The sequence below is a fragment of the Luedemannella helvata genome (assembly GCF_039528415.1).
GTDB lineage: Bacteria > Actinomycetota > Actinomycetes > Mycobacteriales > Micromonosporaceae > Luedemannella > Luedemannella helvata.
In genome coordinates this window covers 1-57,671 of sequence record NZ_BAAALS010000013.1, presented here as the reverse complement: position 1 = coordinate 57,671, position 57,671 = coordinate 1, and the positions used below count along the sequence as shown (strand labels likewise).

Genomic DNA, 57,671 nt, shown 5'->3' with positions numbered 1-57,671 from the left:
GTGCCGATGTTGCTGGCCAGCAGCGCGATCCACAGGTTGCGGAACGCGGCGATGCGCAGCGGCGCCCACGCGGACCGGGGCGCTGACTCGGACGTGGCCATCTGGTTTGACCGTACCTTGTGAGCGGCGCGGCGCCCGGCGTCACGGTGCGTGTCAAAATGCGCCAGTGAGCGACATTATGGTGGAAAAGCCCACATCAGGTGCCCAAAGGGACGCCGATCCGGCTGCCGGCGAACCCGCTGCGCCGGGCTGGCGGGAGTGGCGGCCCTCGGTCGTCCAGGGCTTCCTCACCTGGCTCGCCGCGATGATCACGTACGCGCTGGTGACCCTCGTGGCGTGGCTGCCGCCGGCCGGCGACCCGCCCGATCCCGGGGCGGTCTATGCACAGTGGAACAAGTGGGACGTCGCCTGGTACACGATCATCTCGGACCTCGGGTACACCTGGGACGAGCGCAGCCCGGCGTTCTTCCCGCTCTATCCGATGCTCGTCCGGCTGGTGAACCCGGTCGTGCCGGGGCTGTCGTTCCCGGCCGCGCTCACGGTCTCGTCCGCGGCCGGCCTCGCCGTCATGATCCTGATGCACCGCCTCACGACGGTCCACTTCGGCGAGGAGCTGGCCCGCCGCGCGATCTTCTACGTCATCGCGTGGCCGACCGCGTTCCTGCTCGTCAACGCGTACAACGAGTCTCTGCTGATCGCGCTGGCCCTGGGCGCGCTCTATCTCATGCACCGGGGACGGTGGGGGTGGGCGGCCGTCGTGGTCGCCTTCGCCGGCTCGGCCCGGGCGAGCGGCATCCTGCTCGTGGCGCCGTTCCTCTGGGAGTACCTGCGCCAGCACGGGTACTCGTGGCGCAGCCCGGGCCGGTCGCTGCGCGGCGTCCGGCCCGATCTCCTGTGGATCCTGCTCACCCCCACGGGCCTGGTCGTCTACATGGCGTACCTGTGGCACGCGTTCGGCGACCCGCTCATCTTCAGGACCGCGCAGGACGCCTGGTGGCGTCACCCCCGCCCGCCGTGGACGGGCATGATGCTCGGCGCCGACCTGCTCACCGAACACTGGCCGTCCGTCGAGCCCAATGCCGTCCGCAACATCATCAACATGCTCACGGTCGTGCTGGCGTTGACCCTCATGCTGGCCGCGACGGTGGGCCCCTGGCGCCTGCGTGGCGACGGGATCTACCTCGTGGTCGCCTCGGCCGCGATGTTCGCCCTGCCCCTGTGTACGCCGATGGAGAATGGGTACTCCCCGTTGGACAGCCTGTGGCGGTATGTCCTGGAGGCCCCGGTCGTGTTCATGATGCTGGCCCGGTTGGGCCGCGGCTTCTTCTTCGACCGCGCGTTCATCATGGTCGCGCTCGCCATGCAGGGCGTCATGATCGTTGTGTTCCTGCACGAGCAGTTCGTCGGCTGAGGAGACCCATGGACGACATCACGGCCCTGATCCAGGACGACCACGAGGCGTTCCGGCGGGGGTTCGCCCGCCTCGACGACGCGCGCGGCGCCGACGAGCTGCGCGCGGTCTGGGAGCCGCTGGCCCTGCACCTCGACATCCACGCCGAGGCCGAGGAGGCCGTCTTCTATCCGCAGCTGCTGCGGCGCGGCGATGACGCGGAGGACGAGACCGACGACGCGATCCGCGACCACAACAAGCTGCGCGACGCGATCGAGGAGGCCCGCCGCCACGAGGTCGGCTCCGACGAGTGGTGGGCGGCTGTCTGGGCGTGCCGCCGCGAGAACACCCACCACCTCGGCGAGGAGGAGGACGACGTCCTGCCGGACTTCCGCCGCAACGCCACGGTCGAGCTGCGCGACCAGCTCGCCACCGAGTGGCTCGCGTTCTACGCCGAGCACCCGTCCGGCCGGGGACTCACCTTCCGCGACAAGGACCCGAAGCGCTACATCGAGGAGAACAGCCCGTAGCGCTCAGCCCCGGGTCGGCCGGAGGCGCGGCGACGCCCGCGCTTGCGGCGCGCCTAGGCGACGAACGCCTCGTGCAGGAAGGTCGTCACCATGATGCCCTGCATGGACAGCACCACCATCGTGTATATCCGGTCGAACGCGAAGTTCTCCCCTAGCCGGGCCAGCATGATGAAGATGACCGGGGCCTCCAGCAGGTAGCGCCAGAACCCGGGCAGCGGCGGCTGGTTCAACTGGACCGGCCCGCACAGCGGCAGCAGGAGCGTGACGAACGAGAAGGCGGTCAGATACAGCATCTCCGGACGCAGCCGCCACCGGCCCGCCACGGCGAGCGTCAGCAGGACGGCGCAGCCGAACACCAGGAAGATGGCGATGACATTTCTGGCCGACTCGGTGGCCAGGGACGGCCAGCGTTCCTCCACGATGCGGAAGGCGTACCCCATGGTGGTCCACGGCGGCTTCGCCCCGTAGCGGAACCATGCCTCCTGCGCGTGCTGGAAGGCGAGCGGGTCACCGAAGCTGCGCCAGAGGTAGATCATGTAGATGACCAGCCCGAGCGGCGCGACGAGGATCCACAGCGCGTCCAGGCGGATCTTTCGCGGGGACCAGTCGTGCTGGCGCAGGTACTCCAGGACGAACGGCACCATGAGCAGCACGCCGCCGGTACGCGTGGCGCTGGCGAACCCGGCCAGGATGGCTGCGCCGGCCCACTTGCCGCGGTGCATGAGGTACAGCGAGCTGAGTGCGAGCGCGATCAGCAACGACTCGTTGTACGCGATGACCATGAAGAACCCGGTGGGGAACGCCAGGAGGTAGAACGTCGCCCGCCTGGCCAGCGCGTCGCCGAGGAAGATCGCGGTCAGCCGGTGCATCATGATCAACGCGATGAGGGCGGCGAGCGCGGACAGGATCAGCCCGGCTTCGAACGACCCGCCCGGCAGGATCGGGTTCGTCAGCCGCATCAGCATCGGGTAGAGCGGGAAGAACGCCGGTCCGCGCCCGTCGTAGTGGTAACCCAGGTCGGCGATCAGGGTGTACCAGTCGGTGTCCCAGCCGTGCCAGGCTTCCCAGACGGTGTAGAAGGTGGGCTCGTTCTCGGGCGTCGGCAGCCAGGAGACGAACGTGCACGCCGCGTACGCCGCGAGGCCGGCGATCCAGGTCCAGAACCCGGTCAGCACCGAGGGACGCCAGTCGCGCCACATCGCGCGCGCGCCGGTCCGGGTGGGCTCCGGGGGAGCCTGCTCGCCCTCGTCCGACCGGTTCGGCTCGACCGCGGTGTCAGTCATGGTGTCACTCATCCCTATCCGACCGGACGCCGCCGCCACGCGCCGCCTATCGAAATACGCAGATCAAACGGCGCCCATTGTGGCATGGAGCGCCCGAAAAGGGGGACCGCCCGTACCCCGCCCCGCCCTCCCTTCGCCCCCGTGTCCCGCCCTCTCCCGGCCGACGTTTGGGTGGTTCCGCGTGTCATCCGTGGGCGGAGTAACACGCGGAACCGCCCAAACGTCCACGTGGGCACGGCGGCGCGGGGTTGGAAATGGCGGGAACTCCCGGTCGGGCGGGGGCGACCAGTGTGTTGTGCCCGGTGGGCACGTCGGATGCGAATGGAGTACGCGGTCATGCGTCGTAACCTGCTGCGCGCCGGGGCGGTTCTCGCCGCCGTCGGGGCGGTTGTCCTGGCCTCGGCGGCGCCCGCCGCCGCCCATGTGACGGTGAACTCGGCGAACGCCACCCAGGGCGGGTACGCCAAGGTGGCCTTCCGGGTGCCGAACGAACGGGACAATGCGGGCACAGTGAAGCTGGAGATCAACCTGCCGGCCGACGCGCCGGTGGCCTCGGTGTCCGTGCGCCCGCTGCCCGGGTGGACGGTGAAGACCGAGAAGACCACGCTCACGAAGCCGCTGGAGGTGCACGGCCGCCAGATCACCGAGGCTGTCTCGAAGATCACCTGGACGGCGGACTCGGGCGTGCAGGTGAGGCCGGGCCAGTTCGAGGAGTTCGAGGCGTCCCTCGGGCCGCTGCCCGAGGTCGATCAGATGATCTTCAAGGCGCTGCAGACGTACTCCAACGGCGAGGTCGTCCGCTGGATCGACGAGCCGGCCACGGACGGCAGTGAGGTGGAGCATCCGGCGCCCGTCCTCAAGCTGGCCAAGTCCACCGGCGACGCGCACGGCGCGGTGGCCTCGACGGTCGCCCCGGGCGAGCACGACGCCGATGGCGGGGATGAGCACGCGTCCTCGTCGTCCTCGGCCGGCACCCTCCTGGGCGCACTGGGCCTGGCGCTGGGCCTGGTGGCCCTGGTGATCGGCCTCCTCGCCTACCGCCGCGCCGCCAACCCGCGCGCCTGACGCGCCGGCACCGCGTTACGGCGTCGGCGGCGGGCCGCGGACGACCGCGCCCGCCGTCGGCGCCGATTCGCGGTGACGGAGCCACGCGACGGGCCGTCAGCGGCCGGTGACCGTCCAGGCCAGCAGGAGCCCGACCGCGCCCGCGCCGATGCCCGCGACCACGCTGGCCATCACGTTGGCGAGCGCGTAGAACCGCGCGCCCTCCTGTGCGAGGCGCAGCGTCTCGTAGCTGAACGTCGAGTACGTCGTGAGCGCCCCGCAGAACCCGGTGCCCACGAGGATCGACACCGGCCCGGCGGCGGGCAGGCCGGCGACGAAGCCCAGCAGCAGGCTGCCGGCGATGTTCACGGCCAGCGTGCCCCACGGGAAGATCGAGTCGTGACGCGCCTGGACGGCCCGGTCGACCAGGTACCGAGCGGGCGCCCCGATCGCCGCGCCCAGCGCGAGGAGCAGCAGGGTCATCGCAGCACCTGGTGGGTCAGCGCGCTGCCCGCCCAGACGGCGGCGACGGCTCCGGCCAGCGTGGCGGCCAGGTAGGCCAGCGCGGTGCCGGCCGACCCGGCGGACGCGGCGCGCCCGATGTCGACGACGTAGGTGGAGAACGTGGTGTAGCCGCCCAGGACGCCGACCCCGAGGAACGGGCGCGCCAGCCGCCAGGTCACGACGCGCTCGGTGAGGACCGCCATGAGCACGCCGATGAGCAGGCACCCGGACACGTTGACGACGAACGTGGACCAGGGGAACCCGCCGGGTCGGTGCGGCCAGGCGACGGAGATCCCGTAGCGGGCCAGGGTGCCGATCACCCCGCCGGCCGAGATCGCGGCGAGCACGGGCAGCGGGCTGGGCCGCAGCTCGGCCCGCTCGGCCGCGACGTGCAGGTCGACATCGGGGTCGATCGGGGCGGGCTCGGTCACCCCCGCAGGCTAGCGGGCCGTGTAGCCGCCATCGACGAGGTGGTAGCTGCCCGTGATGAACGACGCCCGGTCCGACAGCAGGAAGACCGTCAGCTCGGCGACCTCCTCGGGCGTGCCGAGCCGGCCGGTGGGGTGCAGGCTCACCAGGTATTGCAGCGTGGCATCGTCCATATGGGACAGCAGCGGCGTCGCGATGAAGGCCGGCCCGACGGAGTTGATCCGGATGTTGTCGCCGGCGTGCTCGATCGCCGCCGTCCGGGTGAGCCCGACGACGCCGTGCTTGGCGGCGACGTACGCGGGCGCGGAGGCGAAGCCGACCGTGCCGAGGATCGAGGCCATGTTGACGATCGCGCCGCCCCCGACCGCCTTGATCGCCGGGATCTCGTAGCGCAGGCAGTAGAAGACGCTGTTGAGGTTCGTGTCGATGACCTTGCGCCAGGCGTCGATGTCGTAGTCGCCGGTGATCGCCGCTTCACCGCCGATGCCGGCGTTGTTGACCGCCAGGTGCAGCCCGCCGAAGGCCTGGACGGTCTGCTCGACGGCGACCTGTACTGCCGCCGCGTCGGTCACATCGAGCTGGATGGGTAGGGCGCCCTCGATGGTGGCGGCGGCCTCACGTACGCCGTCGGCGTTGTAGTCGGCGAGGGCCACCCGCGCGCCGCCGGCGGCCAGTTTGCGGGCCACCGCCAGGCCGATGCCCGACGCGGCACCCGTGACGAACGCGCTCTTCCCCGTGAACTCTCCGGCCATGTCGTTCCCCTGTCGTGCTGGGTGAAATGCCCGACTCGTCCGCCATCTTACCGGCGCGGCCGGGGTCCGCACGGCAGAACGGGCCGGCACCCCGGGGGGCGCCGGCCCGGTCGAGGTCTTCCGGCTACAGCGGCCCGTAGCGCGTGCCGAACGAGCCGCCGTTCGACACCGTGCAGGACGGCACGCCGGACACGACGTGGCAGAAGTCCGCGCCGCCGGAGCCGTTGAAGTCGGCGAAGCCGACCGTGTCCCAGTTGCTCGTGTTGGCGCTGAGGTGCCCGCTGAAGCTGGTGCCCTGCGACAGGGTGCAGGTGGCCGTCCCGCCGACCTTGCGGCAGAAGTCGTCGCGGCCGTCGTTGTTCACGTCGGCCCACACGCTGGTGCCGGCGGTCCCGGTGTCCAGGCCCGACGAGTACGTGGACCCGAACGACGCGCCGTTGGACACCGTGCACGTGATCGAGTAGCTCCACAGGCCCACGATGCGGCAGAAGTCAGCGCGCTTGTCGTTGTTGATATCGGCCCAGCGCCGGCTGTCGTCGTAGCCCGGGTCGAGCGCGTTGGAGCTGACGGCCAGCCCGAACCCGGTGCCGGTGCTCGGCGTGCACTGGGCGTACTTGTTGGAGCCGCCCACGATCCGGCAGTAGTCGGCGCGGTTGTCGTTGTTGATGTCCGTCCACGTGCGCCCCGCGTCGTACCCGGGGTCGATCGAGCCGGAGGTGATCGACGTGGGTTCGAATCCCGCACCGGTCGACCTCAGGCAGGCCAGCTGGTAGCCGCCGACGACGCGGCAGTAGTCGGCGCGGTTGTCGTTGTTGATGTCCACCCAGGCCCGCCCCGCGTCGTAGCCGGCGTCGATCGTGTTCGAGCCGTACGTGGCGCCGAAGCCGTCGGCGGTCGAGATCGTGCACTGCACGCTCTGGTAGACGCCGCCGACGACGCGGCAGTAGTCGGCCCGCCCGTCGCCGTTGAAATCGGTCCACGCCCGGCCGGCGGTGTAGCCGAGGTCGAGGCCCGGCCCGGACCAGCTCTGCCCGAAGCCGGTACCGGTCGACAGCGTGCAGACGGGCGCGTCGGTGAGCCGGCAGTAGTCGGCCCGCCCGTCGGCGTTGAAGTCGACCCAGCCCTGCCCGGCCTGCACGCCCTTGAACCCGAGCACGGACGCCTGCGCGGGGCTGGGCGCGGCCAGCAGCGCCGCGAGGAGAGCTGCCGCGACGGCGAGGAGGAGCGCCGCCGCGCGTCTGGTGGTGGTGAGCACCATGTCCACGACCCTTTCTGGTGAGACGTTGATGCTCATCACGCTAGGAAAGGGGACCTGACCTGGGCATCAGTGCTAGCACGTAGGCCGCGTCAGGCCGCCGACAGATGGGTGAGCACGGCCAGCACCCGCCGGTTGGTGTCCGGCTCCTCGTGCAGCCCGAGCTTGGTGAAGATGCTGCGTACGTGGGTCTCCACGGTGCGCTCGGCCAGGTGCAGTTCGGCGGCGACCCCGGCGTTCGACCGCCCCTCGGCCATCCGCGCGAGGATCTCCCGCTCGCGCGCCGACAGCACCGCGATGCCGGACGCGGCGGCCGGCCGCCGCAGCACCTGTGCCACCACGAGCGGGTCGATCGCGGTGCCCCCGGCCGCGACGCGGCGCACCTGGGCGACGAACGCGTCGATGTCGCAGACCCGGTCCTTGAGCAGGTACCCGACGCCGCCAGCGCCGCGGTGCTCCAGCACCGCCAGCGCCTCGCGCCGCTCGATGTGCTGCGACAGCAGCAGTACGCCCACGCGAGGGTGGCGCCGCCGCACCGCGGCGGCCGCCCGCACCCCCTCGGTGGTCCAGGTCGGCGGCATCCGGATGTCCACGATGGCCAGCTCCGGGGTGTACGCGTCGACCGCGCGCAGCAGCGCCTCGGCGTCGCCGGCCTCGGCGGCCACCTCGAAGCCCTCCGCCTCCAGCACCCGGCGCAGCCCCGTCCGCAGCAGCACGGCGTCGTCGGCCAGGACGACGCGGGTCACCGGGCACCGCCCAGCGGCAGGCTCGCCCGTACGGTCGTGCCGGGCCCGCTGGTCACCTCGAACGTGCCGCCGCACGACTCGACGCGGGCGCGCAGCCCGGCCAGCCCGCCGCCGGGGACCGTGACGGCGCCCCCGGCGCCGTCGTCGCGCACGGTCACCACCAGCCGGCCGCCGGCCGTGGCCAGGGTCGCGGTGGCGGCGCTCGCGTGCGCGTACCTCTCCAGGTTCGTCACGGCCTCGGCCACGACGAAGTAGGCGGCGACCGCGGCCTGCTCGTCGATCTCGACCCCGCCGAGCCGGTCGTCGACGGTGATGGGCACGCTGGCCCGGTCGGCGAGCGCGGCGACCGCCCCCGGCAGGCCGTAGCGGACCAGTTCGGGCGGGTTCATGCCGCGCACGAGCGCGCGCAACTCGGCGACGGCCGTCTCGACCTCGGCCGCGCCGCGCGCGACGAGTTCCCGGTCGGGCGTGCCCGCGCGGCTGGCCTGGCGCAGCAGCAGCGCGGCGGCGATGAGCCGCTGCTGCACGCCGTCGTGCACGTCGCGCTCGACCCGCTGGCGCGCCGCGTCTCCGGCCTCGATGAGGTCGCGGCGATGGCTGCGGGTGAGGCTCATGGCGGCGCCCAGGGGCACGAGTCCGGCGCCCGCGGCGAAGACGGCGGTCGCCCAGGACTGTCCGGCGAAGGCCGCCGACGTGGCCACGCCGGTGGTGCCCGCGCGGATGAACGTGGCCGTCCACAGGGGAGCGAACGCGTGCCGGTCACGCGAGCCGGCTCGCGCGTAGCGCACCACGAAGACGATGAGGAGCCCGGCGGCGACGGCGACGGGGTACGTGCTCCCGCGCAGGGCGACCAGCCCGGCGACCGTGAGTTCGCCGCCGCCCGCCAGCAGCCAGTAGCCGGCGATGGTCGTCGGCCAGTAGAGGTACGCCGCCGCGACGATGAGCCGGTCGGCGCGGGTGAGCAGCCGGCCGGCCGGCATGAGCATCGCGCAGTGCAGCACCATCGGGTCGTAGCAGACGCTCAGCGCCAGGCCGCCGGCCCCGAGCGCGGGCACGTCGGCGCGGTCCCACGTGGTGAGTAGCCAGACGAGGCCGGCGGCGGACATGACCGCGCCCACGGCGCTGTCCGGCCGGGTCCGCCACATCCGCACCCCCACCTCGACGTGTGCGAGCCCCACGGCGGCGAGGACGGCGGTCTCCCACGGCGAGCGAACGGTCGGGTGGAGCACCGGCGCGCTCGCGAGGACAACGGCGGCGGCCCGGATGAGCCACCACCGGTACGGGTTCACGCAAGCATGCTCGCGCCGGTACGCACGGCCCACAAGTGTCGGAATCCCGCAGCCGACCATGAGTCGGGCATAGTCCACGATCCGTGCCGCGCATGGTCGGTTCGATCGCCGCGGCGGCGGGGGTGGCCGGTGAGGGGCGCGTCGGCGCGCGCCCCTCACCGGGTCGTCACGCGGTCGTGCAGGCTGCCGGGGCGAGTCCGGCGCCGTTGAGCGCGAACCCGGACGGCAGCCCCGAGCCGGCCGGGTAGGTCGCGAAGAGTCCGAACTGGGCGGTGCCGCCCGGATTGAGGGTGGCCTGGTAGGCCGCCGGGGTGGCGGTGGCCTGCGTGCCGACGCGGGTCACCGGCGCGCCGCCGAAACTGCTGTTGATCGTGTGGGTGGCGGGCAGGGTGAACGTGACCGTCCAGTTGGCCAGGACCGTCGCCGCGGTCATGTTCTCCACGATCACCGACAGCATGTACTGCTGGCCGAACGTGGTGAGCTGGACCCTGCAGGTCGGCGCAGGCGTGGCGGCCCGCGTGGTGAACGTCAGCGGCGCCGAGCGCGGCGACCGGTTGCCGTTCGGGTCGACCGCGACCATCGCGACCGTGTACGACGTGGCCGGCTGCAGGTCGCGCAGGTAGACGGAGGTGATGTTGTTGGTCGCCCAGTCCGTCCAGACGCCGTCGACCTCGCGCTGCACCCAGTACGCGGCGACCCGGTTGTTGTCCGTCGCCGCCGCCGTGGTGCTGATGGTGGCGCTGACCGTGGTGACCGACAGCGCCATCAGCGTCCCCGGGGCCGTCGGCGCGACGGTGTCCGGCAGCGGCGCGGTCGTCACGAAGATGTACCCCGACGGGGCGCTCGTCGTGTAGCCCGACCCGGCCACGGGGTTGGCGACGATCCGGTACTCGTAGACCTTGTCGGGCGTCAGTCCATGGTGGGTAAAGGTCGTCGCGCCGGTGGTGGCGAGGTCACGCCACGCCGTGCGACCCTCGATGAACTGGACGGTGTAGTCGGCGACCGGGCCCGCCGACGCGGCCCAGGTGATCGTGATGCTGGTCGTGGTGACGGTGGTGGCGACGGGCGTGCCCGGCGTGGGCAGGGCGGTCGAGGCCGCCGCCGGGGCGGCCAGCAGGCCGGCGCCGAGCGCGCCGACCACGAGGGCGGCGAGGCGCCGCCCCGGGTGGTGGAATTTCATGTGACTCTCCAAAGGGTACGGACGACCCGTGCTGGCGAGTGTGCGCCGCTCGGGCCGTGGCCGCCGACGTTCTTGGACGCGGTTGGACGCCGTGGCAGGAACGTCGCGCGAGGGCGGTTCCGGCTCATCGATCCCGTGATATGGACGCGGGGGCATCGTTTCGTCGGACCCGTGTGTTCGGATGGGTGTGCGCCCCGCGAACCGGGGTAGCGTCGATGGAAGTCGACCCAGGGGGAGCGATGGCAACCGTGATCCGGAGCACCACGCCCGACGTCGTCACGCTGAGTGACGTGTCCGATGCTGAAGGTCATATCACGCGGATCTGTTTCAAGACCGGCCCTCCTAGCCGGGTGGGCGTCGAACTGGAGTGGACCGTCCACCACCCCGACGCCCCGGCCACCCTGCTGGACGTGCCAACCCTGCGCGCCGCGCTCGGCGCCCACGCCCCCGCCACCCTCGGCGCGACGGGCCCCGCACAGCCACTGCCCGCCGGCGGTCTGGTGACCGTCGAGCCCGGCGGACAGGTCGAGATCTCCTCGTCGCCCGCCCGCACGCTGGGCGACCTGCACGAGGCCGTCACCGCGGACCTCGGCCACCTGACCGGCCACCTCGCCGCTGCGGGTCTCACCCTCGGCACCGCCGGCATCGATCCGCACCGGCCGCCCCGCCGTCTCGTCGACACTCCGCGCTACGCCGCCATGGAGCGGTTCTTCGACGCGCGCGGCCCGGACGGCCGCACGATGATGTGCAGCACGGCCGGCCTGCAGGTCTGCATCGATGCGGGCACGCCGGCCCAGGCGCGGGCGCGGTGGGCGGCGCTGCACGAGATCGGACCGGCGCTGGTGGCCGCGTTCGCCACCGCCCGTTGTCACGCGGGCCGCGACACCGGCTGGGCGTCGGCCCGGATGGCGGCCTGGTTCGCCATCGACCCCGCCCGCACGGCCCCGGTGCCGGTCGACGGCGCCGACCCGGCCGCCGCGTGGGCACGCTACGCGCTGGCGGCGCCGCTGCTGTGCGTTCGCCGCGACGGCGACGACTGGCACCCGCCGCGCGGCGTCACGTTCGCCGACTGGATCGGCGGCGCGCTGCCCCGTCCGCCCACGGTGGACGATCTGGACTACCACCTCGGCACCCTGTTCCCGCCGGTACGCCCGCGCGGCTACCTGGAGGTGCGCTACCTCGACGCGCAGCCCGGCGCGGAGTGGATCGCCCCGACGGCCGTGGTCGCCGCGCTGCTGGCCGACGACACCACCACCGACCGCGCCCGCGCGGCCGCGCAGCCGGCGGCCGGCCGGTGGCGCGACGCGGCCCTCGCCGGCGTGGCCGACCCGGCCGTCCGGCAGGCGGCCGGTGACCTGCTCGACCTGGCCCGACGACGGCTGGACCGCACCGGCCTGTCCACAGCCGCCCAACACCTCGTGCACGACATCGTCGACCGACGCCTGCGCCCTCAGGAGGACACGACATGACCGAACAGTTGAGAACCCACGTCGCCGAGCAACTGGAGAACGCGCGGGCCCGCACGGCCGTCCTCACGGAGGCCGTCGACGACGCCGACCTGGTGCGCCAGCACTCGCCGCTGATGTCACCGCTCGTCTGGGACCTCGCGCACGTCGGCAACCAGGAGGAACTCTGGCTGGTGCGCGACCTGGGTGGGCGCGAGCCCGTGCGCCGCGACATCGACGAACTGTACGACGCGTTCAAGCACCCGCGCCGCGACCGGCCCACCCTGCCCCTGCTCAACCCCGCCGAGGCCAGGGCGTATGTGGCGACCGTGCGCGACAAGGCCCTCGACGTTCTCGACCGGGTGCGCCTGGACGAGGGCCGGCCGCTGGTCGCCGACGGCTTCGCGTTCGGGATGATCGTGCAGCACGAGCAGCAGCACGACGAGACCATGCTCGCCACGCACCAGCTGCGCGCGGGGGCCCCGGTGCTCGACGCGCCGCCCCCGCCGCGGGCCCGCACGCCCGTGGCCGGCGAGGTCATCGTCCCCGGCGGCCCGTTCGAGATGGGTACGAGCACCGAGGCGTGGGCGCTGGACAACGAGCGGCCCGCCCACCTGGTCGACGTCAAGGCGTTCGCGATCGACGCGGCCCCGGTCACGAACGGCCAGTACGAGCGGTTCATCGCCGACGGCGGCTACGACGACCCGCGCTGGTGGAGCCCCGCCGGCTGGGCGCACCGGCACGAGGCGAACCTGGTCGCCCCGAAGCACTGGGTCCGCGACGGCGCCGGCTGGGCGCACACCCGGTTCGGCCGCACCGTGCCGATCGAACCCGACGCGCCCGTGGTGCACGTGTGCTTCTTCGAGGCCGAGGCGTACGCGGCCTGGGCCGGCCGCCGCCTGCCCACGGAGGCCGAGTGGGAGAAGGCCGCCCGCTACGATCCGGCCACCGGCCGGTCGCGGCGCTACCCGTGGGGCGACGAACCGCCCGGCCCGCAGCACGCCAACCTGGGCCAGCGCCACCTGTCGCCCGCCCCGGTCGGCGCCTACCCGGACGGCGCCTCGCCGCTCGGCGCGCACCAGCTCATCGGCGACGTGTGGGAGTGGACGTCGAGCGACTTCCGGCCGTACCCGGGCTTCGTCGCTTTCCCTTACCGGGAGTACTCGGAGGTCTTCTTCGGCCCCGACTACAAGGTGCTGCGCGGCGGTTCGTTCGGCACGGACGCGGCCGCGTGCCGGGGCACCTTCCGCAACTGGGACTACCCGATCCGCCGGCAGATCTTCAGCGGCTTCCGCTGCGCCCGCGACCTGCGCCCCGACGAGCTGGGCTGATGTGCCGGCACCTCGCCTACCTGGGACCGCCCGCGCCGCTGTCGGCGCTGCTGTTCGACGCGCCGCACGCGCTGGCCCGCCAGTCGTGGGCGCCCCGCGACATGCGCGGCGGCGGCACGATCAACGCGGACGGCTTCGGCGTGGGCTGGTATCCGCCGGGCGCCACGACGCCCGTGCGCTACCGCCGGGCCGGTCCGCTGTGGAGCGATCCGACGCTGCCCGCGCTGGCCGCCGCGACCAGCGCGGGGGCGGTGCTGGCGGCCGTGCGCTCGGCCACGGTGGGAATGCCGGTGACGGAGCACGCCGCCGCGCCGTTCGGTGAGGGGCCGTGGCTGTTCAGCCACAACGGGGTCGTGGCCGGCTGGCCCGACTCGGTGACCGGGCTCGCCGCCCGGCTGCCCACCCGCGACCTGCTCACCCTCGACGCGCCCACGGACGCGGCCCTGCTGTGGGCGCTCGTCCGCGACCGCCTGCGCGCCGGCGTCCCGCTGGACAGGGCCGCGGCCGAGACCGTGGTCGAGGTGGTGGCCGCGGCTGCGGGTTCGCGCCTCAACCTGCTGCTCACCGACGGGGTACGCGTCGCCGCGACCACCCTGGGCCACGCCCTGTCGGTGCGCGCGCGGCCCGATTCGGTGCTGGTCAGCTCCGAGCCGCTCGACGACGACCCCGCCTGGCGGACCGTTCCCGACGGGCACCTGCTCGTCGCCACCGCGACCACTGTCGACATCACCGACCTGGGGAGACCATGACCGAGCTGGACATTCACCTCGACGAGTCCGACCTGACCGCCGCGCTGCGCCACGACGTGGCCGCCGGCCTGGCCGCCGACCCGAAGTGGCTGCCGCCCAAGTGGTTCTACGACGCCCGGGGCAGCGAGCTGTTCGAGGAGATCACCCGCCTGCCCGAGTACTATCCGACCCGCGCCGAGCGGGCCATCCTCGCCGAACGCGCGGGCGAGATCGCCCGCATCACGGACGCGAAGACGCTCGTGGAACTCGGTTCCGGCTCGTCGGAGAAGACCCGGCTCCTCCTGGACGCGCTGCTCGCGCACGGCACCCTGGGCGCGTTCGTGCCGCTGGACGTGTCCGTGGCGGCCCTGCGCGAGGCGGTCGACCGGCTCACCGGGGACTACCCGGGCCTGGCCGTGCACGGCATCGTCGGCGACCTGACCCGGCACCTGGGCACTATCCCGCGCGGCGGCGGCCGGGTCGTCGCCTTCCTCGGCGGCACGATCGGCAACCTGTTGCCGGCGGAGCGGGCCGCGTTCCTGGGCGCCCTGCGCGCCGTGCTCGACGAGGGGGAGTGGCTGCTGCTGGGCGCCGACCTGGTCAAGGACCCGGCCGTGCTGGTGCCCGCCTACGACGACGCGGCCGGCGTCACGGCCGAGTTCAACCGCAACGTGCTGCGCGTGGTCAACCGGGAGCTGGGCGCGGACTTCGACGTGGCGGCCTTCGCCCATGTCGCGCTGTGGAACCCCGACGAGGAGTGGATCGAGATGCGCCTGCGTGCCGAGCGCGCCATGTCGGTGACCGTCGGCGAGCTGAACCTGGCGGTGAGCTTCGAATCGGGCGAGGAGCTGCGTACGGAGGTGTCGGCCAAGTTCCGGCCGGCGGGCCTGGCCGGTGAGCTGGCGGCGGCCGGCTTCGAGCCGCGCCACTGGTGGACCGACCCGCAGTCCCGCTTCGGTGTCGCGCTCGCCCGCGCGGGCGGTTAGCGTCCGACGGCTACCGTGACCGCATGGGATTGTTCCGGCGGCGTGACACAGACCTTTTCTCGATCCCCGAGCAGGGTGGGGTGCCCGTCCCCGAGCCGATGGCGTCCGACTTCCGTCTCGTCGTGGAGGACGTGTTCTTCATCCGGCGACGTGGACTGGTCGTCACCGGCACGATCGAGGCGGGAACGGTCGAGGTCGGCAGCGTGGTGACCGTGGAACGGGCGGGGAAGGCCGCCGTCAACGTGGCGGTCGCCGGTGTGGAGCGGGCGCGGAAGCTGCCGACCCGGGCCGTGGCCGGTGAGGCCGTCGGGCTGCTCCTCAAGGAGCTGACCCCGGACGACATCGCGCGCGGCGATGTCGTGCGTGCGGCCCGGTAGACGACCGGACACTGACCGCCGGCGGACCTGGTGGTCCCCGCAGGGGCGTCACGCGCGTCTATGCTCCTGCCCGTGAGAATCGTCGACGCCAGGGTCATCGTCACCTGTCCGGGCCGCAACTTCGTCACTTTGAAGATCGTCACCGACGAGGGGGTGACCGGCGTCGGCGACGCGACGCTCAACGGCCGCGAGCTGTCCGTCGCCGCGTACCTGACCGAGCACGTCATCCCGACCCTGATCGGCCGCGATCCGGCCCGCATCGAGGACACCTGGCAGTACCTCTACCGGGGCGCGTACTGGCGGCGCGGCCCGGTGACGATGAGCGCGATCGCGGCCGTCGACACCGCCCTGTGGGACATCAAGGGCAAGGTGGCGGGCCTGCCGGTCTACCAGCTGCTGGGCGGCCGGTCGCGCGAGGGCGTGACCGTCTACGGCCACGCGAACGGCGACACGGTCGACGACGTGCTCACGGCCGTGGCCTCCTACGTGGACCTCGGATACCGGGCGATCCGGGTGCAGACCGGTATTCCGGGCCTACCGGTCACCTATGGCGTCGGTAAGGACAAGCTGTTCTACGAGCCGGCGGACGCCGCCATCCCGACCGAGTCCGCGTGGTCCACCGAGCGGTACCTGTCGTTCATCCCGTCCGTCTTCGCGCGGGTGCGTGAGGAGTTCGGGCCGACCCTCAAGCTGCTGCACGACGTGCACCACCGGCTCACCCCGATCGAGGCCGCCCGCCTGGGGCGCAGCCTCGAGCCGTACGCGCTGACCTGGATGGAGGACCCGGTCCCCGCCGAGTTGCAGGAGGGGTTCCGTCTCATCCGCCAGCACACCACCACGCCGATCGCGGTCGGTGAGGTGTTCAACACGATCTGGGACTGCGAGCAGTTGATCCGCGAGCAGCTCATCGACTACATCCGCGCGACGGTCGTGCACGCCGGCGGCATCACCCACCTGCGCCGGATCTTCGATCTGGCGGCGCTGCACCACGTGCGGTCCGGCTCGCACGGCGCGACCGACCTGTCCCCGGTCTGCATGGCGGCCGCCCTGCACCTCGACCTCGCGATCCCCAACTTCGGCCTGCAGGAGTACATGCGCCACACGCCGGCCACCGACGAGGTCTTCCCGCACGGGTACCACTTCGCAGACGGATACCTGCACCCGTCCGAGGCGCCCGGCCTCGGCGTCGACATCGACGAGGACCTTGCCGCCAAGTATCCCTACCGCCCCGCGTCGCTGCCGGTGAACCGGCTGGAGGACGGCACTATGCACAACTGGTGACGCACTTGAGTATCAAGTAGCTTGCGATATCCTGCCATTCAAGTTTGTCGATTATTCTTGTGGTCGACAGCGCCTCATCCCCTAGGGCAGGAATCGACGATGCAACGTCCCCGTGTCAAATCCGCCGCGACGATCACGCTGACCGCGGCCGTCCTGGCTGGCTGGGCCATCACCACAGTCCTCGGCAGCCCGGCCGCCCAGGCGGCCACCACCGCCGCGCAGACCGCGCTGGCCGCGAACGTGGCCGACCACGACGCCGACGCCGACTACGTCTGGAACGCCTCCGACGTCGTCCCCGTCGCGCTGAACGGCAGCGGCGCGAGCGCCGCCAGCGCCAACGTGTCGATCAGCGGCACAACCGTGACGATCACGGCGGCCGGCACCTACCAGCTGACGGGCACCCTCACCAACGGCCGGATCGTGGTCAACTCGCCCGGCTCCGGGATCGTGCGGGTGCTCCTCAACGGCGCCACGATCACCAACTCCACGACCGCGCCGTTCGAGATCCAGGCCGCCGAGAAGGCGCTGGTCTTCCTCAACGCCGGCACCACGAACACGCTGTCCGACGCGACCACCTACGTGTACCCGGACCCGGACACGACCGAGCCCGACGCCGCGCTGTTCAGCAAGGCCAACCTGACGATCGCGGGCACCGGTTCACTCACCGTGCGCGGCAACGCGTACGACGGCATCGCCAGCAAGGACGGCTTGATCATCCACTCCGGCACGCTGAGCGTGACCGCCAGGGACGACGGCATCCGGGGCAAGGACTACCTGGTCGTCGATGGCGGCGCGATCACGGTGAACGCCGGCTCGGACGGCCTGAAGTCGACCGACGGCAGCGCCGCGGCCGGCTACGTCAGCGTCAACGCCGGCACGATCAACGTCACCGCGTCCGGCGACGGCCTCTCCGCTGAGTCCGATGTCATCGTCCAGGGCGGCTCCACCACGATCACGGCCGGCGGCGGCAGCTCCGCGGCCGTGACCGACACTTCCACCAAGGGCCTCAAGGGCGGCGTGAGCGTCGTGGTCAGCGACGGCACGGTGAACACCGACACGGCCGACGACGGCCTGCACTCCAACGCCGACGTGATCGTCGACGGCGGCACGATCACGGTCGCGACCAACGACGACGGCCTGCACGCCGACGACGAGCTGAACGTCCTCGGCGGCACGATCAACGTCAACAAGTCGGTCGAAGGCCTCGAGGCGCTCAAGCTGACCGTCTCGGGCGGCTACGTGAGGGCCATCGCCACCGACGACGCGTTCAACGCGGCCGAGGAGGGCGTCAACGAGTTCCAGGTCGCGCCGAACGCGTTCATCCGCGTCACCGGCGGCACGGTCGTGGCCGACGGCGGCACCGACGGACTCGACTCCAACGGATCGATGACGCTGTCGGGCGGCACGGTCGTCGTGGCCGGCTCCGCCACGAGCGCCTTCGGCGAGGGCGGCCTGGACGCCAACGGCACGCTGAGCATCACCGGCGGGCTGGTGTTCGCCAGCGGCCTGAGCGCCTCGACCGGCACGATCGCCGCCGCCGGCCAGGGCCGCATCGCGTACGCGTTCGGCGCCCGGCAGGCGGCGAACACCACGATCCACATCGCCACCACGTCGGGCACGGAGCTGGTGTCGTTCCGCTCGACGAAGGCGTTCCAGCGGATCGTGTTCTCCTCGTACCAGCTGGTCCCGGGCACGACCTACGCGATCTACACCGGCGGTACGGCCGGCGGCACCAGCATCGGCGGCGGCCTCTACACGGGCGGCACGCTGTCGGGGGCCAGCCAGGTCGGCACGGTGACGGCGGGCGGCACCACGACGGGCACCCAGCCCACGAGCGGCGCCGCCACGACCGGCCCGGTCGCGACGACCACCCGGCCGGCGACCACGACCCGGCCGGTGACCACCACGCCCGGCGCGGTGACCACCCGACCGGTGATCACCTCGGCCGCCGGCACGGGCGGCTGCTCCGCGACGTACGCGATCGTGGGGCAGTGGCAGGGCGGCTTCCAGGCGAGCGTCCGCGTCACGGCCGGCTCGGCCCCCATCTCCGGGTGGACGGTCACCTGGACGTACGCGAACGGCCAGACGGTCACGCAGGCGTGGAGCGCGACGATCACCAGTAGCGGGTCGGCGATCACCGCCCGCAACGTCTCGTACAACGGCAGCCTCGCCGCCGGTGCGGTGACGGAGTTCGGGTTCCTCGGTTCGTGGAACGGCACCAACAGCGCGCCGACGGTGAGCTGCGCCGCCAGCTGACCGCGCGACCGTGGCGAGGCGGACTGACCGGCCCGCCTCGCCACGGTCAGGTGTAGGACCAGCGAAGCTGGGCAGGCTAGGAGAATGCAGATCCTCGGAGGCAGGTACCGGCTGGTCGAACTGATCGGCACGGGCGGCATGGCGGTGGTCTGGCGCGCGTTCGACGAGGTCCTCGGGCGCGCGGTGGCCGTCAAGGTACTCACCTCCGATCTTGCTGAGGACCCTGACTTCCGCCGGCGCATCCGCGAGGAGGCCCGCGCCGCCGCGCGCCTGGCGCACCCGCATGTGAGCGTGGTCCACGACTACGGGGAGTGGATCGACGCCAACGACGCGGTCATGCCGTACGTGGTGATGGAGCTCATCGACGGCCCGTCACTGCGGGAGGTATTGCGCAAGGGCTCACTGCCGTGGACCCAGGCGGCGGCAGTTGTGGCGCAGGTGGCGGCGGGACTGGCCGCCGCGCACGCGCGCGGGCTGGTGCACCGCGACGTCAAGCCCGCGAATGTGGTGCTCGCGCCCACCGGGGCGAAGCTCGTGGACTTCGGCATCTCGACGATCACCGGCGCGGAGGAGACGTCCGCCGAGGTGATGGGCACCCCGGCGTACCTGGCCCCGGAGCGGATCTCGGGCAAGCCCGCGTCCCCGGCCGTGGACGTCTACGCGCTGGGCCTGCTGCTCTATCAGGCGGTCGCCGGCGCCCTGCCGTGGCAGGTCGACGGCCAGACCGCCATGCTGCTCGCGCACCTGCAGGATGACCCACGGCCGTTGCCGGACGTGGCCGGGCAGACCCTGCCGATCGAGCTGACCACGCTGGTCGAGCGGTGTCTGGTCAAGGATCCGGACCAGCGCCCGGCCGCCGCCGACGTGGCGGGTGAGCTGATCGCGATGCCCGGCGTGGCCGGCGCCGCGATCCCGGGCGCCGAGCCGGAACGTAGCTCCGACGGCGACCAGACGGCGTTCGTCGCGCTCCCGTTCGGCGACCGCAGGGCCTCCGGTCGGGCGGAGGTGCTCACGAGGGAGACCGCGACGGAGTCGAGCTTGGCCGCGGATCGTCGGCGGTGGCTGTGGCCCGTGGCGACGGGTACCGCCGCGGTCGCGATCGTCGCCGCCATGGCGGGGGCGTCGGCGTTGGACGACCAGCAGGCCGGCGGGTCCGCCGCGCCGCCCACGGTCGCGCCGTCGGCCGGTCCTTCCTGCCAGGCGGTCTACCAGACGCGCACGGACGATGGCCGTCGGTTCGCGGGGCAGGTCACCGTCATCAACACGGGCGCGCAGCCGCTGCGCGACTGGACACTGTCGTTCCGCTATCCCAGCGACCAGCGCGCCGTCGGCTCGCATCTCACCCAGACGGGCTCGGCGGTGTCGGTGGGCCCGATCAAGAAGGAGCTGGCCGCGGGCCGGCAGGCGACGTACGAGTTCCACGGCACGTACGGGCGGGCGAACCCGATGCCGCAGGAGTTCTCGGTGGACGAGATCCCGTGCGACGTGCGGCTGATGGGGCCGGTCGCCTACCCGCAACCCACGCCCCCGAAGCCGGAGCCGGCTGACGAGGCCAAGGCGCCGAAGCCGGACCCGAAGAAGGCCGAACCGGCGCCGAAGGGACCCAAGAAGCCGCCAGCGGCGGAAGGGCCTGCGGAGCCCGCGAAGAAGCCGAAGTAGGGGCCGGGCCGGGCCGCGCGACCTGGTAGACGGCACGATCGCTCTCCACTCGGAACCCAGGTGTCGCGAGGTCAGAACGCGATCTGACAAGCGATAGAAACGGTTCTGTCACATGAACCGCTTAAGGAACGTGTGAGCTGCGAATACGTGCGGTTCATCGATGACATGGGATATTTTGGCCACACCTCGTATGGCCGCAGGACCGAAACATATCGACAAACACCGAAACTGCCCCTGGCCTTCTTCCAGGCTTGTCGTGACCGTAATGAAACACGTCCGCGATTGACGTGATCCTTTACGAAACTCTAAGTTTCCATTCACGAAATCTTTCGGCGCCTGCCCACCCCTCGGCATGCCCGGAAGTTTTCCGTCGTTCCTGACGACCTGTCCGCGGCCACGGAAGGACGGTGCGCGTATGCGTCACCGCTCAGGGATCTACCGGACCATCGCGAGCGCCGCCGCCGGTATGGCGCTCGTCCTCAGCTCCGCGTGCGGCACCTCCGGACCCGTACGAGGAGGGCTGCAGGTATGGGCCCTACAGGATCCCGCCAACGAACCGATCATCAAGCGCGGCATCGAGCAGTTCAACGCCGCCTCCGGCACCCGCGCGGCGCTCACCACGTACGCCAACGACGCGTACAAGCAGAAGCTGCAGGTGTCGATGGGCTCGCCCAACGCGCCGGACGTGTTCTTCAACTGGGGCGGCGGCAACCTGGCCCAGTTCGTCAAGGCCAACCAGGTGCGCGACCTGACGAACGCGCTCGCTGTGCGACCCGAGGTGGCCAAGCGCTTCCTGCCGAGCGTGCTCGACGTCGGCAAGATCAATGGTCACCAGTACGGCATCCCGATGAACGGCATCCAGCCGGTCATCCTCTTCTACAACAAGCGCGTCTTCTCGGAGGCCGGCGTCCAGCCGCCGAAGACGTATGACGACCTGCTGGCCCTCGTCGAGCTGTTCAAGGCGCGCGGGATCACGCCGGTCGCGCTCGCCGGCTCGCAGGGCTGGACCGAGCTGATGTGGCTGGAATACCTGCTCGACCGGGTGGGCGGGGCGGAGAAGTTCGCCGCCATCGCGGCCGGCAAGGCGGGCGCCTGGCGCGACCCGGCCGTCCTGCAGGCTCTTACGATGTGCCAGGACCTCGCGGCGCGTGGCGCGTTCGGCAAGAACTTCGCCTCGGTCAACTACGACAACAGCGGGGCGTCCAAGCTGTTCGCCACCGGCAAGGCGGCCATGCACCTCATGGGCAGCTGGGAGTACGGCAGCCAGGCGGCCAACAACCCGAAGTTCCTCGCCCGCGGTGAGCTGGGCTGGGTGACGTTCCCTGAGGTCACCGGTGGCAAGGGGGACCCCCGCGCGGTCGTCGGCAATCCCAGTAACTACTTCTCGGTGCGGTCGGACTCACCGGCGGCGGACGCGGCCACCCGCTTCGTGGTCGAGACCCTCGCGTCCGACGACTACGTGGCGGACCTCATCGCCGCGGGCCAGGTGCCAGCCGTACGGGGCGTGGAGGACAAGCTGGCCGGCACCCACAACGCGGAGTTCACGACGTTCACCTACCAACTGGCGGTGAAGGCTCCGACGTTCACGCAGTCATGGGACCAGGCGCTGAGCCCGTCGGCGGGCGCCGAGCTGAACACGAACCTGCAGAAGCTCTTCCTCAGGGACATCTCGCCGCAGGGCTTCGTCGAGGCGATGGAGAAGGCGAAATGATCGGGCGTCAGCGGGCGGATCATCGGCGCGGGAATGACCCGTGCCGCCGCCGGGGAGCGGCGGAGGTGGCGGCGTGAGTAAAGGCATTCTCGGCAGGGGGCGGCCCGGCGCGATCTGGGCGGCCCCCGCCGCCATCTTCTTCGGCATCTTCGGCATCCTCCCGATCCTCGCCGTCGTGTACCTGAGCTTCACGGAGTGGAACGGGCTCGGCGAACCGAAGTGGACCGGCTGGGCCAACTGGTCGCGGCTGTTCGACGACCCGGACGTCGTCGGCAGCGTGCGGGTCACGCTCGTCCTGGCGGTGCTGTGCTGGCTTCTGCAGACCCCCGCGTCGCTCCTGCTGGGCGTGTGGGCGGCCGGCTCGCAACGCAACCGGGCCATCCTGTCCACGATCTTCTTCGTGCCGCTGCTGCTGTCCACCGCGGCCATCGCGCTGGCCTGGCTGTCGATCCTCGACCCGAACTTCGGGCTGGCGGTGACGATCGGCAACCTCGTCGGGGTCGACGACGGTAACTTCCTCGGCGACCGCCAGCTCGCCCTCTACACGGTCGCGTTCGTCCTGACCTGGCAGTTCATCCCGTTCTACGCGCTGATCTACCAGGCCGCGACCCGGCAGATCCCGCGGACGCTGTACGAGGCCGCGCACATCGACGGCGCGGACCGCTGGCGGCAGTTCTTCTCCATCACGCTGCCGCAGCTGCGGCACACGGTGGTCGCCTCGTCGATCCTCATCGTGATCGGCTCACTGACCTACTTCGAGTCGATCCTGCTGCTCACCGGCGGCGGTCCCGGAACGGCGACCCGGGTGCTGCCCCTGCACATGTACGTGAAGGGCTTCGTCGGCTTCGACATGGGCTACGCCAGCGTACTCTCCGTCGTCATGGTGGCGGTCGGCACGGCGCTGTCCATCGCCATCGCCCGGGTGACGGGCTACCACCGGATGTCGAGTACGCGGGAGGGCCTGTGAGTACCATGTACGACCGCCCACGGCATGCCGCGACGACCGGGCGCCCGCCCGCGCCCACGCGCACCCTGCACCGCCGTCGCGAGGCGCCGAAAGGTCCGGTGCGGCGCTTCCTGCGCCGGGTCAACGTGCCGGCCGGCGTCGCCGCGACCATCTGGCTCATCATCGTGGCGGTGCCGCTGTACTACATCGTCATCAACAGCCTGCGGAACTCGGACGCGTACCTGGAGGAGGGCGCGCTCCGGATGCCCAGCGACCTGACGCTGGAGAACTACGGCCGCGTGCTCGACCTGGGGTTCGCCACCTTCCTGCTCAACAGCCTCATCGTCACGACCGCCACGGTCGTGCTCGTGCTGGCCCTCGCGCTACCGGCGGCGTACGCGATCGTGCGGGGGACGAGCCGGCCGGTGCGCTGGATGTTCAGCGCCCTGCTCCTCGGGCTCGCGGTGCCGGCGCAGGCCGTCATCGTGCCGATCTACCTCATCATCACGCGGCTGCACCTCTACGACGCGCCGACCGCGATCGTGCTGCCGACGGTGGCGTTCGCGCTGCCGATCTCCGTGCTCGTGCTGACGAGTACGCTGCGCGACATCCCCAACGAGCTGTACGAGGCGATGACGGTGGAGGGCGCGGGCTCGGTGCGGGTGTTCCGTAACCTGGTGTTTCCGATGGCGCGCCCGGGCCTGGTGACGATCGGCATCTTCAGTGGCCTGAGCGGCTGGAACGGCTTCCTGTTCCCGCTCGTCCTCACGCAGAGCCCGGAGCGGCGGGTGCTCCCGCTCGGCCTGTGGAACTTCCAGAACCAGTACGGCACGGACGTCCCCGGCCTCCTCGCGGCGGTCGTGCTCTCGGCCGTCCCCGTCCTGGTGCTCTACCTGTTCGGTCGCCGGTACCTGCTCAGGGGCATCGCCGCCGGCTTCGGCCGCTGACCGCGGGCGGCACGGCCGGCGACCGGGAACCGTCCGGTCGCCGGCCACGCCGTTGTGCGCTGTCCAGCGCCCCTGTCGAGGAGGCGCTTGCCTTTTGGTGCCCGCGGCGTCACGCTGGCTGCGTTCTCATCATTTCGATGATGATGAATGAGTCGCGGAGCGGTCGGCACCGAAGGAGAGCGCATGTTGCGAACGCCCCAACGAGTCGCGCTGTTGGCCGGTGGGCTCGCCGCCACCGTGGTCGCCGGCACGGGTGTCGTGGTCGCCGTGTCCGCCCAGGCCGCCGCGGCCGGCTGTGCCGTGAGTTACCGCGTGACGAACCAGTGGCCCAACGGCTTCGGCGCCGATGTGAACGTTAACAACCTCGGCGACCCGATCAACGGGTGGACGCTGACGTGGACGTTCGGCGCCGGTCAGACCATCCAGCAGGCGTGGAGTGCGGCCGTGACCCAGGCCGGCGCGGACGTCACGGCGAAGAACGTGAGCTACAACGGGTCGATCCCGACGGGCGGCAGCACCAGCTTCGGCTTCAACGGCAGCTGGTCCGGCTCGAACCCCGTACCCACGAACTTCGCGCTCAACGGCGTCACCTGCACCGGCGCCGTCGCGACGAGCGGCGCGGCACCCACCACCGCCCCGCGGACCACCCAGGCGCCGCAGACCACGCGGGCGCCGCTGACGAGCGCGGTCGTGACGAGTCGGGCGCCTGTCACGACCGGGCCGGCCACGCCGACGATCCCGCCCGCGTCGTACCCGAACCCGGGTGTCGTCAACGGCGACACCGGCGTGCACGACCCGACGGTCGTGAAGACGCCCGCGGGCACCTACATCGCGGCCCACACCGGCACGAACATTCAGCTGAAGACCTCGACGGACAGGACGACCTGGCGCAACGCCGGCGCCGCGTTCCCCGGTGGTGCGTCGTGGACGACCACCTACACGGGTGGCAGCGCCAACCTGTGGGCGCCCGACATCTCCTACCACAACGGCCAGTACTACATGTACTACTCGGCCTCGACGTTCGGCTCCAACCGGTCGGCGATCTTCCTGGCCACCAGCCCCACCGGCGCCTCGGGCAGCTGGACCCACCGCGGCCTGGTCATCGAGACCACATCGAGCTCCAACTACAACGCGATCGACCCGAACCTGGTCGTCGACGACGCCGGCAACTGGTGGCTGAGCTTCGGCTCGTTCTGGTCGGGGCTCAAGCTCATCGCGCTCAACCCGGGTACGGGCCTGCGCTCCGACACCACCGTGCGCGCCATCGCGGCCCGTGGCGGCGGCACCACCGCCATCGAGGCGCCGTTCATCTTCAAGCACGGCGGCTACTACTACCTCTGGGTCTCGTGGGACACGTGCTGCCAGGGCGCCAACAGCACCTACCGCATCATGGTCGGCCGCTCGACCAGCGTCACGGGTCCGTACACCGACCGCAACGGGGTCGCCATGACCGCCGGCGGCGGTACGCAGGTGCTCGCCACGCACGGCGGCGTCATCGGCCCCGGTCATCAGGCGGTCATCAGGGACAACGACGGCGACGTGCTGGTCTACCACTACTACACGAGTAGCGGCGCGTCCTACCTCGGGATCAACCGCATCGGGTACGACGGGGCCGGCTGGCCCTTCGTCTACTGAGTGGCCGTCGAGGCACCTCGTCGCCGGAACCGTTGTGCATCATCAGTTCCACAGCGGTTCCACAAAATGTCCACAAAACGTCCGTGCGGCCACGCGAGGGCTACCGTCACCTCGGCCACGGCCCGGGTCAACCCCTTGGAACAGATCATCTAGTCGGTCAGCGGAGAGAGCCGCAGGGCCGTCCAGGAGACCGGCGGGAGGGGCACCCGCAGCAGCGTGCCGTCGAGGGTGACGTCCGGCGTGCGGTGGAGGGTGACGCGGTCGGGCGCGTCGACCGTGTTGCTGGCGCGCAGGTCGTCGTCGGCGAGGGTCCACGCCTCGGCGACCGTCAACGAGCCGCCGAAGGCACGCAGGTCGACGGTGACTCCGGCCGGCGACGACTGGTCGCGGTTGACGGCGAAGACCGACACGTCGCCGGACGATGGGTCGTGGGTGGCGACCGCGTCCACCAGGGGTACCTCGCCGTAGCGCGCTGTCTCGTAGGAGGGCGCGTCCATCGTGACGGCCAGGACGTTGCCGCGGGCCAGGCGGGAGGTCGTCGCGAACGGGTGGAAGGTGGTCTGCCGCCAGGCCGGGCCGCCCGGCTCGGAGCGGATCGGCGCGATGACGTTGACCAGCTGCGCCAGGCAGGCGGCCGTCACCCGGTCGCTGTTGCGCAGCAGGGAGATCAGCAGGCCGCCGAAGGCGACCGCGTCGGCGACGTGGTACTGGTCCTCGATGACCCGGGGCGCCACCGGCCACCCGGCGCTCGGCGGCTCCGCCTGGAACCGCGACAGGTACCACACGTTCCACTCGTCGAACGAGATCTGGATCTTCTTGCGGGAGCGCAGCTTGGCGCCGACCGCGTCGGCGGTGGCGGCGACGCCCGCGACGAAGCGGTCCATGTCCACCGCTGAGGCCAGGAACGAGCCGAGGTCGCCGTCGTGCTCCTCGTAGTACGCGTGGCAGGAGATGTAGTCGACCACGTCGTAGCACTCCTCGAGCACCGTGGCCTCCCACGACCCGAAGGTGGGCATCGCGGCGCCCGACGAGCCGCACGCCACCAGTTCGATGGTCGGGTCGGCGGCGCGCAGGGCGCGCGCCGTGGCCGCCGCGAGGCGCCCGTACTCGAGGGCGGTTCTGTGGCCGATCTGCCAGGGGCCGTCCATCTCGTTGCCCAGGCACCACATGCGGATGTTGTGGGGCTCCTTCGTGCCGTTGGCCACCCGCAGGTCGGACAGCGCCGTACCGGCCGGGTGGTTGGCGTACTCGTGGACGTCGAGGGCCTCCTCGATGCCGCGGGTGCCGAGGTTGACGGCGTACATCAGCTCCACGTCCGCCTTGGCGCACCAGCGGGCGAACTCGTCGAGGCCGACCTCGTTGGTCTCGACGCTGTGCCAGGCCAGGTCGCGCCGGCGCGGCCGGTCGGCGACCGGGCCGATGCCGTCCTCCCACCGGTACCCGGAGACGAAGTTGCCCCCCGGGTAGCGGACCGTGGTGACGCCCAGCTCCCGGGTCAGGTCGAGCACGTCCGTGCGGAAGCCCTCCTCGTCGGCCGACGGGTGGCCCGGCTCGTAGATGCCGGTGTAGACGCAGCGGCCCATGTGCTCGACGAAGGAGCCGAAGGTCCGGCGGTGCACCGGCGCCACGACGTGTGCGGGATCCAGGGCGAACGAGGCGTTGAACACGGTTCTCCTTCGTGCGGGTGCGGCTGCCGAGCGTGTGATCACCGCTCCAACAGCGGGAACGCGGTGATCATGGGAAGGATAACGACCGGGCCGGTCAGGCGCGCACTGTCCATGATTTGCCCCCATCAATGAGTCGGGTCAGTTCGGGGCCGGTCGGGTGGTGCACCCGGACCACCACGAGCCGGGCCGGCGCGTCGAGGAGGCCCACCGGTCGGGCGGTCAGGACGCCGTCGCGGTAGGAGTAGCGGGTACGCGCCCGCACGCCACGCGTGTGGGCCATGCTCGCGCCGTCGTCCTCGTAGAGCTCGCCCTCGGCCTCGCCGTCCCGGTCGGGATAGACATCCAGGGTGAGCGGGTTCAGCGGCAGCTCGTCCGCGTACCGGCCGACCGGGCCGGACGGCACCACGCCGCCGCCACGGGCGAACAGCGGCAGGCCGTCGCCGATCGCCGCGTCGACCAGGACATGGCGCCCGCCGTCGTGGACCGCGCCGGTGCGGGTGTCGTACCAGCGTCCGGCCGGCAGGTAGACCGCGCGGGCGGTGACCCCGGGCCGCAGGACGGGGGCGATCAGGAGGTCCCGGCCGAGCAGCGCCTGATCGGCCAGCTGACGGCCCCGACGATCGGCGGGGTAGTGGTAGAGCAACGGCCGCAGCACGGGCGAGCCGGTCTCGGCCGCGTCGGCGAGCAGCGTGTAGAGGTAGGGCAGCAGCCGGTAGCGCAGCCGCACGGCCGCCCGGCACGCGTCGAGGGTCTCCGCGCCCCAGACCCACGGCTCCTGCGCGGCCCGCCCGCGCGCGCAGTGGTTGCGGGCCAGCGGATAACAGCAGCCCAACTGGAACCAGCGGGCCAGCAGCTCCGGGCCGCAGTCGCCGAAGAAGCCGCCGATGTCCGCGCCCGCGAACGCCACCCCGGACAGGCCGAGGTTCATCAGCTGCGGCAGGGACATCTCCAGGTGCTCCCAGTAACTGCCGTTGTCGCCGGTCCACACGGCCGCGTACCGCTGGATGCCGGTCCCGCCCGCCCTGCTCAGCCGCAGCACCCGCTCGTCGGGCCGCAGGTCCCGCAGGGCCGCGTCGGTCGCCGCGTTCTCCAGCAGGGCGTAGACGTTGTGCACTTCGGCGTGGTCGGCGTCGAGGTCGTGCGGGGTGTCCAGCGGCGGTTCGACCCGGGCGCTGTCGGGGTGGTCCATCGGGAGGTCGTGCATGGCCGGCTCGTTCATGTCGTTGACGACGCCGCGCACGCCCCGGTCGAGCAGGCTCGCGTACCAGCGGCCCCACCACTGGCGTACGGCCGGGCTCGCGAAGTCCGGGAACGCGCACAGGCCCGGCCACACATGGCGCAGCAGCAGCCCGTCGCCCTCGGTGAGGAAGTAGCCCTTGCGGTGGCCCTCGTCGAACACGTCGTAGCCGCCCTCGGGCTGGTGGCTGACGCCCACGTCGACGACGGCGGCCAGCTTGAACCCGTCGGCGGCGAGGTCGGCCGCCAGCCCGGCCGGGTCGGGGAACGCCTCCGGGTCCCAGGTGAACGTGCGCAGGCCGTCCTGGTGGTCGATGTCGAGGTAGAGCACGTCGGCCGGGATGTCGTGGCGGCGCAGGTCGGCGGCGACGGCCCGGATCCGCTCCGCCGAGTCGTACCCCCACCGGGCCTGCTGGTAGCCCAGGGCCCAGCGCGGGGGCAGCGGCATCCGCCCGGTCAGGTGGGTGAACCGGGTGACCACCTCGGCGGGCGTGGGCCCGGCCATCACGTACCAGTCCAGCTCGCCGCCGTCGACCGCCATGACCAGCCGTTGCTCGCGCTGGGCGGTCAGGTCGAAAACACTGCGGTACGTGTTGTGCAGGTACACGCCGTGGCTGCGGCCGGCGGCGTCGACGGCCAGGTAGAACGGGATGGCCTGGTACAGGGGGTCCACGCCGGCGCCCTGGTACTCGTACCGGTCGGTGCACCAGCAGGCCAGTCGCTGGCCGCGCTTGTCGAGCAGGCCGGTGCGCTCGCCGAAGCCCAGGTAGTTCTCGTCCGGCGGCATCCGATGGGTCCAGGTGGCCCGACCGTCCGCGTGCCAGGCCGGGCCGCCGCCGTCGCCGTCCATCATGATCGTTTGACCCCGGTGGAGCACGGCGACCCGGGCCCCGGTGGCCGCCGCGTGCACGGCCAGGCCGCCACCGGAGCGGACCGTCACACCGTCCCCGGTGGCCTCCACCGCGACCTCGACCGGCGGGAACGCGTCGTCGGGCGGCGTGGCCGACCAGGGCCGGCGGGGCAGGAAGTCGGCCGGCGTGGCGCGTACGCGCGCGATGGCGTCCGTCAGGTGCGTCACCGACAGGGTCGCGTCCTCGTACTCCAGGAGAACCGACCGGCCCGCGCGCCACCATCGACGCAACGCACCGGCACCTCCGGCATCGTCCCGCCGACCGGTCATCGGCCCTCCTAGCGCAGCTTGGGCAGGATCTCCTGCTCGTAGAAGGCGAAGAAGCCCTCCTGGTCGGGACCGACCTGGTCGACGTGGACGTGGTCGTAGCCGGCGTCCACGCAGCGCTGGATGCCGGCGAGGTGCCGCTCGGGGTCGGGGCCGCAGACGATGACCTCGGCGATCCGGTCCTCCGTCACGGTCCCGGCGAACTGCTCGTAGTGGGCGACCTCCGGCAGGTGCTGGCCCAGTTCCCCGGGCAGCGCCACGGTGGGGCAGACCCGCCTGGCGGTCGCCCGGGCCTGCGCCTCGTCCTTCGCCCAGCACACGTTGTACTGGACGAGGCGCGGCTTCTCGGGCTGGTCGAACGCCTCGACAACGCCCGGGTCGGGCGCGTAGTTGACCAGGCCGTCCCCGATGCGGGCCGCGAGCCGCGCGGCGCGGGGCGCGCCGGCCGCGACGAGGATGGGCGGCGGGGTGTCCGGGCGGGAGTAGAGGCGGGCGTTCTCGACCGTGAAGTGCTCGCCGTAGTGGCGCACCTGGTCGCCCGCGAACAGGCGCCGCATGATGTCCACGGCCTCGGCCAGCATGGCGGCGCGCACCTCGTACGCCGGCCAGCGGCGGGCCACGACGTGCTCGTTGAGCGCCTCGCCGGTGCCGACCCCGAGCATGAACCGGCCGGGCATCATGGTCGCCACGGTCGCGGCGGCCTGGGCCACGATCGCCGGGTGGTAGCGCATGATCGGGCAGGTCACGCCCGTGCCGACCCGCAGGTGGGTGGTCGCCTGCGCGATGCCGCCGAGCACCGACCAGACGAAGGGGCTCTGCCCCTGCTCGCCGATCCACGGGTGGAAGTGATCCGAGATCATGGCGTACCCGAACCCGACATCCTCCGCGCGGGCGGCGTAGCGGACGAGGTCGGAGGCGGGATGCTCCTCACTGGACAGGGCGTAACCGATCGTCACCATGGGCCACCTCCAGGCAGCGGCTTGATCCGGTACCACACCGCGCGCCCGCTGAACCTCGGCGCAGGGCCCGGCCCCCGGCGGCGTACCACCCGGCGGCGAGGACGGCGGCCAGGGCGATCTCGACGATGTCGCCGCCGTAGTACATGATCATGGCGGCCTGCCGGGCGTCGACCGTGCCGGCCTGTGCCCAGAGGAGCTTGGCGAGCACGCCGTGGGCGGCGGCCGCCGCGACGAGCGCCGCCCCGCGCATCACCACGCCGTACCGGCGGCGTACCGGGTCGAGCTGGCAGACGGCGGCGCTGAACAGCAGGCCCGCGCCCAGTACGTGAGCGTGGACGAGCAGCGCCAGCCACGGCCGCGACGCCGCCCACGCCGGCAGCGGGGTCCGGAACAGGACCCACATGCCGCCCGCGTCCAAAACTGCCGCGACCGGCGGACACACGAGCACGCTCACCGGGGCGGAGTGCAGCGCCCGCACGAACCCGCGCCGGACCGGGCCGGCGGGCAGCGCGCGCAGGGCCAGCGTGACCGGCCGGCCGAGCACGAGCAGCAACGGGGCGACCATACCGAGCAGCAGGTGGCGCACCATCGCGTCCGTGCTGGTCCCGTGGTCGGTGCCCGGGCCGAGCCCGGCGAGCCAGAGGGCCAGGCAGCCGACGAGGAAGGCGGCCTGCGCGGGCACCGGCCACCGGTCGCCGCGCGAGCGCAGCCGGGTGGCCGCGAGGTGGTACCCCAGGGCGGCAAGCAGACCGACAGCCGCGACCGCCTGGCCCGCCACGTCGTGGTGCATCGCTTCAGGCGGTCCGGCGGGCGGCCCAGAGGAACCAGAGGCCGGTCAGGATCAGCGCCACCGCGATGACGTTCCAGGTCCAGTCGTACGGGCGGATGTCGACGTCGTACCGGATCTGGTGCAGCCGCAGCAGCTTGTGCTGGATCGTCCCGTCGTACAGCTGGAACGCGCCCGCGCCGGTGAACGCGCCGCCGGCCAGGGCGCGGGCCATCAGGCCGCGTCGGCGGGCAAGGTCGGCCACCATGACCAACCCGATGACGGCCGCGAACCAGCTGAACGCGTGGAACAGCCCGTCCGACACCAGGCCGACCGCCGGCGTGCTCTTGTCGTAGAAGTGGTGCCAGTGCAGCAGTTGGTGGAACACGACCTCGTCAACGAATCCCGCCGCCCCGACGCCGATGAGCGCGCCGGCCGCCACGGAGCGCCCGGTCATGCCCGCCCCAGCTGGGTGGTCGTGGGCGCGTCCGGATCGGCGGCGCTCAGCGGCCGCGCCAGGTCCTCCAGGCTGCGCTGCTCGGCGCGGATCGCCAGGAACCAGGCGACCAGGCCGGCCGCCGTCATGAGGGCCGCGCCGACGCAGAACGCCACCACCGTCTGGCTCACCTCGCCGCTGCCGACGAGCTTGGCGAACAGCAGCGGGCCGGTGATGCCGCCGGCGGCCGTGCCGATCGCGTAGAAGAACGCGATGGCCATGGCCCGCGTCTCCAGCGGGAAGATCTCGCTGACCGTCAGGTACGCGGAGCTGGCGCCCGCCGAGGCGAAGAAGAGCACCACGCACCAGCAGGCGGTCATCGTGACCGCGCTGAGCGCCCCGATCCCGAACAGCCAGGCGGTGACGAACAGCAGCACGCCCGACAGCAGGTACGTGCCGGAGATCATGATCCGCCGGCCGAGGGTGTCGAAGAGGTGCCCGAGCAGCAGCGGACCGAGCAGGTTGCCCAGCGCGATGGCCGCGAAGTAGTAGCCGGTGTGCCCCGACGGCACGGCGAAGAACGTCTGCAGGATCTGGGCGTACCCGAAGGTGACCGCGTTGTAGAGGAACGCCTGCCCGATGAAGAGGGCGAGCCCGAGCACCGCGCGGCGGGGGTACCGCCGGAACAGCGTGCGCCCGATCTCGACGAACCCGGTCGACCGGCGCTGGTGGATGGTGACGCTGCCCCGGGCCGGCGGCAGTGTGGTGCCCTTCTCCGCCTCGACCTCCCGCTCGATGCCGTCCACCAGCCGCTCGGCGTCGGCGTTGCGGCCGTGGATGAACAGCCACCGTGGGCTCTCCGGCACGTGCCGGCGCACGATGATGATCGCGAGGCCGAGTACGACGCCCAGTCCGAAGGCGACACGCCAGCCCACGTTCACCGGTAGCGCGGTGAGCAGCGGGACCGTCAGGAGCGCGCCGGCGAACGCGCCGAACCAGTACGTGCCGTTGATGACGATGTCGACGCGGCCGCGGAACCGGGCCGGGATCAGCTCGTCGATCGCGGAGTTGATCGCCGCGTACTCCCCGCCGATGCCGAAGCCCGTGAGGAACCGGAACAGGAAGAACCACCAGGCGTCGAACGACAGCGCGGTCATGGCGGTGGCGACGAGGTAGACGGCCAGCGTGATCAGGAAGAGCTTCTTGCGGCCGAACCGGTCGGTGAGCCAGCCGAAGAACAACGCGCCCGCGCACGCGCCCGCCACGTAGAGGGCGCCGCCGATACCGGTGACCTGTGACTGGGTGATGTCGAGTCCGCTGCCGGGCTCCGAGAGCCGGCCGGAGAGGTTGCCGACGATCGTGACCTCGAGCCCGTCGAGGATCCACACCGTCCCCAGGCCGATGACGATCAGCCAGTGCCAGCGGGCCCACGGCAGCCGGTCCAGCCGCGCCGGCACATCCGTTTCGATCGTTCCCAGCTCGCGTGTCGCCATCGTCGCCTCCTGGGACCCCACGTTCCCGGAGTGACGAGGTTGAAACGGCTCAGGCCCCGGCGGCGCTCACGTGCGCGGCGATCAGCCGCCAACCGGTCCGGCTGTCGTACGCCCACGTGCGGGTGTAGCGGACCCGCTCCTCGAACGGCTCGCCCGCGATCGTCCCGGCGACCGTGCCGAGGAACCAGGTGACGCCGGTGTCGCCGACGACGAGCGCGGTGATCTGCTCCTCGTCCACGCGGGACATGACCTGGTGGCCCGAGCCGTGCGCGTACAGGTCGTCCGACTTGCGGTAGAGCGCTCCGTCCGGGCCCGTGAAGATGAGCCGATCGTCGATGAGCTCGTCGAGGAGTTTCACGTTGGACGCCAGCTGCGCGGCCTGCAGCCGCCGCTCCGCCACCCGTAGAGCCACGACCCGCGGGTCATCGACCACCGGAACCTCCCCATCCACCCATCGATTAACAACCATGAGCGTACGTGAGGGAGCCCCGAGGACGGTGCGTCACACCGTGGCGATCGTGGCCGCCACCTCGTCGACCAGCTCACGGGCGAGATATCCGGTGCCACCGTGGCGGGGCCCGAGGCGTCGGCCGGCGGCGGCGTGCACGTAGGTGCCCCAGCAGGTGGCCTGGGCCGGGTCCGCGCCGCGGCCGAGCAGGCCGGCGACGATGCCGGTGCGCACATCGCCGCTGCCCGAGGTGCCCAGGCCCGGGTCGCCGTTCTCGTCGCGCCACCGCCGGCCGTCCGGGGCCGCGACGTGGCCGAAGAGGGTGACGACCGCCCCGTAGCGCTCGGCCAGTTCGGCCGCCTCCCGGGCGAGGTCGTCCGCGAGCTCGCGGCCGAGCAGGTGGGCCGCCTCGGTGCGGTTCGGCGTCAGCACCACGTGCCCGGCGTGGTCGGCGACCAGCCCTGGTTCCTTGCTCAGCGCGCCGAGGGCGTACGCGTCGAGCACGAGCGGTGTGCCGCTGGCCGCCGCGCTGAGCACCCGGCGCACGAGGACGGCCGTCTCGTCGATGTTGTCCAGGCCGGGCCCGAGCGCGATGACATCGGCCTGCCCGGCCAGCTCGAGCAGGGCGTCGGGCACGTCGCCGGCGACCGATCCCTGGTCGGTCTCCGGCAGGCCCACGACCTTGGCCTCGGGTACGGCGATGCTGAGCGCGGGCGCGGTGGTCTCGGCCACGGCGAGTTGCAGCCGGCCCGCGCCGGCCCGCAGCGCGGCCACCCCGGCGAGAAGCACGGCGCCCGGGGTGTACCGGGAGCCGCCCGCGACGAGCACCGTGCCGCGCGACTCCTTGCCGCCGCCCGGATGGGGCAGTGCCCAGTCGCCGAGCAGCCGTGGCGTGATGACCTCCTCAGACGGGTTCGGCACTGACGTCCTCCTGACGGGTAGGTCGGGCGCCCTCGCGGCGCAGGTGGGCGATCGAGTTGAACCGTTCGGGCGAGAGCCGGTCGCCGTCGCGGCGCCAACTGGTGAGGGAGGCGTTGGCGATGGTGGTGGCCCGCGTGATCGCCATCAACTGCTCCTCGGTCAGCTGTTCCACGAGATAGCGCGTGAGCAGGACCAGGGCCTCGTGCGCGACCAGCAGCACCCGGCCGCCCGGGTGGTCGGCGCGCAGGTCGCGCAGCAGGCCGCGCAGCCGCAGCACGACGTCGGCCCAGGACTCGCCGCCGGGCGGTCGGTAGTAGAACTTGCCCAGCCGGTGCCGGCGGTCCGCCTCGGCCGGCAGCCGGGCGCGCACGCCATGGCTGGTGAGCAGGTCGAGCACGCCGAGTTCGCGGTCGCGGAGCCGCTCGTCCACCAGGGTCGGGATGCCGAGGCCGGTCACCGCGAGTTCGGCGGTCTCGCGGGCACGCGCGTAGGTCGAGACGACCACGACCTCGGGCCGGTCACCGGCCGGCAGGTCCGACAGCCACCGGCCGACCGCGGCCGCCTGGTCGCGGCCGGTGGGCGACAACGGCACGTCCGCGTCGCGCAGCGCGATGTCGATCACCTCGAGACCCGCCGTCTCGGCGGCCAGGGCGGCGACGTTGCCGGTGCTCTCGCCGTGCCGGACGATGCCCAGCCAGTCCAGTTCGGCCATGCCGGCTTCCGTACCCGCGCGACCGGCCGGGCTAACGGTACGGCTGATTGGAATGATTCTGGATTAGAGGCGTTTGGCGTGGTCGGTGCGGGGTAGTGGTTGCATTACTCACCGATTATGCCCGTCTTATGGCAATTTGGCCGGTCGTCGTGCTGGCCAGTTGCCCGTGCACCTGGAGGCGTCATGACGACTGCCGCGGAAGATATCGTCGACAACCTGCTCGCCCAGCACCAACAGATCAAGACCCTCTTCGCCCAGGTGGCGGCCGCCCAGGGCCCGCACAAGGAGGAGCTGTTCCACGAGCTGGTCGGGCTGCTCGCGGTCCACGAGAGCGTCGAGGAGTCGCTCGTGCACCCGCTCGCCGAGGACAAGCTGCCCGACGGCGAGGACGTGGTGCCGCCGCGCCTGGCCGAGGAGCAGGAGGCCAAGGAGGAGCTGGCCAAGCTGTACGACCTGGGGGTGGATCATCCCGACTTCGACCTGCGGCTGACCATGCTGCGCGACGCGGTCACCGCCCACGCGGAGGCCGAGGAGGAGTTCGAGTTCTCCCGGCTGCGGGAGGTCGTCGACGCCGACCGCCTGGAGAAGCTGACGGCGTCGATGCGGGCCGTCTCCGCGATGTCGCCCACCCGCCCACACCCGAATGTTCCGCCGAAGGCGTCCGCGAACCTGCTCCTGGGACCGCCGCTGGCGGTCTTCGACCGGGTCCGGGACGCGCTGCGCGACGCGACCAAGGGGGCCTGATGGCGCGCAAGAACGACAACCCCAAGGACGCCCAGCTGGCGCCCCACCGGATGGACAAGTCGGATGGCGAGCTGACCACCGACCAGGCCATCCGGGTTGAGGACACGGACAACACCCTGCGGGTCACGCCTCGGGGCCCGAGCCTGCTCGAGGACTTCCACTTCCGCGAGAAGCTGATGCGCTTCGACCACGAGCGCATCCCGGAGCGGGTGGTGCACGCCCGCGGCTCCGGCGCGCACGGCTACTTCCAGCCGTACGGCGACGCGCTCGCGCCGTACACCACGGCGCGGTTCCTCACCGACCCGTCCGCGCAGACGCCGACGTTCGTGCGGTTCTCGACCGTGCAGGGCTCGCGCGGCTCCACGGACACCCCGCGCGACGTGCGCGGGTTCGCCACGAAGTTCTACACCGACCAGGGCAACTTCGACCTCGTCGGCAACAACATGCCGGTCTTCTTCATCCAGGACGGCATCAAGTTCCCGGACGTCATCCACGCGGTGAAGCCGGAGCCGCACCACGAGATGCCGCAGGCGGCGTCGGCGCACGACACGTTCTGGGACTTCGTGTCCCTGCAGCCCGAGACCATGCACCACGTCATCTGGCTGATGTCGGACCGGGCCATCCCCCGCAGCTACCGCACGATGCAGGGCTTCGGCGTGAACACGTACCGGCTGGTCAACGCCGACGGCCAGGCCACGTTCGTGAAGTGGCACTGGACCCCGGTCGCCGGCGTGCACTCCCTGGTCTGGGACGAGGCGCAGAAGATCTCCGGCAAGGACCCGGACTTCAACCGCCGCGACCTCTGGGAGGCCATCGAGGCCGGCAACTTCCCGGAGTACGAGCTGGGTGTGCAGCTCATCCCGGAGGACCAGGAGTTCGCCTTCGAGGGCATCGACCTGCTCGACGACACCAAACTCATACCGGAGGAGGTCGTGCCGGTCACGCCGGTGGGGCGGCTGGTGCTCAACCGCAACCCGGACAACTTCTTCGCCGAGACCGAGCAGGTGGCCTTCTGCGTCAGCAACCTGGTGCCGGGGATCGACTTCTCCGACGACCCCATGCTGCTCGCCCGCGCGTTCTCCTACCTGGACACCCAGCTCACCCGGCTGGGCGGCCCCAACTTCGCGCAGATCCCGATCAACCAGCCGGTGGCGCCCGTGACGAACCACCAGCAGGACGGGTTCCACCAGCACCAGATCCCGCTGGGCCAGGCCAACTACACCCCCAACTCGCTCGGCGGCGGCTGCCCGGTCGTGCCCGGCGCGGCCGGGGGCGGGTTCGTGCACTACCCCGAGCGCGTGGAGGGGGTGAAGGCGCGCCGGCGGCCCGAGACGTTCGCCGACCACTACAGCCAGGCCACGCTGTTCTGGAACAGCATGAGCGCCTGGGAGAAGGAACACATCATCGCGGCGTACAAGTTCGAGCTGGGCAAGGTCAACGCCATGCACGTGCGCGAGCGGATGGTGGAGCACCTCAACCAGATCGACCACACGCTCGCCGTGTCGGTCGCCGCGGGCATCGGGGTCGCCGCCCCGACCGAGACGCACGCCAACCACGGCCGGGTGTCGCCGGCGCTCAGCCAGGCCAGCATGCCCGGCAGCGCGGGGGCGCAGGGGCGCAAGGTCGCCGTGCTCGTGGGCAACGGTGTGTTGGCGGAGAGTCTCCAGGCCACCCGGGCGGGGCTCACCGACGCGGGCGCCGTGGTCGAGTTGCTGGCGCCGGTGGACGGCGCGGTGACGACCGCGTCCGGCGAACTGCTCCCGGTGGACCGGGCCATGAACACGGTCTCGTCGGTGCTCTACGACGCCGTCGTGGTTGCCGACGGGGCGGAGGCGCTGGTCAACGACGGGTACGCGGTGCACTTCGTGGCCGAGGCGTACAAGCACTGCAAGCCGCTGGGCATACTCGGCACGGGAGACCAGGTCGTGCAGGCGGCGCGGCTGCCCGTGTTCGAGCCGTCCGACCGGGCCACCGAGCCGGCCAGCAAGCCGATCGCGGCCGCGCTCGACGGCGTACTCTTCGTGGCTCCCGGCGCCGACGCGGACGGTGAGTTCATCGCGGGGCTCGTCGACGCGATCGCCCGGCACCGGCACTACGACCGCCCGGTGGACGGGATCGCCGCCTGAGCCGCGGGTCCGGGTGGGCTACGCGCCCGCCCGGACCCGTAGCCGGGCGGAGCTGCTAGCCGGTCGCGGCCGTGCGGAGCACCGCGAAGCCGAGCTGCTCCACGTGGCGCACCACGTCGACGATGCGGTGGAAGTCGACCGGCTTGATCATGTAGTCGGTCACGCGCAGGCGGCGGGCCCGCAGGATGTCGCGCTCGGCCAGGGAGCTGGTCAGCACCACCACCGGGATCGCCGCCAGCACCGGGTCGGCCGCCAGGCGCTCCAGCAGCTCGCGACCGTCGAGGCCGGGAAGGTTGAGGTCGAGCAGGATGAGCCCGGGCAGCCGGACGTCCCGGTAGGGCCCGGTCCGGTTCAGGTAGGCCAGGGCGGCTCGGCCGTCGCCGAGCGCGACGACGTGGTTGCGCAGCTTGAAGTCCTCGAACGCCTCGCGGGCGAGCAGGACCTCAACAGGGTCGTCCTCGACCAGAAGAATGTCGATGGGCTCCACTGAGGCTCCTGGACCGTGTGACGTGCGTGGGCGGGGCCACAGTGTATGCCATGCCGCGGGATACCTCCCCGCACTTTGTGCCGAGGACCACTCCCCGGACACGCGCTACCCTGGCGGAATGCGGACGACCGGCACGGTGGCGGATGTGCGGGCGTTGGGCCCCCACGATCACGCGTGCTGGACTTTCGATGAGCCGGCGGATTTCCAGGTGGCTGCCCACGCGTTCCTGCGCGGCGGCCTGGCCATGGGGGAGCGGGTCTGCCTCGCGGGGTCGGAGCGCGACATCGAGGCATGGCTGACTGACGGCCGCGTGGCGCGGGCTGTGGCTGACGGCGCGGCGATCGCGAACGTCGTGGACCAGACCCGGAGGTCCTTCGACCTCGTCACCCAGCTGGACCTCTGCCGTGCGGCGACCGAGGTCGCGCTCGCGGACGGATACTCCGGCTTTCGCGTCGCGGCGGACGTGACGGCCGTGGTCCGCGAGCCGACCAACCTAGCCGAGTTTGTCCGGTACGAGCAGCTGGTCGATCGGTACATGGCCGCCGAGCCGTTCTCCGCGATGTGCGCCTTCCGGCGTGCCGACCTGCCGTCCACGGCGCTCGCCCGGCTGGCGAGCGTGCACCCGGCCGGTAACAGCGGCGCGCCCTTCCGGATCTTCGCCAACCCCGACGGCGGCACGGCCATCGCAGGCGACCTCGACATGACGACCAGCGACCTGCTCTGCGCCGCCCTGGCCGGCGTGGAGCCGTTGATCGTCCGCGGGGAACTGGTGCTGGACGCCACCAGGCTGGCCTTCATCGACCACCGCTCGCTGCTCGTGCTGGCCCGCTTCGCCGCCACCCGGGGGACGACACTCGTCCTCCGTACGCGCAAGCCGCACCTTTCCCGGCTCATTGACCTGCTTGAACTGCGCCATGTGCGGGTAGAGGGCGAGTGATGAGATCGGGTATCGCCGCCGGTCACACGGGCTATTTCCACGAGGCCGTGTACTACCGCTGTGCGGATGAACTGCTCGCGGTCGCGGTGCCGTTCCTGCTGGGCGGCGTGGCGGCGGGCGAGCCGACCATGGTGGCCCTCGGCGAGGAGCACGCCGGCCTCGTCCGGGAGGCGACCGGCGGCAACCCCGGCATCACCTATCTCGCCGGCGGCGAGATGTACGCGCGCCCCGCCAGTGCGATCCGGGCATACCGGGCGTTGCTGGCCGGCCACGTCGCCGCCGGGGCCGGGCAGATCCGCATCATCGGCGAGCTGTCGCCCTGGATGTTCGGGCGGACCTGGGACTGGTGGTCCCGGTACGAGTCGGCGATCAACCACGCGTACGACGACTTCCCGCTGTGGAGCATGTGCGCGTACCACGCCGAGCAGACTCCGGAACACGTGCTCCGCGAGGTCGCCCGCACGCACCCGTGGGTCGCCGAGCCGGGCGGACACCGGCCCAGCCCGTCCTACACGGAGCCGGCCGCCTTCCTGATGGAGTCGCGGCCGCCGGCGGACGACCCGATCCAGCGCGGCCGGCCGGTCGTCGAGCTGACCGACCCGCTGCCGGCGAGCGCGCGTCAGGCGGTGGTCGCCGCCGATCCGGGCACGCTGCCGGCCGGCGCGGTGGACAACCTGGTCGTCGCGGTCAGCGAGATCGTCACGAACGCGATCGCGTACGGTCAGGCGCCCGTACGCCTGAGGCTGTGGGCCGGTGCGGACCGGATCGTGGTCACGGTGAGTGACCAGGGGCCCGGCCCGAAAGATCCCTACGCCGGCCTGCTGCCGCGCAGCGACGGAGAGCCGGGCGGCCTGGGCCTGTGGCTGACCCACCAGCTGTGCGACCACGTCACGCTCGACCGGCGGGACACCGGCTTCGCGATCCGGCTCACCGCTGGCGGCTCCACCGCTGACTAGGGCGGGGTTTGTAGAGAACACGACCCGGGCATGACGACCGGCGGACCCGCCAGGTACGGTCGGGCGGCTGGCTGTGTGCGGGGCGGGTGGGAAATGGTGATCATAACGACGGTCCTCCGTCGGGTCGCCCTCGCCTGCGCGATCGCCGCCGCCGTCTGGGTGGTGCACGGCCCGATCCTGTCGACCGCGCCGGCCCACGGTCACGGTGCGCAGCCGCACGGCTGGTCGATCGCGTCGACCCTCGACACGGACGACCTCGCGGCCGACTGCGCCGGCGGGGAGCGGCAGTCCGGCGAACACGGCCATACCCGGGTGCACGTGCCCCTCGACCTCACCGACGGCATCCCGGAAACCTCCGGGGACGTGTCCGTCGCGATCGCGGGCCGCGCCCGTACGGTCGGCGCGTCCGGGGTCGCCGCACCCGCAGTCGAGCCGCCTCCCCGCCCGCCCATCCACGTCCTCATCTGCGTCAGTCGTACCTGAGCCGACCGCGCCGGCCCTCGCGGGCCGGTCCGCCGTCGTGCCCGCCGCACGCCCCGCGTGCCATCGACCCCTGAGGACCCCCGCGCTATGTCAACCGTCGCCGGGCCGCTCCCGCGTGCCCACCTCGACCGCACCGACCCGCCGCCAGGTCCGGCGGCGTCGGCGCTGTCCCGGCTGCCGAGCCTGACCGGCATGCGCTGGGCGGCCGCCCTGCTCGTGTTCGGTGAGCACATCCTGGAGCAGTACCTGGCTCCGCATTTCGCCGTCTCCCAGACCGTCGAGTCCGGGTCGTGGCGGCTGCTGAAGTTCGCGGGCGCGTGGGGCGTCACGTTCTTCTTCATGCTGTCCGGCTTCGTGCTGGCCTGGTCGGCGCGCCGCAACGACACCAAGCTGGCCTTCGTCCGCCGGCGGCTCGCCAAGATCTATCCGAACCACCTGGTGACCATGCTCGGCGCGGTCGCGCTGGCGCTGGCCGTCGGCATCACCGTCACGCCCGGCCAGCTCCTCGCACACCTCACGTTGACCCAGGTGTGGCTGCCGGACAGCCATGTCCTGTTCGCCCTCAACGGGCTGAGCTGGTCGCTGTGCGCGGAGCTGTTCTTCTACCTGTGCTTCCCGTTCATCCTGCCCAGGCTCCTGCGGCTGTCCACGCGCCAGTTGCGGATCGCCGTGGTGGCGCTACCGGCGATCGTCATCGCGTACCAGGTCGCCATCATGGCGGTGGAACACGGCGGCCTGCGGTCGTGGCTGACCTACTTCTGGCCACCGCCGCGCCTGCTCGAGTTCGTCCTCGGCATGGTGCTCGCGCTGCTGGTGAAGCGCGGGCAGTGGCGCGGGCCCGGCCTGCGGACCGCCATGACCGCCCTGTGCGCGGCCATGCTGGTCGGGATGTTCCTGCCCGACCCGCTCGGCCGCGCGCCGGCCGTGATCGTCCCGGTGATGCTGCTGCTGCCGGCGGCCGCCCTCGCGGACGTCAGCGGCGCGCGGACCCTCTGGTCGCGACGGTGGATGGTCTATCTCGGGGAGCTGTCGTTCGCCTTCTACATGGTCCACCTGCTGGTGATCCGGGCGTTTCATGAGTTCGGGATGCTGCCGGAGCGGGTGGACGTGATCGCGGCCGTGGCCGGCACGGCGGCCCTGTTCGCGCTGTCCTTCGCGGCCGCGGTGGCCCTCTACCACGGGGTGGAGCGCCCGATGATGCGCGTGCTGTCGCCGCGCCGGGCCGCCAGGCCGGCACCGCCGGCTGCGGCTGGCGACGGTGGCACCACGCCAACTCCGCGGCCCTGACGCTCGCCAGCTCCGGGGCGGGGCCCGCTCAGGCCCCGCCCCGCCGTCCCGGGCCGTAGGTACGCGGGAAGTTCTCCGGCTGTTCACCGGGGGAGCGCACCGGGCGTGCCAGGGTGATCGGGTCCCCGACACCCGATCACCCTGGGCGCTCTTTCGTGCATCACGCCAACCACTACTACGGCCACTCGCACGTGCTGGCCCGCTACTGCGGGTTGGCGCAGCGTGCGGCGCCGCGCATCCACGGCTACCTGCAGCACGGCTGGAACATCGGCGACGGGCTCGCCGACGACCACGAGTTCGTGACCGGTACGCCCGTGTTCCTGTGGTCGGAGCGCACCCGCCGCCGCGCCTGGTCGATGGGCCGGCGCGAGCTGTACGTCGTGGGCGCGCCGTTCGCGTACCTGCTCGCCATGGCGTCGCCGCCGGCCGCCGGCCGGGAGGGCACCATCTGGTACCCATTCCACGGGTGGGAGGGCCAGCACGTCGTCGGCGACCACGGCCGCCTCATCGATCAGATCCGCGCGACCGAGCCCGGTCCGGTGACCATCTGCCTGTACTGGCAGGAGTTCCAGTCGCGGCGGCTGCGCCGGCGCTACGAGCGGGCGGGGTTCCGGGTGGTGTGCCACGGGTACCGGGGTGGCTGGTGGCGCGACCTGGACCCCGGGTTCCTCGACCGCCAGCTGGGCGAGCTGCGCCGGCACGCCCGGGTCGCCGCCAACCGACTCACGAGCGCGATCTTCTACGGCGTGCTCGCCGGGTGTGAGCCGGCCGTCTACGGCGACCCGATGCTGCTGGAACGCGACGCGGGCGCCCACGGCGGTCACGCCCGCATCCGCCGGCAGTGGGCCGAGCTGCACGGCGAGCGGGTCGACCCGGCCCTCGCCCGCGAAGCCGCCGTCGCGGAACTGGGCGCCGACCGCCTCGTCCCGCCGGCCGAGCTGCGCCACCTGTTCGGCTGGCACGCATGAAACCCCTGTTCATCGGGGGCGAGATGGCCGGCTGGTCCGACCTCGACGGCGTGCGGGGGCCCGGCCCGGCGCGCGGCGCGTCCCTGGCCGCCCTGCTGCGCGCGGCCGTCCCCCCGGGCGGTCGGGTGCTGCTCGCCGGCCCGCACGACCCCGCTCTGGTCGGCGCGCTGCCGGCCGCGCGGCTCACCCTCCTCGTCAGGGGAGTACGCGACGCGGAGGCGCTGTCCGCGCTGCCCGGCGTGACCGTGTGCTGCGGCGGGCTGGACAAGCTCGTCGCCGAGCCGCCATTCGACACCGTTGTGGCGCTCGACGGCGTGGCCCGTCTGTCCTCTATGGAGTGCGACGAGTTCGCCTGGGGTGAGGCGTTCGAGATGCTCGTCGCAGCGCTGCGGCCGGGCGGGCGCCTGCTGCTGGGGATGCCGAACGCCCTCGGCGTGGACCGCCTGGTGGCGCCGCCCACGGAGCCGGGTGACGGGGACTGGGCGCCGGCCGGGGAGTACGACCCGACGCGGCCTGCCGGGCTCACCCGGGCGCGGGCGCGCCTCGCGGCGGCCGGACTCGGCGTGGACGCCGTGTATGCCGCCTACCCGTCGCCGACGGCGCCGAGTGCGTTGCTCGGCGAGGCGATCCTGGCCGATGACGCCGTGACCGGCTTCGTCGCGGCAACCCTGGGCCGGTCCTTCGCGCCGCCCGGGGTCCAACCGGCCAGGGTCGGGCCGGGCCCGGGTCGGCCGCGGCCGGTGGGCTGGGCCGCCGTGCTGACCGAACCGGGCGGGCTGGCGCGGCAGGCGCTGCGCCAAGGGCTCGCCGGGGCGCTCGCGCCCGGCTGGATGGTGGTCGCGCGTCGCGCGTCGCGTGACCGGTCGGCGGGCCTGCCCGGGGCGATCGTCGACGGCCGGCGCCTCGACCACGACCCGGTGCGCGGCTGGGTCGGCGAGGACGGCGCGGCGGTTCCGCCAGGGCGTACCCTTGAAGATCTTTTGATGGTCGCGGCGTCACGTCGCGAGCTGGGGTCGGTGCGCGCGTTGCTCGCGCGCTGGCAGCGGGGCATGGCGGCCGGCGTACCGGCCGACCAGGTCGTCGTCACGGCCGACGGCACGTTCGTCGCGCTCGCGCCGGCGCGGGAGCCCGGCGCGGCGCTGGGGAAGTTGGCGGCGACCCTGGTGCGCGGCGGGCTGGCGGACGCCTGGCCGGCGCAGGCGGGCGCGGCAGACCTGGCGGTGACCCTGGCGGCGGTGGCCGGCGCGGCCGCGGATGCCCGCGCGGCGGGCGTACTCGCGGTTGACGGGCTCGTGGCCGAACGCGACCGGCTGGCGCGGGCGCTGGCGGCGGCGCGGGCGAAGGCCGCCTGGTATGAGCGCACCCTCGCCGACCGGGAGAGCGCACTCGCCGAAGCCCGGCGGGTGGCCGAGTTGCTCAGCGCGTCGTGGCCGGCGAAGGCCGGCATGGCCTTCGTCGGTGGCGTCCGGCTCGCCCGCCGCCGCGCCCGTGCGGTCCTGCGCCGGGTGCGCCCGCGCGTCTGAGCTCCCGCGCTATCGCGCCTTGGTGCAGGCATCCCGGCGTCACTCAACGCTGTTTATAGGCACCGGCTGGGCGGGCGCTTGGGGCCGGGGCCACGGAATCGTAGAGGGCCTCCAGGGCGCGGGTCTGCGTCACGATGTCGAAGTGCGCTGTGACGTGCTCGCGGGCACGGGCGCCGAGGAGGGCGCGCAGGCCGTCGTCGGCGAGGAGGCGGCCGAGGTTGGCGGCCAGCGTCGCGCGGTCGCCCTCGGGGCCGAGCAGGCCGGTCTCGTTGTGCAGCACGGCCTCGGGGATGCCGCTGTGCCTGGTGGACACCACGGGTACGGCGAGCGCGGCAGCCTCCAGGATTGTCGTCGGCAGGCCCTCCGTGTCCCCGTCGGGGGCGCTCTTGGACGGGGCGGCGAGGACTCTCGCGGCAGCGACGTGGCGGCGTACGGTTGCCGGGTCCTGGTGGCCGAGGAACGTGGCGTCCAGGCGAAGCTCGGTGGCGCGGGCGCGGATCGCCGGCTCCAGCGGGCCGGCGCCGATGAAGACCACACGCGGCCGGTCGAGCCGGCCGAGCGCCTCGACCAGGTCGTCCAGGCCCTTCTTCGCCACGAACCGGCCGACGAAGGCCACGTCCCACTCCTTCGCGGGCGCGCCGGCCAGGACGGGCAACGCGACGCCCGTGTGGTGGACGCGGACCTTGGCCGGGTCGGCGCCCAGCTCGATCGCGCGCTCCGCGATGGGCCGGGACACGGCGAGGATCAGCGCGGCCCGGCCGAACGCCGCGCGCAGGTTGCGCCGGTAGCGGACGCCGCGCAGGCCACCCGCCCGGGCCTGGCTGGTCACGTCCCGGCCGTGCGCAGTGATGATGAGTGGTACGCGAAGGGCCGCCGCCGTGCGGCTGACCAACCAGCCGTCGCCCGCGAAGTGGGCGTGGACCAGGTCCGGGCGCAGGTCCCCGAGCACGGCGCGCAGGCGGCGCGAGCCGCCCGTCAGGCGCAGCAGCGGGAAGGCGAGCCGGTTGCCCGGGAAGGCGATCACGTCCGTGCCGGCGGCGAGCGGCGAGGCGACCCTGACCGCGCCGACGTAGGTCGGCTGCCACCGCGTCAGCGCCGCGCCCTGGTCGCGGACGAACGTCTCCGATCCGTACAGCAGGCAGCTGCGCCAGATGACGACCGGCCTACCAGGCGGCATCGAGCACGGGCTCCGGGGCGGCCTCCACAGCGATGGGCTCGGCCCGGGCGCGGCGGCGCCGGTTGAGCAGCCGGTCGCGCACCGCCCGCCGTACCTCCTGCGGCAGTAGCCAGATCTGTACGTAGGTCACGTAGTCGATGAGGCCGGGCCGGCCGTGCGCGCGCGCCTCGCGAAGCAGGTCGCGAAACAGCGCCGGGCTGCGCGTCGGCGCCGCCATCGACGCGATCACGCTCATGGTCAGCGCCGCGTACGCCCGGGGGGTGAGCAGCGGCCGGCTGCGTCGCAGCCAGTCGACCGAGGCCTGCCACGGCATGTCGTGACTGATGCGCTGCCGGTTCTCGTCCGTGTGCCAGACCACCAGCGGCTGCGCGGCCATGATGAGGTCCACGTCGTCGTGGTGCAGCGCGCGCAGCGCCCAGTCGAGCTCCTGCATGCGGCGTACGTCGGACGAGAACGGCACCCGGCGCAGCAGCTCGGTCGGGGCCAGGATGGTCGAGGTCTGGATGAACCCCTCGCCGTGGAACAGTCCCTTGCGGACGGTGAAGTACTCGCTCAGCGGCTCGCCCGGCGCCGGCAAGCGGCGGGGCATGATCAGCTCGGCGCGCGGTGTGCGGTTGATCAGCCGGCTGGCCACGACCGGCAGCGGCGCCCGCGCGGTACGGGCGAGCTCCAGCTGGACGGCGAGCTTCGTGGGCAGCCACTCGTCATCGTCATCGAGCAGCGCGGTCCACGGGGCGGTGGCCCCGCGTACGCCGGCGTTGCGGGCGTTGGGCGCGCCGCCCCGGCGGGGCAGCTCCAGCACGCGCAGGCGCCGGTCGCCGATCGTCGCCAGCGCCGCCGCGGTGACCCTGTCGGGACCGTCCACGACGACGATGACCTCGATGTCGGTCAGGGTCTGGGCGAGCGCACTGCGCACCGCCCGGCCGACCAGGTCGGGACGGCCGCGGGTGGGGATGACCACGCTGACGTCGGGCATCGGGACCTCCCAATTCGTTCGCCGGATAGATGGCGAACGCTATGGGCGGCGGACGACCCCCAGGTGAACTCGGGACGGCTCAGGCGGGTATGTCTGATGGCTTCCCGCGGTGGCGGCGCTACGCCAGGCCGCCGGTCCTGACGAGCCCGTAGGCGAGCAGCGCGAACGCGGCGGTCGTGAGCACCGTGCGGGCGAGGTTCCAGCGAGCCCACCTCCGCTCGTCGAACGCCGCCCGGATGGCGGCGACGCCGGCCGTGGCCGGGTCGGCCGCCTTGAGGGCGTCGTTGCGCGGCACGTTGACCGCGACCGTGATGACGAACGTGACGAGGTAGAGCACCAGCGCCGCCGCCATCCAGGGCACGGGCGATCGCGCGTCGTCGACCACGTGCAGGACGATCGCAAGGCCCGTGAGGACCGGGGCGCCGAGGAAGCCGCCGACCAGGAACAGCGGATTCAGGATCGCGCGGTCGAGAGCGGCGAAAGTCCGGACAAATGTGTCATCGTCCACGCGCCGCAGCCCGGGCATGATCGAGTTGCTGTACGCGAAGAAGATGCCCGCCATCATCCCCGTCGTGACGGTGGCGGCGAGGAACACCACGAGACGCAGAATCTCCACGCCGTCCATCATGCCCGCGCAAATCTTGAGGTCCTCAGTGGACACCCGGCCGGGGCCGTCTAGGTATGCCTAGGCGTGCGTAGGTGGGCGCCTACATAGGTCGGGGTGGCGAAGATGCGCATCCGCTGCTGATGGCGGCGGGCCCTGCCCGACCGAGGATTACCTCATCGCCGGTCAACCAGGGCCGGCCGGTCAATCCGAGGAGCAGGACATGCAGTTCCACCCCGACTTCGTACTCGCCGCCGCCCGCGACCGGCACCAGGAGTTCATCGCTCAGGCTCAGCGGCATCGACTGTTATCGGCCGCCCGCTCGGCACGGGGCGAGCGGGCGGCACGCCGCTGGGCGCGGGGGCGGCCGGGCACCGCCGCCGAGCTGGCTTCTCCGAAACAGCCTCGGGAAACGTCGGCGGTCGCCGGTACCCTTGCGGCGTGCGGACCACGCGCGACGGCGCCAGCTCGATGATGATCGGACGCCAGCGCGAGCTGCGCCGACTGGCACAGCTCGCGCTGGCGCGCCGTCCCGCGGTCGCGATCGTGGCCGGCGAGCCCGGCATCGGCAAGACCCGGTTGGTGAGCGAGCTGCTCGACGGCCTGCCCCCGGGCACGGTGACACTGGTGGGCCACGCGGAGCCGGGTTCGCTCTCCCGGCCGTACGAGGTGTTGCTCGATGCCCTCTACGGCCGCGACGGCGTCGACCCGGCCCGGCTGGAGGCGCTCACCGACCCGGACCGCAGCCCGGTGGAGCGCCTGCAGGTCGGCGTCGACCTGGTCGCCGACGTGGTCGCGGGCGAGTCCGCCGTGATCGTCTTCGAGGACATCCACTGGGTCGACTCCGAAAGCGCGGCGCTGTTCGAGCGCATCGCCGATCTGCCGGCTCCCGTTCTGCTCGTGGGGACCTACCGGCCGGGCGACGTGACCCGCCGGCACCCGGCCGCCGCCCTCCTCGCCCGGATCGACCGGGCGCATTCGGTCACCCACGTGCGGCTTGAGCGGCTCACCGAGGCGGAGGCCGGGGCGCTCGTGGCCGCGGCGACCGGCGGGCCGGCGCCCGCCCGGGCGGTCTTCGCGCTGCACCAGCGCACCGGGGGCAACCCGTTCTTCCTGGAGGAGTTGCTGCGCGGCTGGCAGGGCGACGACCTGGAGGAACTGGCCGACCATCCGCTGCCGTGGAACCTCGCGGAGACGCTGCGCCGCCAGCTCGACGACCTGACGCCGAGCGCGATGGGCACAGTGGAGGCCGCGGCCGTGCTCGGCCACCGCATCCCGTTCGACCTGCTGGCCGCGGTGACGAAGGCGACAGAGGACGAACTCATCGGGGTCCTGCGCGACCTCGTGGACCGGGGCGTGCTGGTCGAGACGGGCGACGACGAGTTCAGCTTCCGCCACGCACTGGTCCGCGAGGCGATCAGCGAGCAGATGCTGGGTCGCCAGCGCCGCCGCCTGCACGAGGCGGCCCTGGACACGCTGCTGGCCAGCAATGGCGCGGGCGACCCGGCGATGGTCGCCCACCACGCGCGCGGCGCGGGGCGGTACGAGGACATGATCACCGCGGCCCGCACGGGCGCGGAGGCCTACCTGTCGATCGGCTCGGCCTACCAGGCGCTGCAGCTGGCCGAGATGGGGCTCGACGAGGCGTGCAACGACGTCGAGCTGCTCAGCGCGGCGGCCCGGGCGGCGTGGCTCGCGGGCCTGCTGGATGACTCGAACGCGTACGCGCGCAAGTGGGCGCAGTACGCGGCCGACGCGCGCGACCGCGCCGGGGCGTTGCACCTGCGGATGAAACTCGCGTGGGAGCTTGACGAGGTCGACGAGGTGCGCGCCCTCACCGAGGAGATCGAGGCGACCATCGACGAGTTGCCTCCCGGTGTCGATCAGGCTCTCGCGATGACGGCCGTCGCCCACTCGGCCATGCTGCGCGACGAGTTCGAGCAGGCGATGACCTGGTCCGACCGGGCCGTGGCGGTCGCCGAGGAGCACAACCTGCCGGCAGTGCGGATCGCGGCGCTGGTGGAGAAGGGCTCCGCGATGTGCGAGTGGCCCCACACCGTGCAGGCCAGCCGCGAACTGCTCATGGGCCTGGTCGACGAGGCGGAGCGGCTCGGCGAGTGGGTGCTCGCGGCCCGCGCCCTCAACTGCGTCGTGCAGAACATGGCGCCGTCGGACCCGGAGGAGAACGGCGCGCTGTTGGAGCGCATGCGGGTCAACGCCGAGCGGGGTGGGTTCGAGAAGCTCGCCGTCGCCGCCTACTACCAGGGCCGCGCCCGGCTCAAGATGCACGCGGGCGACCTGGCCGGCGCGATCACCGCCCTGCGCGACGGCCGCGTCCGCGACCGGGGCTTCGCGCGACCGGGCCGGCGGGCCGACTACCACGCGGTCTTCCTCGCCGGCCTGCATCTGGAGTCCGACGACCTGGATGCGGTTGACGACATCCTGGCCGACCTGCGCTCCCGGCCACAGAGCTGGCCATCCACCGTCCCCGGCCTGGCGTTCCACCTGGCCTGCCGGCGGGGTGACCTGGCCGGCGCGCAGGTCGAGCTGGAGTCGCTGCTCAAGGCCATGACCACGCAGTACTGGCGCAGCGGCGCCCAGGCGCACGACCTCGTCTCGGCCGCGCTCGCGGTGCGCCTGCCGCTGGCCCAGGTCGACCGGCTCGCCGGCGAACTCCTCGACGACAACGTCTGGGACCACTACCGGACCCTCGTCGCGGCGCAGCTCGCGGAGGCGCACGGCCGCCCCGCGGACGCGCTCGCCGGCTACCGGACGGTGACGGAGTCGACCATCGCGACGCCGTCGGTGCGGGGCACGGCGCACGTCGGGGCCGCCCGGGCCCTGCTCGCCCTCGACCGGGCGACCGACGCCGCCACCGAGGTCGCCGCCGCCGAGCGGCTCCTGCGCGGCTGGGGCGGCTGGCGGGTCGCCGAGCTGGCCGCCGTGCGCGACCTGCTCGGCCTGGCTCCCGACGGCGCCCGCGCGGTCGCGGGCTCGGCCGCGCTCACCCCGCGTGAACGCGAGGTGGCGCTGCTGGTGGCGGCCGGGCTCACCAACGGTGAGCTGGCCCGCAGGCTCTACATCTCGCCGAAGACCGCGGCCGTGCACGTGTCGAGCATCCTGCGCAAGCTGGGCGTGACCTCCCGTAACGCGGTCGGGGACGCGGTCGCCCGAGGCTGACCTGTGCCGGGCGCCGAACCTCGGCCGCTCCCGTTTTCGGGCGTTTAACACTGTTCTGGCGCTGATTCGGGTGATGCTGTGTGGGGAGGCCCCGATGAACTCGCCGGTACCGCGCAGTGTGCTCGCCCCGCTCGCGCTGGCGCAGTTCATCTGCAGCTTCGCCGGCTCGAACATGAACGTGATGATCAACGACATCAGCCGGGACCTCGACACGACCGTCCAGGGCGTCCAGATCGCGATCACGATCTTCCTACTGGTCATGGCCGCGCTGATGATCCCGGGCGGGAAGCTCACCGACCGGTACGGCCGCAAGCGCTGCTTCACCGCCGGCCTGTGTCTGTACGGGGTCGGCGCCCTGCTCAGCGCCGTCTCGCCCGGTCTGGGCGTCCTCATCCTGGGCAACTCGATCCTGGAGGGAGTCGGCACCGCCCTGCTCATCCCGCCGGTCTACATCCTCACCACGCTGCTGTTCCCCGACCTCACGTCGCGGGCCAAGGCGTTCGGGGCGATCAGCGCCATGGGCGGCGTCGGGGCCGCGGCCGGTCCCCTGATCGGCGGCTTCATCACCTCCGCGCTCAGCTGGCGGGCTGCCTTCGTGTTCCAGGCCCTGGTCATCGCCGTGATCCTGGTGCTGGGGCGCCGGGTGCCCGACCCGGTGCCGCCCGACCCCAGCCGGCCGTTCGACACCGCTGGGGCGATCTGGTCCGCTACCGGCCTGGTGCTCGTCGTCATGGGCATCCTGGCGGCCGACGACAACGCCTGGCTCATGGTGGTCCTGCTGGTCGCCGGGGTCGCCGTGCTCGCGGGATTCTTCCGCTCCGTGCGGGCGAAGGAGCGGGCCGGTCAGGAGCCGCTGCTGTCGACCCGGGTCTTCGCCAGCCGCACGGCCAACCTGGGGCTCGTCACCCAGAACGCCCAATGGCTGCTGCTCATGGGCACCTCGTTCGTCGTCTCGGCATACCTGCAGGTGGTGCGGGGGTACAACGCGATCGAGACCGGCGTCATCTTCACCGCCGCCACGGCCGGTCTGCTCGTCGCGTCGCTGGGCGCCGAGCGGTTCGCGGCCCGCCGCCAGCAGCGCACGCTCATCACGGTCGGGTTCGCGGTGGCCATCGCGGGCGTCGCCCTTCTCCTGGCCATGGTCATCGGCAACCCCGGTGCGTGGGCCTTCGCCCCCGGCCTGCTGCTCATCGGCTTCGGGCTCGGCCTCATGCTCACCCCGTCGGTGAACGTGGTGCAGTCCAGCTTCGGCGAGCAGATGCAGGGGGAGATCTCCGGCCTGTCGCGCAGCGTGTCCAACCTGGGTTCCACGCTCGGCACGGCCGTCGCGGGCACCATCCTGGTCGCCGGCATCACCGCCACGCCGGGCCGGGCGTACGGGCTGGCGATGGTGGTGCTCGCGCTCGTCGCCGCCGTCGGGTTGGTGGTCGCGCTGCGCCTGCCCAGGGGTGCGGTCGTCGTGGAGGTCAGCTGACGTGAGCCGGGTCCGGGTCGCCCTGGTCATCGTGGGCGTGCTGCTGGTCGCGGCCAACGTGGTGGCGAAGTTCGGTCCCTCGGGCGCGATGCTCCTCCTCGGCCCGCTCGCGGCCGTGGCGTTGATCCTGGTAGGGCGCTGGGCGGGCCTGGGCTTCCTGGAGCTGGGCCTTGGCCGCCACCAGTTGCTGCGGGGCGCCGTGTACGCGGCCGTGGCCATCGTTGTCGTCGCCGCCGGGATGCTCCTGCTCGTCTCCCTGCCGCCCACCCATGGCCTGCTCAGCGATCAGCGGTACCAGCTGCCGATCTCCCGGGCGCTGTGGACCTCGTTCGTCGTCATCCCCCTGGGCACGATCCTGCCGGAGGAGATCGCCTTCCGGGGGGTGCTGTGGGGGCTGCTGGCCCGGGGCCGGGGTCCGGCCGTCGCGACCGGGGTGTCCTCGGCGCTGTTCGGACTCTGGCACATCCTGCCGTCGCTGCGGCTCAGCGTCGTGAACCCGGCCGTGTCCGCGGCGGTGGGCGTGGGCGGGGCGGCGGCCGTCGTCGCGGTGGCCGGGGCGGTGCTGTTCACCACCCTGGCCGGGATCGTGTTCTGCGAACTGCGCCGACACAGCGGCAGCCTGCTCGCCCCCGTGGGCCTGCACTGGGCGGTCAACGGCCTGGGGGTTCTCGTGACGTCCGCGCTGGCGGGCAGGAACTAGGAGGCTGGCCATGGCGCGCTGGTTCCGGTACGACTTTCTGGGCGCCGTCTTCGCCGTGGCGTTCTTCTGCCTGTCGCTGACGCCGTCCCTGCTGCCGCGCGACTGGCTGCTGCAGGGGCTGGTCGGTGGGATCTCCGCCGCGATCGGGTACTTCGTGGGTCTGCTGCTGTGGTGGCTGGTGCGCGTGATCGTGCACCGCTACCGCCACCGCCACCGCCACGTGTGGGCGCCGGACCGGCGGGCGTGGTTCTGGTTCGGCGGCGTGGCTGTCGTGCTGATCGTGGGCATGCTCGCCCTGGCCTCGGTCTGGCAGCGTGACCTCCGCATCCTCATGGAGCTTGACACGCCGCCCGGGCACGCCTACCTCTCGCTGCTCCTGGTGGCCGCCCTGACGTTCGCCGTCCTCATCGGTGCCGGGCGCCTGATCCGGCTGACCGCCCGCAAGATCCGCGGCTTCGCGGGCCGCTGGGTGCCGGGCTGGGCGGCCCGGCTCATCGCCTTCGTGGCGGCGGCGGCGCTGACCGTCGGCGTCGTCAACGGCGTCCTCGTCACCGGGGCCCTCTTGCTTGCCGACAAGGCGTTTGCCGAGATCAACAGCGAGACCGAGCCGGGCGTCGCGGCGCCCATCGACCCGAGCCGGTCGGGCGCGCCCGGGTCGCTGGTGTCCTGGGACTCGCTGGGCAACCGGGGCCGCACCTTCGTGTCCGGGGGACCGACGATCGGCGAACTCAGGGCGTTCGGGGTCGCGCGGGCGCGCCAGCCCATCCGCGTCTACGCCGGCCTCGACTCGGCCGAGACCACGGAGGAGCGCGCGGCACTGGTCGTGCGGGAGTTGGCCCGCACGGGCGCGTTCGCCCGCAAGCTGCTCTGCGTGATCACCACGACCGGTACCGGCTGGGTCGACGAAGCGGGCGTGGCGCCGCTGGAATACATGTACGGCGGGGACACCGCGCTGGCCGGCATGCAGTACTCCTACCTGCCGAGCTGGATCTCCTTCCTGGTCGACCGGGAGCGGGCCCGCGACGCCGGCCGGGAGCTGTTCAACCAGGTCTACGACGCCTGGCTGGCGCTGCCCGAGGGCAGCCGGCCGAAACTGGTGGCATTCGGCGAGAGCCTCGGCTCGTTCGGCGCGGAGTCGGCGTTCTCCGGCAGCGCGGACATGAGCGGGCGCACCGACGGCATGCTGCTGGTCGGCCCCCCGAACCACAACCACCTGTGGCGGGAGTTCATCGCCGACCGCGAGCCCGGCACCCCGGAGATCCTGCCGACGTACGAGCAGGGTGAGGTCGTACGGTTCAGTGCCGTCCCGACAAACCTGGACGAGCCGGCAACGCAGTGGCACGTCGGTCGCGTCGCGTACCTGCAGCACCCCTCGGACCCGATCGTCTGGTGGTCGCCGCGGCTGCTGCTGAAGCGGCCCGACTGGTTGGCCGAGCCGCGCGGCGCCGACGTGCTGCCCCAGATGCACTGGTTTCCGTTCGTCACGTTCTGGCAGGTGACCGGCGACATGGTGTTCTCCACCCGCGTCCCCGACGGGCACGGGCACAAGTACGGCGCCGCCGGGGTGGGCGCGTGGGCGCGTGTCGTGCCCCCGCCGGGCTGGACGGACCAGCAGACCGAGCGCCTCACGGCCCTCATCGCCGACAAGTACTGAAAGGCCGGTGAACACGGATGGCAACTGGTGTGCGGTCGACCTGGCACGCGCAATCCGTACCGGCCGTGGCCGACGCGTTCGACGTCTCCGTCGCGCAGGGTCTCAGCGGAGCGGAGGCGGCGCGACGGCTCGCCGAGGATGGGCCCAACCGGCTCGCCAGCGCCCGCAAGGAGTCGCCGATAGCCGCGTTCGCGCGCCAGTACCGGGACTTCATGCAGGTGATTCTGCTGGTGGCGGCCGTGGTCAACCTCCTGGTCACCGGCGACGCCGGCACGACGGTCGTGCTTGCGGGGCTGACCGTGTTCAACGCGGTCATCGGACTGCGGCAGGAGGCCAAGGCCGAGCAGAGCGTGCGTGCCCTGGCCCAGATGCTCAGGACCACTGCCCGGGTACGTCGGGACGGCCAGGCGATCGAGGTCGACGCCGAGGAACTCGTCCCGGGCGACATCGTCCTCATGGAGGCGGGCAACCGCGTGCCGGCCGACGGGCGGGTGTGTGTCGCGGCGACGCTGGAGATCGAGGAGGCGGCGCTGACGGGCGAGAGCCTGCCCGTGGCGAAGTCAGCCGACGCGGTGGCCGGCGCCGACGTGCCGCTGGGCGACCGCACCTGCATGGCGTACATGAACACGTCCGTGACGCGCGGGCGCGGTGAGATGATCGTGACGGCCACGGGCATGGCTACTGAGATCGGCCACATCGCCCACCTGCTCGCCGGCACCGAGGCCGACAAGACGCCGCTACAGAAGCAGCTCGACGGCCTGTCAAAGATCATCGCGACGATCGCGGCGGCCGCGCTGGTGCTGGTCGTCGTCCTCGGCATGGTGCGCGGTCAGGCGTTCGACACGCTGTTCATCACGGGCGTGGCGTTGGCGGTGGCCGCGATCCCCACGGGCCTGCCGGCCGTCGTGACGGCTCTGCTGTCGCTGGGCACGCGGGAGATCGCCCGGCGCAACGCGATCGTCAAGCGGCTGCCGGCGGTGGAGACGCTCGGGTCCACGTCCGTCATCTGCTCGGACAAGACCGGCACCCTGACGCTCAACAAGATGACCGCCCGGCAGCTCGCGATCCCGGGCAAGCATCAGTTCGCCGTCACCGGGGAGGGTTACGGTCTCGCGGGCGAGATCAGGCATGCCGGGGGTGAGCGCACCGACCTCGACCCGTACCTGCTGCCCATGGTTCTGTGCGCCGACGCCGTGCTCGACGGCGAGAACCTCATCGGTGACCCGACGGAGGGCGCGCTCATCGTTCTCGCGGGCAAGGGCGGGCTCGACATCGACGAGACCCGGCGGGCGTACCCGCGCGTGGCCGAGGTGCCGTTCGACTCCGACTACAAGTTCATGGCGACGTTCCACCACATGACCGACGACGCGGGCCGGCCCGTCATCCGTTGTTACGTCAAGGGCGCACCGGACGTGCTGATCTCGCGTGGCACGGCCTATCGCGAACCGGACGGCACGATCGTGCCGCTCACCGACGCCACGCGAGGCGTCGCGGTGGCCGGCAACGACCGCATCGCCGCCGCGGGCGAACGGGTGATGGTCGTGGCGCAACGGGACTTCGACCCCGCCGACCTCGATCTGTCCGGCGACCTGATCGGCGAGGTTCGCGACCTGACGCTGCTGGCGATGGTGGGCATCGTGGACCCGCCACGGCCGGAGGCGAAGGCCGCCATCGCGCAGTGCCGCGCCGCCGGCATCCGCGTGCGGATGATCACCGGTGATCACGCCACGACGGCAGCCGCGATCGCGGCCGAGTTGGGGATCGAGGGGCGCGCCATCACTGGTACGGACTTCGCCTCGATGACCGACCAACAGTTGCTCGACCAGTTACCGGGGATCGGTGTCATCGCCCGGGTGGCGCCCGAGGACAAACTGCGGCTGGTCGGGCTGCTCAAGCAGGACGGCAATGTGGTCGCGATGACCGGTGACGGCGTCAACGACGCGCCCGCACTGAAGGCGGCCGATATCGGCGTGGCCATGGGCATCACCGGCACGGAGGTCTCCAAAGAGGCAGCCGTCATGATCCTGACGGACGACAACTTCGCCACGATTGTCGGCGCCGTCGAGTACGGCCGAGGTCTCTACGACAATCTGCTCAAGTACCTGCGCTTCCAGATGTCCACCCTGATCGCGTATATCGCGATCTTCATCGGTGCGGGTGTGTTCAACATCGCGGCGGGGGCGCCGCTCACTCCACTGCAGATTCTGTGGCTGAACATGGTGGTGGACGTTCCGATCGCCATCGCGCTGGGCTTCGACCGGCCCACGCCCGGTCTGATGGCCCGCCCGCCACGACCCGTCGGTGCGCCGGTGCTCGCGGCCGGCGACTGGGTGCGGCTGTGCGTGCAGGGCGCGGTGATGACCGTGGGTTCGCTCGCGGCGTACCAGGTGGGCCATGCGGAGGGCGGGCCCGCGACGGCAGCCACGATGCTGCTCACCACGCTGTCGCTGCTGCACCTGGTGGCCGGGTTCCTCTCCCGCGACCAGCGGGGCACCATCTTTGACCGGGCGGCCATTCCGGGCGCCGCTCAACTGCGCCGCTACGGGTTCGCCCTGCTGGCCATCGTCGCCGTGACGACGATCGGTCTGTTGCAGCGGGCGTTCGACACTGTCGACCTGAGCCCGGCGCTGTGGGCGACCGCCACCACGATCGCGCTGAGTCTCCTCGTCGTTGAAGAGGCGATCAAGTTCGTGCTGCGGCGACAAGGGCGCGCCCACACCGGGCGGTCCGCCGTGATGACCCCGCCCGCGCTGCGTCGCGGCGCGGTGGCACAAGGCGCCTTCAAGGATCGATGACCTCGTGTCGACCAGCTGACCGCGCCCTAGGAGACCGCTGATTAATGCGGCGTGCCGATACCCTGCTTTGATCGGGTTTGG

50 protein-coding genes (1 of these 50 running past the window's edge) are annotated in these 57,671 nt (G+C 72.2%); 28 read left to right on the top strand and 22 right to left on the bottom strand.

Annotation, left to right across the window (positions count from 1 at the left end; translation table 11 throughout):
- Positions 1–101, bottom strand: partial view of an MFS transporter gene (locus ABD191_RS14795; protein ID WP_344081809.1) — the 5' end (the start) only. 1,486 nt of this gene lie to the left of the window's left edge; the window shows 101 of its 1,587 coding nt (coding positions 1–101); its start codon is at positions 99–101; its stop codon lies beyond the left edge, outside the window.
- Positions 102–166: 65 nt separating this feature from the next.
- Here ABD191_RS14795 and ABD191_RS14790 point away from each other — a divergent pair, with 65 nt between their 5' ends.
- Together ABD191_RS14790 and ABD191_RS14785 are read left to right on the top strand one after the other, a co-directional pair.
- Positions 167–1,411: a mannosyltransferase family protein gene (locus tag ABD191_RS14790; protein ID WP_344081806.1), complete on the top strand. Its 1,245-nt coding sequence runs from the start codon at positions 167–169 to the stop codon at positions 1,409–1,411.
- Positions 1,412–1,419: 8 nt separating this feature from the next.
- Positions 1,420–1,920 carry a hemerythrin domain-containing protein gene (locus tag ABD191_RS14785; protein ID WP_344081803.1) on the top strand — a complete coding sequence of 167 codons (501 nt, stop codon included), beginning with the start codon at positions 1,420–1,422 and terminating at the stop codon, positions 1,918–1,920.
- A gap of 53 nt (positions 1,921–1,973) precedes the next feature.
- Here the strand turns inward: ABD191_RS14785 and ABD191_RS14780 are convergent, their stop codons facing one another.
- Positions 1,974–3,203 carry a mannosyltransferase family protein gene (locus tag ABD191_RS14780; RefSeq protein WP_344081800.1) on the bottom strand — a complete coding sequence of 410 codons (1,230 nt, stop codon included), beginning with the start codon at positions 3,201–3,203 and terminating at the stop codon, positions 1,974–1,976.
- A gap of 336 nt (positions 3,204–3,539) precedes the next feature.
- On the opposite strand from ABD191_RS14780, the gene ABD191_RS14775 reads away from it, so the two are divergent.
- A complete protein-coding gene (locus ABD191_RS14775; protein WP_344081797.1) occupies positions 3,540–4,268 on the top strand; it encodes a YcnI family protein in 729 nt (242 codons plus the stop codon).
- Between the two features lie 96 nt (positions 4,269–4,364).
- On the opposite strand, the gene crcB is transcribed toward ABD191_RS14775, so the two are convergent.
- The 7 genes from crcB to ABD191_RS14740 all read right to left on the bottom strand — a co-directional run bounded on the left by crcB (position 4,365) and on the right by ABD191_RS14740 (position 10,402).
- Positions 4,365–4,730 carry a fluoride efflux transporter CrcB gene (crcB, locus tag ABD191_RS14770; RefSeq protein ID WP_344081794.1) on the bottom strand — a complete coding sequence of 122 codons (366 nt, stop codon included), beginning with the start codon at positions 4,728–4,730 and terminating at the stop codon, positions 4,365–4,367.
- Positions 4,727–5,182, bottom strand: a complete 456-nt coding sequence (locus ABD191_RS14765) for a fluoride efflux transporter FluC (RefSeq protein WP_344081791.1) — start codon at positions 5,180–5,182, stop codon at positions 4,727–4,729. Before ABD191_RS14765 ends, crcB begins: the two co-directional genes overlap by 4 nt.
- 9 nt (positions 5,183–5,191) lie before the next feature.
- Positions 5,192–5,932 (bottom strand): SDR family NAD(P)-dependent oxidoreductase, encoded by a 741-nt coding sequence (locus tag ABD191_RS14760; protein ID WP_344081788.1) that lies wholly within the window; start codon positions 5,930–5,932, stop codon positions 5,192–5,194.
- Positions 5,933–6,056: 124 nt separating this feature from the next.
- The gene (locus ABD191_RS14755) at positions 6,057–7,226 is read right to left on the bottom strand and encodes a hypothetical protein (RefSeq protein ID WP_344081785.1); all 1,170 of its coding nucleotides are present in this window, start codon (positions 7,224–7,226) and stop codon (positions 6,057–6,059) included.
- A gap of 53 nt (positions 7,227–7,279) precedes the next feature.
- Positions 7,280–7,933: a response regulator transcription factor gene (locus ABD191_RS14750; RefSeq protein ID WP_344081782.1), complete on the bottom strand. Its 654-nt coding sequence runs from the start codon at positions 7,931–7,933 to the stop codon at positions 7,280–7,282.
- Complete coding sequence (locus ABD191_RS14745; RefSeq protein WP_344081779.1) at positions 7,930–9,222, bottom strand: sensor histidine kinase; 1,293 nt, start codon at positions 9,220–9,222, stop codon at positions 7,930–7,932. Before ABD191_RS14745 ends, ABD191_RS14750 begins: the two co-directional genes overlap by 4 nt.
- 166 nt (positions 9,223–9,388) lie before the next feature.
- On the bottom strand, positions 9,389–10,402 hold the full coding sequence (locus ABD191_RS14740) for a fibronectin type III domain-containing protein (RefSeq protein WP_344081776.1): 1,014 nt from the start codon (positions 10,400–10,402) through the stop codon (positions 9,389–9,391).
- Positions 10,403–10,641: 239 nt separating this feature from the next.
- Here ABD191_RS14740 and egtA point away from each other — a divergent pair, with 239 nt between their 5' ends.
- The 12 genes from egtA to ABD191_RS14680 all read left to right on the top strand — a co-directional run bounded on the left by egtA (position 10,642) and on the right by ABD191_RS14680 (position 25,704).
- Positions 10,642–11,871, top strand: a complete 1,230-nt coding sequence (gene egtA, locus ABD191_RS14735; protein WP_344081773.1) for an ergothioneine biosynthesis glutamate--cysteine ligase EgtA — start codon at positions 10,642–10,644, stop codon at positions 11,869–11,871.
- On the top strand, positions 11,868–13,178 hold the full coding sequence (egtB, locus tag ABD191_RS14730) for an ergothioneine biosynthesis protein EgtB (protein WP_344081770.1): 1,311 nt from the start codon (positions 11,868–11,870) through the stop codon (positions 13,176–13,178). Before egtA ends, egtB begins: the two co-directional genes overlap by 4 nt.
- Positions 13,178–13,927 carry an ergothioneine biosynthesis protein EgtC gene (egtC, locus tag ABD191_RS14725; protein WP_344081767.1) on the top strand — a complete coding sequence of 250 codons (750 nt, stop codon included), beginning with the start codon at positions 13,178–13,180 and terminating at the stop codon, positions 13,925–13,927. The genes egtB and egtC overlap by 1 nt, the downstream gene beginning before the upstream one ends.
- Positions 13,924–14,892, top strand: coding sequence for an L-histidine N(alpha)-methyltransferase (egtD, locus tag ABD191_RS14720; RefSeq protein ID WP_344081764.1), 969 nt, complete (start codon positions 13,924–13,926; stop codon positions 14,890–14,892). Before egtC ends, egtD begins: the two co-directional genes overlap by 4 nt.
- A gap of 23 nt (positions 14,893–14,915) precedes the next feature.
- Positions 14,916–15,269 carry an EF-Tu/IF-2/RF-3 family GTPase gene (locus ABD191_RS14715; protein ID WP_344081761.1) on the top strand — a complete coding sequence of 118 codons (354 nt, stop codon included), beginning with the start codon at positions 14,916–14,918 and terminating at the stop codon, positions 15,267–15,269.
- A 72-nt stretch (positions 15,270–15,341) separates the two neighbouring features.
- Positions 15,342–16,550, top strand: a complete 1,209-nt coding sequence (manD, locus tag ABD191_RS14710) for a D-mannonate dehydratase ManD (protein WP_344081758.1) — start codon at positions 15,342–15,344, stop codon at positions 16,548–16,550.
- A gap of 99 nt (positions 16,551–16,649) precedes the next feature.
- Positions 16,650–18,806 (top strand): carbohydrate-binding domain-containing protein, encoded by a 2,157-nt coding sequence (locus tag ABD191_RS14705; RefSeq protein WP_344081755.1) that lies wholly within the window; start codon positions 16,650–16,652, stop codon positions 18,804–18,806.
- A gap of 84 nt (positions 18,807–18,890) precedes the next feature.
- Positions 18,891–20,465, top strand: coding sequence for a protein kinase domain-containing protein (locus ABD191_RS14700; protein ID WP_344081752.1), 1,575 nt, complete (start codon positions 18,891–18,893; stop codon positions 20,463–20,465).
- A gap of 415 nt (positions 20,466–20,880) precedes the next feature.
- On the top strand, positions 20,881–22,176 hold the full coding sequence (locus ABD191_RS14695; RefSeq protein ID WP_344081749.1) for an extracellular solute-binding protein: 1,296 nt from the start codon (positions 20,881–20,883) through the stop codon (positions 22,174–22,176).
- 73 nt (positions 22,177–22,249) lie between these two features.
- Entirely contained in the window at positions 22,250–23,143 is an 894-nt protein-coding gene (locus tag ABD191_RS14690; RefSeq protein WP_344081746.1) for a carbohydrate ABC transporter permease, read from the top strand.
- A gap of 5 nt (positions 23,144–23,148) precedes the next feature.
- Complete coding sequence (locus tag ABD191_RS14685) at positions 23,149–24,069, top strand: carbohydrate ABC transporter permease (protein WP_344082034.1); 921 nt, start codon at positions 23,149–23,151, stop codon at positions 24,067–24,069.
- A gap of 183 nt (positions 24,070–24,252) precedes the next feature.
- The gene (locus tag ABD191_RS14680) at positions 24,253–25,704 is read left to right on the top strand and encodes a family 43 glycosylhydrolase (protein ID WP_344081743.1); all 1,452 of its coding nucleotides are present in this window, start codon (positions 24,253–24,255) and stop codon (positions 25,702–25,704) included.
- 149 nt (positions 25,705–25,853) lie between these two features.
- Here the strand turns inward: ABD191_RS14680 and arfA are convergent, their stop codons facing one another.
- The 9 genes from arfA to ABD191_RS14635 form a co-directional block, all read right to left on the bottom strand.
- Positions 25,854–27,371 (bottom strand): arabinosylfuranosidase ArfA, encoded by a 1,518-nt coding sequence (gene arfA, locus ABD191_RS14675; protein ID WP_344081740.1) that lies wholly within the window; start codon positions 27,369–27,371, stop codon positions 25,854–25,856.
- Positions 27,372–27,465: 94 nt separating this feature from the next.
- Complete coding sequence (locus tag ABD191_RS14670) at positions 27,466–29,787, bottom strand: glycoside hydrolase family 31 protein (RefSeq protein ID WP_344081737.1); 2,322 nt, start codon at positions 29,785–29,787, stop codon at positions 27,466–27,468.
- Positions 29,788–29,795: 8 nt separating this feature from the next.
- Positions 29,796–30,743, bottom strand: a complete 948-nt coding sequence (locus tag ABD191_RS14665) for a TIGR03557 family F420-dependent LLM class oxidoreductase (RefSeq protein ID WP_344081734.1) — start codon at positions 30,741–30,743, stop codon at positions 29,796–29,798.
- On the bottom strand, positions 30,712–31,533 hold the full coding sequence (locus ABD191_RS14660) for a cytochrome c oxidase assembly protein (RefSeq protein ID WP_344081731.1): 822 nt from the start codon (positions 31,531–31,533) through the stop codon (positions 30,712–30,714). Before ABD191_RS14660 ends, ABD191_RS14665 begins: the two co-directional genes overlap by 32 nt.
- Before the next feature lie 4 nt (positions 31,534–31,537).
- Positions 31,538–31,966, bottom strand: a complete 429-nt coding sequence (locus ABD191_RS14655; RefSeq protein ID WP_344081728.1) for a DUF2243 domain-containing protein — start codon at positions 31,964–31,966, stop codon at positions 31,538–31,540.
- Complete coding sequence (locus ABD191_RS14650; protein ID WP_344081725.1) at positions 31,963–33,438, bottom strand: MFS transporter; 1,476 nt, start codon at positions 33,436–33,438, stop codon at positions 31,963–31,965. Before ABD191_RS14650 ends, ABD191_RS14655 begins: the two co-directional genes overlap by 4 nt.
- 49 nt (positions 33,439–33,487) lie before the next feature.
- Positions 33,488–33,871 carry a nuclear transport factor 2 family protein gene (locus ABD191_RS14645; RefSeq protein WP_344081722.1) on the bottom strand — a complete coding sequence of 128 codons (384 nt, stop codon included), beginning with the start codon at positions 33,869–33,871 and terminating at the stop codon, positions 33,488–33,490.
- A 69-nt stretch (positions 33,872–33,940) separates the two neighbouring features.
- Positions 33,941–34,807, bottom strand: coding sequence for an NAD(P)H-hydrate dehydratase (locus ABD191_RS14640; RefSeq protein WP_344081719.1), 867 nt, complete (start codon positions 34,805–34,807; stop codon positions 33,941–33,943).
- Complete coding sequence (locus ABD191_RS14635; protein WP_344081717.1) at positions 34,791–35,519, bottom strand: histidine phosphatase family protein; 729 nt, start codon at positions 35,517–35,519, stop codon at positions 34,791–34,793. Before ABD191_RS14635 ends, ABD191_RS14640 begins: the two co-directional genes overlap by 17 nt.
- Positions 35,520–35,702: 183 nt before the next feature.
- Between ABD191_RS14635 and ABD191_RS14630 the strand changes: the two genes are divergently transcribed.
- Entirely contained in the window at positions 35,703–36,263 is a 561-nt protein-coding gene (locus ABD191_RS14630; RefSeq protein WP_344081714.1) for a hemerythrin domain-containing protein, read from the top strand.
- Complete coding sequence (locus ABD191_RS14625) at positions 36,263–38,389, top strand: catalase (RefSeq protein WP_344081711.1); 2,127 nt, start codon at positions 36,263–36,265, stop codon at positions 38,387–38,389. The genes ABD191_RS14630 and ABD191_RS14625 overlap by 1 nt, the downstream gene beginning before the upstream one ends.
- A gap of 55 nt (positions 38,390–38,444) precedes the next feature.
- On the opposite strand, the gene ABD191_RS14620 is transcribed toward ABD191_RS14625, so the two are convergent.
- On the bottom strand, positions 38,445–38,876 hold the full coding sequence (locus ABD191_RS14620) for a response regulator (protein WP_344081708.1): 432 nt from the start codon (positions 38,874–38,876) through the stop codon (positions 38,445–38,447).
- Here ABD191_RS14620 and ABD191_RS14615 point away from each other — a divergent pair.
- The 6 genes from ABD191_RS14615 (at position 38,860) to ABD191_RS14590 (ending at position 45,030) form a co-directional block, all read left to right on the top strand.
- Positions 38,860–39,813 carry an MEDS domain-containing protein gene (locus ABD191_RS14615; protein WP_344081705.1) on the top strand — a complete coding sequence of 318 codons (954 nt, stop codon included), beginning with the start codon at positions 38,860–38,862 and terminating at the stop codon, positions 39,811–39,813. The two genes, ABD191_RS14620 and ABD191_RS14615, sit on opposite strands and share 17 nt — an antisense overlap.
- The gene (locus tag ABD191_RS14610; protein ID WP_344081702.1) at positions 39,813–40,769 is read left to right on the top strand and encodes an anti-sigma factor RsbA family regulatory protein; all 957 of its coding nucleotides are present in this window, start codon (positions 39,813–39,815) and stop codon (positions 40,767–40,769) included. Before ABD191_RS14615 ends, ABD191_RS14610 begins: the two co-directional genes overlap by 1 nt.
- A 96-nt stretch (positions 40,770–40,865) precedes the next feature.
- Positions 40,866–41,252: a hypothetical protein gene (locus tag ABD191_RS14605; protein ID WP_344081699.1), complete on the top strand. Its 387-nt coding sequence runs from the start codon at positions 40,866–40,868 to the stop codon at positions 41,250–41,252.
- 87 nt (positions 41,253–41,339) lie between these two features.
- Entirely contained in the window at positions 41,340–42,539 is a 1,200-nt protein-coding gene (locus ABD191_RS14600) for an acyltransferase family protein (protein ID WP_344081696.1), read from the top strand.
- A gap of 155 nt (positions 42,540–42,694) precedes the next feature.
- Positions 42,695–43,507 (top strand): hypothetical protein, encoded by an 813-nt coding sequence (locus ABD191_RS14595; RefSeq protein WP_344081693.1) that lies wholly within the window; start codon positions 42,695–42,697, stop codon positions 43,505–43,507.
- Positions 43,504–45,030 (top strand): hypothetical protein, encoded by a 1,527-nt coding sequence (locus tag ABD191_RS14590; protein WP_344081690.1) that lies wholly within the window; start codon positions 43,504–43,506, stop codon positions 45,028–45,030. The genes ABD191_RS14595 and ABD191_RS14590 overlap by 4 nt, the downstream gene beginning before the upstream one ends.
- A gap of 43 nt (positions 45,031–45,073) precedes the next feature.
- Here ABD191_RS14590 and ABD191_RS14585 read toward each other — a convergent pair whose 3' ends face one another.
- From ABD191_RS14585 to ABD191_RS14575, 3 genes are all read right to left on the bottom strand, one after another.
- Positions 45,074–46,207: a glycosyltransferase gene (locus ABD191_RS14585; protein ID WP_344081687.1), complete on the bottom strand. Its 1,134-nt coding sequence runs from the start codon at positions 46,205–46,207 to the stop codon at positions 45,074–45,076.
- Positions 46,194–47,183 carry a glycosyltransferase family 2 protein gene (locus tag ABD191_RS14580; RefSeq protein ID WP_344081684.1) on the bottom strand — a complete coding sequence of 330 codons (990 nt, stop codon included), beginning with the start codon at positions 47,181–47,183 and terminating at the stop codon, positions 46,194–46,196. Before ABD191_RS14580 ends, ABD191_RS14585 begins: the two co-directional genes overlap by 14 nt.
- A gap of 118 nt (positions 47,184–47,301) precedes the next feature.
- Positions 47,302–47,799: an anthrone oxygenase family protein gene (locus tag ABD191_RS14575; RefSeq protein WP_344081681.1), complete on the bottom strand. Its 498-nt coding sequence runs from the start codon at positions 47,797–47,799 to the stop codon at positions 47,302–47,304.
- 429 nt (positions 47,800–48,228) lie between these two features.
- Between ABD191_RS14575 and ABD191_RS14570 the strand changes: the two genes are divergently transcribed.
- The 5 genes from ABD191_RS14570 to ABD191_RS14550 all read left to right on the top strand — a co-directional run bounded on the left by ABD191_RS14570 (position 48,229) and on the right by ABD191_RS14550 (position 57,590).
- The gene (locus ABD191_RS14570) at positions 48,229–50,967 is read left to right on the top strand and encodes an ATP-binding protein (RefSeq protein WP_344081678.1); all 2,739 of its coding nucleotides are present in this window, start codon (positions 48,229–48,231) and stop codon (positions 50,965–50,967) included.
- A gap of 94 nt (positions 50,968–51,061) precedes the next feature.
- Complete coding sequence (locus tag ABD191_RS14565; protein WP_344081675.1) at positions 51,062–52,441, top strand: MFS transporter; 1,380 nt, start codon at positions 51,062–51,064, stop codon at positions 52,439–52,441.
- A 1-nt stretch (position 52,442) separates the two neighbouring features.
- Positions 52,443–53,141 carry a CPBP family intramembrane glutamic endopeptidase gene (locus ABD191_RS14560; RefSeq protein WP_344081672.1) on the top strand — a complete coding sequence of 233 codons (699 nt, stop codon included), beginning with the start codon at positions 52,443–52,445 and terminating at the stop codon, positions 53,139–53,141.
- 10 nt (positions 53,142–53,151) lie between these two features.
- Entirely contained in the window at positions 53,152–54,795 is a 1,644-nt protein-coding gene (locus ABD191_RS14555) for an alpha/beta hydrolase (protein WP_344081669.1), read from the top strand.
- Between the two features lie 17 nt (positions 54,796–54,812).
- Positions 54,813–57,590 carry a cation-translocating P-type ATPase gene (locus ABD191_RS14550; protein WP_344081666.1) on the top strand — a complete coding sequence of 926 codons (2,778 nt, stop codon included), beginning with the start codon at positions 54,813–54,815 and terminating at the stop codon, positions 57,588–57,590.
- Positions 57,591–57,671 lie beyond the last annotated feature (81 nt).

Coding starts and splice junctions, on each gene's coding strand:
- ABD191_RS14660 (WP_344081731.1), bottom strand. CDS start 31,533: ATGCACCACGACGTGGCGGGCCAGGCGGTCGCGGCTGTCGGTCTGCTT.
- ABD191_RS14740 (WP_344081776.1), bottom strand. CDS start 10,402: ATGAAATTCCACCACCCGGGGCGGCGCCTCGCCGCCCTCGTGGTCGGC.
- egtB (WP_344081770.1), top strand. CDS start 11,868: ATGACCGAACAGTTGAGAACCCACGTCGCCGAGCAACTGGAGAACGCG.
- ABD191_RS14680 (WP_344081743.1), top strand. CDS start 24,253: ATGTTGCGAACGCCCCAACGAGTCGCGCTGTTGGCCGGTGGGCTCGCC.
- ABD191_RS14780 (WP_344081800.1), bottom strand. CDS start 3,203: ATGACTGACACCGCGGTCGAGCCGAACCGGTCGGACGAGGGCGAGCAG.
- ABD191_RS14580 (WP_344081684.1), bottom strand. CDS start 47,183: ATGCCCGACGTCAGCGTGGTCATCCCCACCCGCGGCCGTCCCGACCTG.
- ABD191_RS14755 (WP_344081785.1), bottom strand. CDS start 7,226: ATGAGCATCAACGTCTCACCAGAAAGGGTCGTGGACATGGTGCTCACC.
- ABD191_RS14785 (WP_344081803.1), top strand. CDS start 1,420: ATGGACGACATCACGGCCCTGATCCAGGACGACCACGAGGCGTTCCGG.
- ABD191_RS14700 (WP_344081752.1), top strand. CDS start 18,891: ATGCAGATCCTCGGAGGCAGGTACCGGCTGGTCGAACTGATCGGCACG.
- ABD191_RS14610 (WP_344081702.1), top strand. CDS start 39,813: ATGAGATCGGGTATCGCCGCCGGTCACACGGGCTATTTCCACGAGGCC.
- ABD191_RS14695 (WP_344081749.1), top strand. CDS start 20,881: ATGCGTCACCGCTCAGGGATCTACCGGACCATCGCGAGCGCCGCCGCC.
- ABD191_RS14585 (WP_344081687.1), bottom strand. CDS start 46,207: ATGCCGCCTGGTAGGCCGGTCGTCATCTGGCGCAGCTGCCTGCTGTAC.
- ABD191_RS14615 (WP_344081705.1), top strand. CDS start 38,860: ATGTCGATGGGCTCCACTGAGGCTCCTGGACCGTGTGACGTGCGTGGG.
- ABD191_RS14590 (WP_344081690.1), top strand. CDS start 43,504: ATGAAACCCCTGTTCATCGGGGGCGAGATGGCCGGCTGGTCCGACCTC.
- egtC (WP_344081767.1), top strand. CDS start 13,178: ATGTGCCGGCACCTCGCCTACCTGGGACCGCCCGCGCCGCTGTCGGCG.
- ABD191_RS14650 (WP_344081725.1), bottom strand. CDS start 33,438: ATGGCGACACGCGAGCTGGGAACGATCGAAACGGATGTGCCGGCGCGG.
- ABD191_RS14760 (WP_344081788.1), bottom strand. CDS start 5,932: ATGGCCGGAGAGTTCACGGGGAAGAGCGCGTTCGTCACGGGTGCCGCG.
- ABD191_RS14625 (WP_344081711.1), top strand. CDS start 36,263: ATGGCGCGCAAGAACGACAACCCCAAGGACGCCCAGCTGGCGCCCCAC.
- ABD191_RS14565 (WP_344081675.1), top strand. CDS start 51,062: ATGAACTCGCCGGTACCGCGCAGTGTGCTCGCCCCGCTCGCGCTGGCG.
- ABD191_RS14705 (WP_344081755.1), top strand. CDS start 16,650: ATGCAACGTCCCCGTGTCAAATCCGCCGCGACGATCACGCTGACCGCG.
- ABD191_RS14600 (WP_344081696.1), top strand. CDS start 41,340: ATGTCAACCGTCGCCGGGCCGCTCCCGCGTGCCCACCTCGACCGCACC.
- ABD191_RS14685 (WP_344082034.1), top strand. CDS start 23,149: ATGTACGACCGCCCACGGCATGCCGCGACGACCGGGCGCCCGCCCGCG.
- egtA (WP_344081773.1), top strand. CDS start 10,642: ATGGCAACCGTGATCCGGAGCACCACGCCCGACGTCGTCACGCTGAGT.
- crcB (WP_344081794.1), bottom strand. CDS start 4,730: ATGACCCTGCTGCTCCTCGCGCTGGGCGCGGCGATCGGGGCGCCCGCT.
- ABD191_RS14655 (WP_344081728.1), bottom strand. CDS start 31,966: ATGACCGGGCGCTCCGTGGCGGCCGGCGCGCTCATCGGCGTCGGGGCG.
- ABD191_RS14775 (WP_344081797.1), top strand. CDS start 3,540: ATGCGTCGTAACCTGCTGCGCGCCGGGGCGGTTCTCGCCGCCGTCGGG.
- ABD191_RS14665 (WP_344081734.1), bottom strand. CDS start 30,743: ATGGTGACGATCGGTTACGCCCTGTCCAGTGAGGAGCATCCCGCCTCC.
- ABD191_RS14550 (WP_344081666.1), top strand. CDS start 54,813: ATGGCAACTGGTGTGCGGTCGACCTGGCACGCGCAATCCGTACCGGCC.
- egtD (WP_344081764.1), top strand. CDS start 13,924: ATGACCGAGCTGGACATTCACCTCGACGAGTCCGACCTGACCGCCGCG.
- ABD191_RS14555 (WP_344081669.1), top strand. CDS start 53,152: ATGGCGCGCTGGTTCCGGTACGACTTTCTGGGCGCCGTCTTCGCCGTG.
- ABD191_RS14635 (WP_344081717.1), bottom strand. CDS start 35,519: ATGGCCGAACTGGACTGGCTGGGCATCGTCCGGCACGGCGAGAGCACC.
- ABD191_RS14670 (WP_344081737.1), bottom strand. CDS start 29,787: ATGACCGGTCGGCGGGACGATGCCGGAGGTGCCGGTGCGTTGCGTCGA.
- ABD191_RS14630 (WP_344081714.1), top strand. CDS start 35,703: ATGACGACTGCCGCGGAAGATATCGTCGACAACCTGCTCGCCCAGCAC.
- ABD191_RS14715 (WP_344081761.1), top strand. CDS start 14,916: ATGGGATTGTTCCGGCGGCGTGACACAGACCTTTTCTCGATCCCCGAG.